This window comes from Pseudotabrizicola sediminis, from assembly GCF_004745575.1.
Classification (GTDB): domain Bacteria; phylum Pseudomonadota; class Alphaproteobacteria; order Rhodobacterales; family Rhodobacteraceae; genus Pseudotabrizicola; species Pseudotabrizicola sediminis.
Window position 1 is genome coordinate 225430 of the sequence record NZ_RPEM01000005.1, and the last position, 56615, is coordinate 282044.

The 56615-nt window shown below is 64.2% G+C and carries 52 protein-coding genes and 2 tRNA genes (2 of these 54 only partly in view); 35 read left to right on the forward strand and 19 right to left on the reverse strand.

The annotated features are described in order from the left end of the window. From EEB11_RS09390 to EEB11_RS09405, 4 genes are all read left to right on the forward strand, one after another. Positions 1-781: the 3' portion of a metal ABC transporter permease gene (locus EEB11_RS09390; RefSeq protein ID WP_135430597.1), read on the forward strand. It extends 89 nt beyond the left edge of the window; 781 of the gene's 870 nt are visible here — the last part of the coding sequence; its start codon lies off the left edge, out of view; the stop codon is at positions 779-781. A gap of 32 nt (positions 782-813) precedes the next feature. Continuing rightward, positions 814-1401, forward strand: coding sequence for an imidazoleglycerol-phosphate dehydratase HisB (hisB, locus tag EEB11_RS09395; protein ID WP_135430600.1), 588 nt, complete (start codon positions 814-816; stop codon positions 1399-1401). 70 nt (positions 1402-1471) lie between these two features. Continuing rightward, positions 1472-2110, forward strand: a complete 639-nt coding sequence (gene hisH, locus EEB11_RS09400) for an imidazole glycerol phosphate synthase subunit HisH (RefSeq protein WP_135430603.1) — start codon at positions 1472-1474, stop codon at positions 2108-2110. After that, positions 2098-3027 carry a glutaminase gene (locus EEB11_RS09405; protein WP_135430606.1) on the forward strand — a complete coding sequence of 310 codons (930 nt, stop codon included), beginning with the start codon at positions 2098-2100 and terminating at the stop codon, positions 3025-3027. Before hisH ends, EEB11_RS09405 begins: the two co-directional genes overlap by 13 nt. Positions 3028-3150: 123 nt before the next feature. On the opposite strand, the gene EEB11_RS09410 is transcribed toward EEB11_RS09405, so the two are convergent. Next, a complete protein-coding gene (locus EEB11_RS09410) occupies positions 3151-3552 on the reverse strand; it encodes a DUF2147 domain-containing protein (RefSeq protein WP_135430608.1) in 402 nt (133 codons plus the stop codon). Positions 3553-3686: 134 nt separating this feature from the next. On the opposite strand from EEB11_RS09410, the gene hisA reads away from it, so the two are divergent. The 3 genes from hisA to EEB11_RS09425 all read left to right on the forward strand — a co-directional run bounded on the left by hisA (position 3687) and on the right by EEB11_RS09425 (position 5557). Beyond that, positions 3687-4406: a 1-(5-phosphoribosyl)-5-[(5-phosphoribosylamino)methylideneamino]imidazole-4-carboxamide isomerase gene (gene hisA, locus EEB11_RS09415; RefSeq protein WP_135430612.1), complete on the forward strand. Its 720-nt coding sequence runs from the start codon at positions 3687-3689 to the stop codon at positions 4404-4406. 75 nt (positions 4407-4481) lie between these two features. Next, entirely contained in the window at positions 4482-5243 is a 762-nt protein-coding gene (hisF, locus tag EEB11_RS09420) for an imidazole glycerol phosphate synthase subunit HisF (RefSeq protein WP_135430615.1), read from the forward strand. Beyond that, positions 5240-5557 (forward strand): phosphoribosyl-ATP diphosphatase, encoded by a 318-nt coding sequence (locus EEB11_RS09425; protein ID WP_135430617.1) that lies wholly within the window; start codon positions 5240-5242, stop codon positions 5555-5557. The genes hisF and EEB11_RS09425 overlap by 4 nt, the downstream gene beginning before the upstream one ends. A gap of 67 nt (positions 5558-5624) precedes the next feature. On the opposite strand, the gene EEB11_RS09430 is transcribed toward EEB11_RS09425, so the two are convergent. Beyond that, a complete protein-coding gene (locus EEB11_RS09430) occupies positions 5625-6050 on the reverse strand; it encodes a CoA-binding protein (protein WP_135430620.1) in 426 nt (141 codons plus the stop codon). 139 nt (positions 6051-6189) lie between these two features. Then, the gene (gene rlmB, locus EEB11_RS09435; protein ID WP_135430802.1) at positions 6190-6999 is read right to left on the reverse strand and encodes a 23S rRNA (guanosine(2251)-2'-O)-methyltransferase RlmB; all 810 of its coding nucleotides are present in this window, start codon (positions 6997-6999) and stop codon (positions 6190-6192) included. 153 nt (positions 7000-7152) lie between these two features. On the opposite strand from rlmB, the gene EEB11_RS19545 reads away from it, so the two are divergent. After that, positions 7153-7236 (forward strand) — tRNA-Tyr (locus EEB11_RS19545). A gap of 184 nt (positions 7237-7420) precedes the next feature. On the opposite strand, the gene EEB11_RS09440 is transcribed toward EEB11_RS19545, so the two are convergent. Then, positions 7421-7495 (reverse strand) — tRNA-Gly (locus tag EEB11_RS09440). Between the two features lie 151 nt (positions 7496-7646). After that, positions 7647-11108 (reverse strand): pyruvate carboxylase, encoded by a 3462-nt coding sequence (locus EEB11_RS09445; protein ID WP_135430623.1) that lies wholly within the window; start codon positions 11106-11108, stop codon positions 7647-7649. A gap of 228 nt (positions 11109-11336) precedes the next feature. On the opposite strand from EEB11_RS09445, the gene EEB11_RS09450 reads away from it, so the two are divergent. Then, positions 11337-13715, forward strand: coding sequence for an ATP-dependent helicase (locus EEB11_RS09450; protein WP_135430625.1), 2379 nt, complete (start codon positions 11337-11339; stop codon positions 13713-13715). 18 nt (positions 13716-13733) lie between these two features. Here the strand turns inward: EEB11_RS09450 and EEB11_RS09455 are convergent, their stop codons facing one another. Both EEB11_RS09455 and EEB11_RS09460 read right to left on the reverse strand, forming a co-directional pair. Next, complete coding sequence (locus tag EEB11_RS09455; protein ID WP_135430628.1) at positions 13734-14879, reverse strand: benzoate/H(+) symporter BenE family transporter; 1146 nt, start codon at positions 14877-14879, stop codon at positions 13734-13736. A 905-nt stretch (positions 14880-15784) separates the two neighbouring features. Beyond that, positions 15785-16000 (reverse strand): DUF1127 domain-containing protein, encoded by a 216-nt coding sequence (locus EEB11_RS09460; protein ID WP_167852709.1) that lies wholly within the window; start codon positions 15998-16000, stop codon positions 15785-15787. Between the two features lie 256 nt (positions 16001-16256). Here EEB11_RS09460 and EEB11_RS09465 point away from each other — a divergent pair, with 256 nt between their 5' ends. From EEB11_RS09465 to EEB11_RS09530, 14 genes are all read left to right on the forward strand, one after another. Beyond that, positions 16257-17372, forward strand: coding sequence for an Mrp/NBP35 family ATP-binding protein (locus EEB11_RS09465; RefSeq protein WP_135430630.1), 1116 nt, complete (start codon positions 16257-16259; stop codon positions 17370-17372). 651 nt (positions 17373-18023) lie between these two features. Beyond that, positions 18024-18536, forward strand: coding sequence for a division/cell wall cluster transcriptional repressor MraZ (locus EEB11_RS09470; RefSeq protein WP_135430633.1), 513 nt, complete (start codon positions 18024-18026; stop codon positions 18534-18536). A gap of 1 nt (position 18537) precedes the next feature. Next, on the forward strand, positions 18538-19542 hold the full coding sequence (gene rsmH, locus EEB11_RS09475; RefSeq protein WP_135430636.1) for a 16S rRNA (cytosine(1402)-N(4))-methyltransferase RsmH: 1005 nt from the start codon (positions 18538-18540) through the stop codon (positions 19540-19542). After that, complete coding sequence (gene ftsL, locus EEB11_RS09480; protein ID WP_135430639.1) at positions 19542-19904, forward strand: cell division protein FtsL; 363 nt, start codon at positions 19542-19544, stop codon at positions 19902-19904. The genes rsmH and ftsL overlap by 1 nt, the downstream gene beginning before the upstream one ends. After that, positions 19901-21694 (forward strand): peptidoglycan D,D-transpeptidase FtsI family protein, encoded by a 1794-nt coding sequence (locus EEB11_RS09485; protein WP_135430642.1) that lies wholly within the window; start codon positions 19901-19903, stop codon positions 21692-21694. The genes ftsL and EEB11_RS09485 overlap by 4 nt, the downstream gene beginning before the upstream one ends. An 11-nt stretch (positions 21695-21705) precedes the next feature. Next, positions 21706-23199 (forward strand): UDP-N-acetylmuramoyl-L-alanyl-D-glutamate--2,6-diaminopimelate ligase, encoded by a 1494-nt coding sequence (locus EEB11_RS09490; RefSeq protein WP_135430646.1) that lies wholly within the window; start codon positions 21706-21708, stop codon positions 23197-23199. Further along, positions 23199-24644 carry a UDP-N-acetylmuramoyl-tripeptide--D-alanyl-D-alanine ligase gene (locus EEB11_RS09495; protein WP_135430650.1) on the forward strand — a complete coding sequence of 482 codons (1446 nt, stop codon included), beginning with the start codon at positions 23199-23201 and terminating at the stop codon, positions 24642-24644. Before EEB11_RS09490 ends, EEB11_RS09495 begins: the two co-directional genes overlap by 1 nt. Next, positions 24645-25727: a phospho-N-acetylmuramoyl-pentapeptide-transferase gene (mraY, locus tag EEB11_RS09500; RefSeq protein WP_135430653.1), complete on the forward strand. Its 1083-nt coding sequence runs from the start codon at positions 24645-24647 to the stop codon at positions 25725-25727. Positions 25728-26013: 286 nt separating this feature from the next. After that, the gene (locus EEB11_RS09505) at positions 26014-26676 is read left to right on the forward strand and encodes a DUF2161 family putative PD-(D/E)XK-type phosphodiesterase (protein WP_245298841.1); all 663 of its coding nucleotides are present in this window, start codon (positions 26014-26016) and stop codon (positions 26674-26676) included. A 24-nt stretch (positions 26677-26700) separates the two neighbouring features. After that, entirely contained in the window at positions 26701-28113 is a 1413-nt protein-coding gene (murD, locus tag EEB11_RS09510) for a UDP-N-acetylmuramoyl-L-alanine--D-glutamate ligase (protein ID WP_135430656.1), read from the forward strand. A gap of 370 nt (positions 28114-28483) precedes the next feature. Next, positions 28484-29647 carry a peptidoglycan glycosyltransferase FtsW gene (locus EEB11_RS09515; protein WP_135430660.1) on the forward strand — a complete coding sequence of 388 codons (1164 nt, stop codon included), beginning with the start codon at positions 28484-28486 and terminating at the stop codon, positions 29645-29647. Continuing rightward, positions 29647-30759 (forward strand): UDP-N-acetylglucosamine--N-acetylmuramyl-(pentapeptide) pyrophosphoryl-undecaprenol N-acetylglucosamine transferase, encoded by a 1113-nt coding sequence (locus EEB11_RS09520; RefSeq protein ID WP_135430663.1) that lies wholly within the window; start codon positions 29647-29649, stop codon positions 30757-30759. Before EEB11_RS09515 ends, EEB11_RS09520 begins: the two co-directional genes overlap by 1 nt. After that, complete coding sequence (gene murC / locus EEB11_RS09525; RefSeq protein WP_135430666.1) at positions 30759-32171, forward strand: UDP-N-acetylmuramate--L-alanine ligase; 1413 nt, start codon at positions 30759-30761, stop codon at positions 32169-32171. Before EEB11_RS09520 ends, murC begins: the two co-directional genes overlap by 1 nt. Then, entirely contained in the window at positions 32168-32425 is a 258-nt protein-coding gene (locus EEB11_RS09530) for a DUF2484 family protein (RefSeq protein WP_135430670.1), read from the forward strand. Before murC ends, EEB11_RS09530 begins: the two co-directional genes overlap by 4 nt. 7 nt (positions 32426-32432) lie before the next feature. Here EEB11_RS09530 and EEB11_RS19775 read toward each other — a convergent pair whose 3' ends face one another. Then, on the reverse strand, positions 32433-32732 hold the full coding sequence (locus EEB11_RS19775; RefSeq protein ID WP_210134401.1) for a hypothetical protein: 300 nt from the start codon (positions 32730-32732) through the stop codon (positions 32433-32435). Positions 32733-32990: 258 nt separating this feature from the next. On the opposite strand from EEB11_RS19775, the gene EEB11_RS09540 reads away from it, so the two are divergent. The 9 genes from EEB11_RS09540 (at position 32991) to recN (ending at position 43269) form a co-directional block, all read left to right on the forward strand. Then, a complete protein-coding gene (locus tag EEB11_RS09540; RefSeq protein WP_135430674.1) occupies positions 32991-33374 on the forward strand; it encodes a PRC-barrel domain-containing protein in 384 nt (127 codons plus the stop codon). A 135-nt stretch (positions 33375-33509) separates the two neighbouring features. Beyond that, positions 33510-34430, forward strand: coding sequence for a UDP-N-acetylmuramate dehydrogenase (gene murB, locus EEB11_RS09545; RefSeq protein ID WP_135430678.1), 921 nt, complete (start codon positions 33510-33512; stop codon positions 34428-34430). 59 nt (positions 34431-34489) lie between these two features. Continuing rightward, positions 34490-35407, forward strand: a complete 918-nt coding sequence (locus EEB11_RS09550; protein WP_167852710.1) for a D-alanine--D-alanine ligase — start codon at positions 34490-34492, stop codon at positions 35405-35407. Then, positions 35395-36303, forward strand: coding sequence for a cell division protein FtsQ/DivIB (locus EEB11_RS09555; RefSeq protein WP_135430682.1), 909 nt, complete (start codon positions 35395-35397; stop codon positions 36301-36303). The genes EEB11_RS09550 and EEB11_RS09555 overlap by 13 nt, the downstream gene beginning before the upstream one ends. Continuing rightward, the gene (gene ftsA, locus EEB11_RS09560) at positions 36300-37631 is read left to right on the forward strand and encodes a cell division protein FtsA (protein ID WP_135430686.1); all 1332 of its coding nucleotides are present in this window, start codon (positions 36300-36302) and stop codon (positions 37629-37631) included. The genes EEB11_RS09555 and ftsA overlap by 4 nt, the downstream gene beginning before the upstream one ends. A 230-nt stretch (positions 37632-37861) precedes the next feature. Beyond that, positions 37862-39490, forward strand: coding sequence for a cell division protein FtsZ (gene ftsZ / locus EEB11_RS09565; RefSeq protein WP_135430689.1), 1629 nt, complete (start codon positions 37862-37864; stop codon positions 39488-39490). Positions 39491-39703: 213 nt separating this feature from the next. Next, positions 39704-40624, forward strand: a complete 921-nt coding sequence (gene lpxC, locus EEB11_RS09570; protein WP_135430694.1) for a UDP-3-O-acyl-N-acetylglucosamine deacetylase — start codon at positions 39704-39706, stop codon at positions 40622-40624. A 128-nt stretch (positions 40625-40752) separates the two neighbouring features. Next, entirely contained in the window at positions 40753-41592 is an 840-nt protein-coding gene (locus EEB11_RS09575; protein ID WP_135430698.1) for an outer membrane protein assembly factor BamD, read from the forward strand. 36 nt (positions 41593-41628) lie between these two features. Further along, entirely contained in the window at positions 41629-43269 is a 1641-nt protein-coding gene (recN, locus tag EEB11_RS09580) for a DNA repair protein RecN (protein WP_135430702.1), read from the forward strand. 97 nt (positions 43270-43366) lie between these two features. On the opposite strand, the gene EEB11_RS09585 is transcribed toward recN, so the two are convergent. The 4 genes from EEB11_RS09585 to EEB11_RS09595 form a co-directional block, all read right to left on the reverse strand. Then, positions 43367-43753 (reverse strand): SgcJ/EcaC family oxidoreductase, encoded by a 387-nt coding sequence (locus EEB11_RS09585; RefSeq protein ID WP_135430706.1) that lies wholly within the window; start codon positions 43751-43753, stop codon positions 43367-43369. Positions 43754-43849: 96 nt separating this feature from the next. Next, the gene (locus tag EEB11_RS09590) at positions 43850-44503 is read right to left on the reverse strand and encodes a DUF1638 domain-containing protein (RefSeq protein ID WP_135430710.1); all 654 of its coding nucleotides are present in this window, start codon (positions 44501-44503) and stop codon (positions 43850-43852) included. Next, positions 44503-44658 carry a hypothetical protein gene (locus tag EEB11_RS19550; protein ID WP_167852711.1) on the reverse strand — a complete coding sequence of 52 codons (156 nt, stop codon included), beginning with the start codon at positions 44656-44658 and terminating at the stop codon, positions 44503-44505. The genes EEB11_RS09590 and EEB11_RS19550 overlap by 1 nt, the downstream gene beginning before the upstream one ends. Positions 44659-44774: 116 nt before the next feature. Next, on the reverse strand, positions 44775-45470 hold the full coding sequence (locus EEB11_RS09595) for a corrinoid protein (protein WP_135430714.1): 696 nt from the start codon (positions 45468-45470) through the stop codon (positions 44775-44777). A 172-nt stretch (positions 45471-45642) separates the two neighbouring features. Between EEB11_RS09595 and EEB11_RS09600 the strand changes: the two genes are divergently transcribed. Continuing rightward, positions 45643-46731, forward strand: a complete 1089-nt coding sequence (locus tag EEB11_RS09600) for a PA0069 family radical SAM protein (protein WP_135430716.1) — start codon at positions 45643-45645, stop codon at positions 46729-46731. Positions 46732-46791: 60 nt separating this feature from the next. On the opposite strand, the gene bmt is transcribed toward EEB11_RS09600, so the two are convergent. Both bmt and EEB11_RS09610 read right to left on the reverse strand, forming a co-directional pair. After that, positions 46792-47808, reverse strand: a complete 1017-nt coding sequence (bmt, locus tag EEB11_RS09605; protein WP_135430718.1) for a betaine--homocysteine S-methyltransferase — start codon at positions 47806-47808, stop codon at positions 46792-46794. A 95-nt stretch (positions 47809-47903) separates the two neighbouring features. Next, positions 47904-48218 carry a DUF1476 domain-containing protein gene (locus EEB11_RS09610; protein WP_135430721.1) on the reverse strand — a complete coding sequence of 105 codons (315 nt, stop codon included), beginning with the start codon at positions 48216-48218 and terminating at the stop codon, positions 47904-47906. 234 nt (positions 48219-48452) lie between these two features. Here EEB11_RS09610 and EEB11_RS09615 point away from each other — a divergent pair, with 234 nt between their 5' ends. Then, positions 48453-49223 (forward strand): phosphoribosylaminoimidazolesuccinocarboxamide synthase, encoded by a 771-nt coding sequence (locus tag EEB11_RS09615; RefSeq protein ID WP_103334627.1) that lies wholly within the window; start codon positions 48453-48455, stop codon positions 49221-49223. Positions 49224-49349: 126 nt separating this feature from the next. After that, positions 49350-49589, forward strand: coding sequence for a phosphoribosylformylglycinamidine synthase subunit PurS (purS, locus tag EEB11_RS09620; RefSeq protein ID WP_135430724.1), 240 nt, complete (start codon positions 49350-49352; stop codon positions 49587-49589). A gap of 81 nt (positions 49590-49670) precedes the next feature. Here the strand turns inward: purS and EEB11_RS09625 are convergent, their stop codons facing one another. The 5 genes from EEB11_RS09625 to ppk2 form a co-directional block, all read right to left on the reverse strand. Continuing rightward, positions 49671-51020, reverse strand: a complete 1350-nt coding sequence (locus EEB11_RS09625; RefSeq protein ID WP_135430726.1) for a cytochrome P450 — start codon at positions 51018-51020, stop codon at positions 49671-49673. Beyond that, positions 51017-52249 (reverse strand): hypothetical protein, encoded by a 1233-nt coding sequence (locus tag EEB11_RS09630; RefSeq protein ID WP_245298842.1) that lies wholly within the window; start codon positions 52247-52249, stop codon positions 51017-51019. Before EEB11_RS09630 ends, EEB11_RS09625 begins: the two co-directional genes overlap by 4 nt. A 59-nt stretch (positions 52250-52308) precedes the next feature. Next, positions 52309-53067 (reverse strand): cytochrome c biogenesis CcdA family protein, encoded by a 759-nt coding sequence (locus tag EEB11_RS09635; RefSeq protein WP_135430728.1) that lies wholly within the window; start codon positions 53065-53067, stop codon positions 52309-52311. Between the two features lie 147 nt (positions 53068-53214). After that, positions 53215-55926, reverse strand: a complete 2712-nt coding sequence (locus EEB11_RS09640; protein WP_135430731.1) for an Rne/Rng family ribonuclease — start codon at positions 55924-55926, stop codon at positions 53215-53217. A 434-nt stretch (positions 55927-56360) separates the two neighbouring features. After that, positions 56361-56615 carry the final stretch of a polyphosphate kinase 2 gene (gene ppk2 / locus EEB11_RS09645; protein ID WP_245298843.1) on the reverse strand. Its footprint extends 675 nt past the window's final position, so 255 of the gene's 930 nt are visible here — the last part of the coding sequence; its start codon lies off the right edge, out of view; it ends in the stop codon at positions 56361-56363.

Here is a 56615-nt window from a genome sequence, read left to right on the forward strand (position 1 = left end):
GCTCTCGCGCCGCGCCATGCTGGGCGATGCCATGAGCCATGTGGTCCTGCCCGGCATCGTCGCCGCTTTCCTGCTGACCGGATCGGGCAGTGGTGTGGTGATGGGGGCAGGGGCGCTGGTTGCCGCGGGATTGTCGGCCCTGCTGATCGAATGGGTAACCCGCCGCGCGCAGCTGGAGCCGGGGGCGGCGATGGCCGTGGTCTTCACCACCATGTTCGCGCTTGGCGTGGTGCTGCTGGAAACCACCGGCACATCCGGAGTGCACCTTGATGTCGAACACGCGCTGTACGGCAATCTGGAAAGCCTGATCTGGCTGGGCGCCCCCCCGCCCGAATTGCTGCGCCTGTCCCTGATCGCGGCGGTCCTTGCCTTCGCGCTGCGGCTGGTCTGGCGCCCGCTTGTGCTCGCCACCTTCGACCCGGTGTTCGCGCAGACGCAAGGCATCCCCGTAGCCTGGCTGCGCGCTGGCCTCACCGCCGCCACCGCCCTTGCCGCCGTGGCCGCATTTCAGGCGGTCGGCTCCATTCTGACCATTGCCATGCTGATCTGCCCCGCCGCCTCGGCCCGGCTGCTGACCCGCACTTTGCCTGCGCAACTCGCGGCCTCGCTCGGCTTCGCCGTCGCCTCGGCGCTTTGCGGTTACATCCTTGCCGGCTATGCTCCCCTGTGGGTGGGGTTGCCCTTCACTCTCTCGGCCTCTGGCATGATCGCCACGGTCTCCGGCCTCATGCTTGCCGGGTCTGCGCTGATCGCTTCCCATCGCGCCCGTGCGGCCCTATAAAGCCGCGATCCCCAAGCCAAAAGGGCACGCCGATGCGCACCGCCGAAATCACCCGCAAAACTGCCGAGACCGAGATTGCGGTCGCGATCAACCTCGACGGCACCGGCCAGTATGACGTGAAAACCGGCGTCGGTTTCTTCGACCACATGCTCGACCAGCTCGCCCGTCATTCCCTGATCGACATCACTCTGCGCGCCAAGGGTGACCTGCATATCGACGACCACCACACGGTTGAAGACTGCGGCATCGCACTGGGTCAGGCCCTGACCAAGGCACTGGGCGACAAGACCGGTATCCGCCGTTACGGCCACTTCGCCCTTGCCATGGACGACACCCAGATCACCTGCGCGCTCGATCTCTGTGCGCGGCCCTTCCTTCTGTGGAACGTCGATTTTCCGACGGCAAAGATCGGAACGTTTGACACCGAACTGGTGCGCGAGTTCTTTCAGGGCTTTGCCACCCACGGCGGCATCACTCTTCACGTCGACCGTGTCCACGGCCTGAACAGCCACCACATCGCCGAGGCCGCGTTCAAAGCGACCGCCCGCGCCCTGCGCATGGCGGTCGAACCCGACTCTCGTATGGCAGGCCAGCTCCCGTCCACCAAAGGCGCGCTCTAAGCCTTTCATCTGTTTCCAAATATCCCCGCCGGAGGCTCCCACACCTCCGCCGGGTGCAAGGGTCAAGACCATGCTCACCGTCCTCGTCGACTATGACAGCGGCAACCTGCACTCTGCCGAAAAGGCGTTCCAGCGCATGGCGGCGGAAACCGGCGGCGGCGATGTCCTTGTGACCAGCCGCCCCGAGGATGTTGCCCGCGCCGACCGCATCGTGCTGCCCGGCGACGGCGCTTTCCCCGCCTGCCGCCGCGCGCTGGGCGATGTGGGCGGCCTGTTCGAGGCGATTGAAGAGGCGGTCACCCACAAGGCCCGGCCCTTCCTTGGCATCTGCGTCGGCATGCAGATGATGGCCAGCTGGGGCCGGGAATACTCTGATACGCGCGGCTTCGATTGGGTGGGCGGTGAGGTTGTGCGTATCACCCCGGCTGACGACGCGTTGAAAGTCCCGCATATGGGCTGGAACGATCTGGTGATCGACCACCCCCATCCGGTGCTGGCGGGGATTGAAACCGGCGATCACGCCTATTTCGTCCACTCCTACCACTTCCGGGTCGCTGACCCGGCCCATCGGCTGGCCCATGTCGATTACGCCGGTGATGTCACAGCCATCATCGGGCGCGGTACCATGGTCGGCACCCAGTTCCACCCGGAAAAATCCCAAAGCGCCGGCCTGCGCCTAATTGCGAATTTCCTGCAATGGAAGCCATAAGCCCAGCGGAGCTTCAGCCGATCCTTGATGATATCGCACATGATATGGCGTCGGCGACCGACCGGGGTGAGCCTGCAATCTATATCCCCGAACTGGGCAGCGTCGATCCCGGCCAGTTCGGCATCGCCCTTTGCCTGCCCGGTGGGGAAACTCTGCAGGCGGGCGATGCGACCACGCCGTTCTCGATCCAGTCGATCTCCAAGGTCTTTACCCTTGCCATCGCACTTGGCCGTCTGGGCGACAGTCTCTGGGCCCGCGTCGGGCGTGAACCTTCGGGGCTGGCCTTCAACTCTATCGTGGCGCTGGAGCACAACAACGGCATTCCACGCAATCCATTTGTCAACCCCGGTGCCATCGCGGTCACCGACGCCATCCTGCACGGGTTGCAACCGCGCGATGTGCTGGCAGAGCTCTTGCAGTTCCTGCGCACGGCGGCCGAGGATGACGACATCCATATCGACAAGGACGTCGCCTTGTCGGAACTCGCCCATGCGCATCGCAACATCGCCATGGCGGAATTCATGGCCTCGCATGGCAATCTGCAAAACCCGACGGCGCTGACCATCGGCACCTATTGCCACCAATGCGCGGTGGACATGACCTGCGTGCAACTGGCCCGCGCCGGGAGGTTTCTGGCGGGTTTTGCCAATGCGCCGCGTCTGGTGTCGCCGTCGCGGGTGCGCCGGATCAATGCGCTGATGCTGACCTGCGGCCATTACGACGCCTCGGGCGATTTTGCCTATCAGGTTGGCCTGCCGGGCAAATCCGGGGTGGGCGGTGGCATCCTCTCTATCGCGCCGACGCGGGCCAGCATTGCAGTCTGGTCCCCGGGCCTGAATGCTCAGGGCAATTCCAAGTTGGGGGCGCTGGCGATGGAGCGCTTGGCCGAAGCCACGGGCTGGTCGGTCTTCGGCTGACCGCCAAAACATTCGCAGGCCCGCAGACCGGCCTCATGTGGCGCCGCAGTTGATTACTGCCAACTCCCCTCAAGCAAAAGGCGCAAGGCAACCTTCGCTGCCCTGCACTGCTTATTCGCCTGTTCAGTTCACCCGGCTCCAGGTGCCGCCATCGCGGCAGATCCCCAGCACGCAGCCCGAAATCGCCAGCCCTTTGCCCTGCAACACCATCTTGCCGTTGTAGGTCTTGTTGCGGTCCGGCGACCAGACCTTGCCATCAGCGTAAGCCCCGCCGCCCTTGGCCTGCATGTCCCAGATGATCCGCTTGCCGACATTGTCAGACCTGATCTCCTTGCCCGAGCCGTCAAAGGCCTTGACCAGCGTGCCGCAGACGGCGGCCCCGCAAGCCGTCACCTGCACATGGCCGAAATTGCCATTGTCATCTGGCTTCGTCTTCCAGACCCCCTCTGCCGGGTCGGCAAAGGCGGCGGATGCGGTGAAAATCACGGCAGCGACCAACGCCAGCCGTTTTGCGAATCTGTTCATGATGGGCTCCTCCCTGAAGCTGTCGCGATCATCTGCAAACCCTCCACCGCCTTGCAAGCATGACGTGGCGTTGTGGCCCTCTTGGCATCGGCGGTCTGCCATGCCAAAGGGGATGGAAATCCAAAAGGTGCGTCATGATCCTCTATCCCGCTATCGACCTGAAAGACGGCCAATGTGTCCGCCTGCTGCGCGGTGAGATGTCTGCCGCCACCGTCTTCGGTGATGACCCCGCCGCGCAGGCTGCCAAGTTCGAGGTCGCGGGCTGCGAGTGGCTGCATCTGGTGGACCTCAACGGTGCCTTCGCCGGTCAGCCGGTCAACGCAGCGGCGGTCGAGGCGATCCTTGCACGCATTACCGTCCCCGCCCAACTTGGCGGCGGCATCCGCGACATGGCCACGATCGAGATGTGGCTGGACAAGGGCCTCGCTCGCGTCATCCTCGGCACAGTTGCGGTGGAAAACCCGGACCTCGTGCGCGAAGCCGCCCGCGCCTTCCCCGGCAAGGTCGCCGTCGGCATTGACGCCCGCAAGGGCTTTGTCGCCACCAAGGGCTGGGCCATCGAAACGCAGGTGCAGGCAACCGACCTCGCCCGCAGCTTTGAAGACGCAGGCGTGGCCGCGATCATCTACACCGACATCGACCGCGACGGTGCGATGCAAGGCCCCAACATTCCTGCCACCGAGGCGCTCGCCCGCGCTGTCTCTATCCCCGTCATCGCGAGCGGTGGCGTGTCCTCCATGGCCGACCTCACCGCGCTGCAAGAAACCGGCGTCATCGCCGGTGCCATCTCTGGCCGCGCGCTGTATGACGGAGCAATCGACCTCAAGGCAGCCTTGGCCGCTCTCAAAGCCTGATCGTTTTCGGTCTGAAAATAACCCGGGGGGCAGCGCCACCTTTCCCCGGCCAACCACACGCGCTAGGGTCCGCATATGCTTAAAACCCGCATCATCCCCTGCCTTGATGTCGCCGATGGCCGCGTGGTCAAGGGCGTGAACTTCGTCAACCTGATCGACGCAGGTGACCCGGTTGAAGCCGCGCGCGCCTATGATGCGGCGGGCGCGGACGAGCTGACGTTTCTCGACATCCATGCCACCCATGAAAACCGGGGCACGATGTTTGATCTGGTGACCCGCACGGCAGAACAATGCTTCATGCCGCTGACCGTGGGCGGCGGGGTGCGTACGCATCATGATGTGAGGGCACTGTTGCTGGCAGGGGCGGACAAGGTCAGCTTCAATTCGGCCGCCGTCGCCAACCCCGATGTGGTGGCCGACGCCGCCGACCGTTTCGGCAGCCAGTGCATCGTCGTCGCCATTGACGCGAAAACTGTGGCCCCCGGCAAATGGGAGATTTTCACCCATGGTGGGCGCAAACCCACCGGTATCGACGCCGTGGACTTTGCCCGCACGGTCGCGGCCAAGGGGGCCGGGGAAATCCTGCTCACAAGCATGGACCGTGACGGCACCAAGGGCGGCTACAACCTGCCCCTGACCCGCGCTATCGCCGATGCGGTGTCCATTCCCGTTGTCGCCTCGGGAGGGGTCGGCACGCTGGACCATCTGGTTGAGGGCGTCACCGAAGGCCATGCCTCAGCCGTCCTGGCAGCAAGCATCTTCCATTTCGGCACCTTCACCATCGGGCAGGCCAAGGCCCACATGGCCGCCGCCGGCATCCCTGTGAGGCTGACATGACCGATACGCTGACCCGCCTCACCGCGACCATCGCCGCGCGGAAGGGCGCAGACCCCGAGTCAAGCTGGACCGCCAAACTGCTTGCCAAAGGTCCGGAAAAATGCGCCGAGAAATTCGGCGAAGAGGCGATAGAGGCGATCATTGAGGCGGTGAAAGGCGACCGCGCCAAGCTGACTTCCGAGGCGGCTGATGTGCTTTACCATCTGCTGGTGATGCTTGCAGCCCGCGATGTGCCGCTGGCGGACGTGCTGGCCGAACTTGACCGGCGCGAAGGGCTGTCCGGACTAGCCGAAAAGGCCACCCGGCAGATCTGACGAGCTTTCTCGCACCCTTCGCGCTGGCCGGTCAGCGCAGAGGGCTGTTACGCCCGATGAACTGCCCTTACCCCAACCCAAGCCGCGGAATTTCGATGGCCGGGCAGCGGTTCATCACCGCCTCCACGCCGCGCGCGCGGGCCCGCGCGGCCGCCGCCTCATCTTCGACGCCCAATTGCATCCACACACAGACCAGTTCGGGAAACCGCGCCAGCGCGTCATCCACCACCGCGCCCGCCGCCTCTGACCGGCGGAAGATGTCCACCATGTCAACATGGCCCTCGATCTCCGACAGGCTGGCGCGCACCGTTTCCCCCAGCGCAATCTGCCCGGCCTGACCGGGGTTGACCGGGATCACCCGGTAGCCTTGCCGCGCCAGAAACACCGCGACCCGGTGGCTCGGGCGGTCCGGGTTGGGCGACCAGCCGACCAGCGCGATCGTGCGGCAGCGGGTCAGGATCCCGGCGATGCGGGCATCTTCGGCATGTATCATCGGATCACCTTAAAAGAAAAAGGCGCCACGGGGGTAAGCCCGGGCGCCAGTCGTGGAACGAGGGACAGTGATTGAGACGCGGGAGTTCCAACCCGCATCCACTCAACATCAAATAGGAAGTTTGGTTCACGCTTAAAGCTCATGTCGCGCTTTTGTGAACCACCCGCTGGCTGGCCGCATAAAGGGATACGGCGGCGGCGTTCGACACGTTCAGGCTGCCAAAGGCACCCGTGTAAGGAATCCGCGCCAGATAATCGCAGGTTTCGCGGGTTTTTTCGCGCAGGCCCGGCCCTTCGGCCCCCATCACCAGTGCAATCGGGCGCTTGTTGGCCAGATCCAGTGCGCCTTCCAGCGTGTGTTCCGCCTCGCCCTCCAGCCCGATTAGGATATAGCCCATGTCGCGCAACTCCTGCATCGCATCAGACAGGTTGCCGACCCGCAGATAGGGCTGGCGCTCCAGCGCGCCGCTGGCGGTTTTGGCCAGCGCCCCGGTTTCCGGTGCCGAATGGTGGCGCGGCGCAATCACAGCCCGCGCACCGAATACCTCGGCCGACCGCAGCACCGCGCCCACGTTGTGGGGGTCGGTCACCCGGTCCAGCAGCACCACCAGCGGCGCGCCTGCGCCCGAAATCGCCACATCGGCCAAAGTGCCCCAGTTCAGCGGGCGCACTTCCATTGCCGCGCCCTGATGCACCGAGCCGTCATCAATCGGCACGTCGAATTTGCGCGGATCGGCGATCTCGGGTTCGATCCCAGACTCAGCCACCGCCTCTTCCAGCTTGTCGAGCGCGTTCTTGGTCAGCACCAGCCGCAGCTTTTCCCGCGCCGGGTTGACCAGCGCATCGCGCACCGCATGCAGGCCGAACAGCCAGACGGTTTCCTTGGCTTCGGCCCGCTTGCCGCGCTCTTTGTCGATCACCCAGGTTGGTTTGGTGGTTCCGCTCTTCATCATTCAGCCTATTGTTCGGGCGATTGTTTCTGGCCATGCAGAATGCGGCGGGGCAGGGGGGATGCGCAAGCCGAAACTCAGGCCCTCGCAATGCAATCTGTTTTGCATTCGGCGCTTGACGCCCCCCGGCCCCTTGGGTATTCCGCCCCCGTCGGGTGACGAGCTGCAAGGTGCGGCAGCGGACTGTAACTCCGCCGGGGAGACCCACGCCTGGTTCGATTCCAGGGTCACCCACCATGTTTCATGGTGGTGTCCGACAGCAAAGAAAGCCGCCTCCGGGCGGCTTTTTTTTGCTTGCATGACAGCACACCCAGATTCAGCCAGCCATCACCGGGCCGCAAAGCCGCGCGGTGGGCCGGGATATGCAACGCAACGGTGAAAATGAAAAAGGGCAGCCTAAGCTGCCCGTTTCAGACCGAAATGGAGCGGGCGAGGCGATTCGAACGCCCGACCCTAACCTTGGCAAGGTTATGCTCTACCCCTGAGCTACGCCCGCACCGTTTCGGTAAGCGGTGATTTAGGGGATGGCGCGGGTGCCTGCAAGGGAAAAATGCACGTCCCGCCGCATTTTTCGCAACGCCTTGTGCGGGTTGGAAAACGAAGGCCCCGTTCTGACGGCAGGGCCTTCAAGCATCTGGAATAGCAGGCTATTCCAGTTCCACCAGCAGGTCCTTGGCGTCGATCTGGCTGCCTGCCTGCACATGCACCGCCTTGATCACTGCCTCACGGTCGGCGTGTAGCCCGGTTTCCATCTTCATCGCCTCGATGGTCAGCAGCAGATCGCCCGCCCGCACCGTCTGTCCCACGCTGACCGCGATGCTGGCCACCGATCCTGGCATCGGCGCGCCGATGTGGGTGGGATTGCCTTCGGCCGCCTTGGGGCGCGCGGCGGTTTTCGCCTTGACCGCGCGGTTTGGCACCCGGATCACCCGGGGCTGGCCGTTCAGTTCGAAGAACACCTTCACATCGCCCTCTTCCGACACATCGCCCACCGCCTGCAGCCGGATTTCCAGCGTTTTGCCGGGGTCAATCTCGGCGGTTATCTCCTCGCCCGAGATCATGCCGTAAAAGAACGTGCGCGTCGGCAAAATCCGCACCGGGCCGTACAGCCGGTGCCGGGCGCGGTAATCCATGAACACGCGTGGATACATCAGGTATCCGTTCAGATCTTCTTCATCCAGCATCTCGCCATCGGCCTCGTCCTGCCCCAGGTGCAGTTCCTGGGCCAGCTTGGCGCGCACTTCGTCCAGATCGACGGGCGGCAGCGTCTTGCCGGGCCGTTCGGTCAGCGGGGTGTCGCCTTTCAGCACCTTTTTCAGGATGCCCTCGGGCCAGCCACCATGCGGCTGCCCCAGATTGCCCTTGAGCATATCGACCACGGAGTCCGGGAAGGCCAACTCCACCGCCGGGTCTTCCACCTGTGCCCGGCTCAACCCCTGCGCCACCATGATCAACGCCATGTCGCCCACCACCTTCGACGATGGCGTGACCTTCACGATATCGCCGAACATCTGGTTGGCATCGGCATAGGCCTGCGCCACCTCGGGCCAGCGTTCTTCCAGCCCCAAGGACCGAGCCTGCGCCTTCAGGTTGGTGAACTGGCCGCCGGGCATCTCGTGCAGGTAAACTTCCGATGCCGGGGCAGGGGTGCCCGATTCGAACGCCGCATATTGCGCCCGCACCTGTTCCCAATAGTTCGAAATCTCGCGGATGGCGGCGATATCAAGACCCGTATCGCGGTCGGTATGCCGCAACGCCTCGACGATAGACCCAAGACAAGGTTGCGAGGTGCCGCCCGAAAACGCATCCATTGCCGCATCCACAGCATCGACCCCGGCGTCACAGGCGGCCAGAATGGTCGCCGCCGCCGCGCCCGAGGTGTCATGCGTGTGGAAGTGCACTGGCAGGCCGACCTCCTGCTTCAGCGCCTTCACCAGCACCCGCGCCGCTGCCGGTTTCAGCAGCCCCGCCATATCCTTCAGGCCAAGGATATGCGCGCCCGCCGCTTTCAGCTCCAGCGCCCGTTCGACATAGTATTTCAGATCATATTTCGCGCGGGCAGGGTCGAGCAGATCGCCCGTGTAACAGATCGTGCCTTCGCACACCTTGTTAGATTCCAGCACCGCATCCATCGCGACGCGCATGTTCTCAACCCAGTTGAGCGAATCGAACACCCGGAACACATCCACTCCGGTCTCTGCCGCCTGCTTGACGAAAGCCTGCACCACGTTGTCGGGGTAGTTGGTATAGCCCACGCCATTGGAGGCGCGCAGCAGCATTTGCGTCATCAGGTTGGGCATCTGCGCGCGCAGATCGCGCAGCCGCTGCCAGGGGCATTCCTGCAAAAAGCGGTAGGCCACGTCAAACGTCGCCCCGCCCCAGCATTCCACGCTGAACAGCTGCGGCAGATGGGCGGCGTAGGCGGGTGCCACCTTGATCATGTCAATAGACCGCATCCGGGTGGCCAAGAGCGATTGGTGCCCGTCGCGCATGGTGGTGTCGGTGATAAGCACTTTGGTCTGCGCGCGCATCCAGTCTGCCACAGCCTGCGGGCCCTTTTGCTCCAGCAGGTTGCGGGTGCCCATTGCGGGTTCGGCCCGCACCTTGGGCGCTTTCGGGGCCTTCGCTTCGGCCGCGGGCTTGGCGCGGCCTGCGGTCTCGGGGTGCCCGTTCACCGTGATATCGGCGATATAGGTCAGGATCTTGGTCGCCCGGTCGCGCCGCTTGCGGAAAGCGAACAGGTCCGGCGTCGTGTCGATGAATTTCGTGGTGTAGCTGTCATCCAGAAAGGTGGGATGCTGCAACAGGTTGATGACAAACTCGATATTCGTGGCCACCCCCCGGATGCGGAACTCGCGCAACGCCCGGTCCATCCGCGCAATCGCCTTTTCCGGCGTCTGCGCATGGGCGGTGACCTTTACCAGCAGCGAGTCATAGTACCGTGTGATCACCCCCCCCGCGTAGGCCGTGCCTCCATCCAGCCGGATGCCGTTGCCGGTGGCCGACCGATAGGCCGTCAACCGCCCGTAATCGGGGATGAAATTGTTCAGCGGGTCTTCGGTGGTGACCCGGCATTGCAGCGCATGGCCGTTCAGCTTGACGCCGGCCTGATCGGCGACGCCGGTCGCCTGCGCAAGTGTTTTGCCCTCGGCGATCAGGATCTGCGCCTGCACGATGTCAATGCCCGTCACCTCTTCGGTGACGGTATGCTCGACCTGCACACGCGGGTTCACCTCGATAAAGTAGAATTTCTCATCATCCATATCCATCAGGAACTCGACCGTTCCCGCGCATTCGTAATTCACATGGGCACAGATCTTGCGGCCCATCTCGCAAACCTCGGCCCGCTGCGCCTCGGTCAGATACGGGGCAGGGGCCCGTTCCACCACCTTCTGGTTGCGGCGCTGCACGGTGCAGTCGCGCTCCCACAGGTGATAGATCTGGCCATGTTTGTCGCCAAGGATCTGCACCTCGACATGGCGCGCACGCTGGATCATCTTTTCCAGATAACCCTCGCCATTGCCAAAGGCGGCTTCCGCCTCGCGCCGCCCTTCGCGCACCTTGGCCTCCAGCTCATCCTCGGCCAGGATTGGGCGCATACCGCGCCCGCCACCGCCCCAACTGGCCTTGAGCATCAAGGGATAGCCCACCGCCCCGGCCTCGGCCTTGATCGCCGCCATATCCTCGCCCAGCACTTCGGTCGCGGGGATAACCGGCACCCCGGCCTCGATCGCCACCCGCCGCGCGCTCGCCTTGTCGCCAAGTGCGCGCATCGTTTCCGCCCGTGGCCCAATGAACGTGATTCCGGCCTGATCGCAGGCTTCGACGAAATCGGGGTTCTCCGACAGCAGCCCATAGCCGGGGTGAATCGCATCGGCACCGCACATCCGGGCCACGCGGATGATTTCGGGAATCGACAGGTAAGCCCCCACCGGCGACAGCCCCTCGCCGATCCGGTAGGCCTCATCTGCCTTGAACCGGTGCAGCGACAGCTTGTCCTCTTCGGCGAAGACCGCCACCGTTTTCTTGCCCATCTCATTGGCGGCCCGCATCACGCGGATGGCAATTTCGCCCCGGTTGGCGACAAGAATTTTGCTGAACTCGGGCATCGTTCACTCCATCAAAGAGGTGGCGGCGGCGCGGCAGGGGCGCGGCATTCCGCTTCACTCTATTGGCGCTGCACTGCAGCGCAAGGGTGCTGTGTTATCAAACCGCAAAGTTTGCGAAATATGGAGGCCGATGTTTGCACCCGCGAATTCCCGCCTTTTCGCGGCGAAAATGTGAACAAGTCACGAACAGACGCTTTTCATCCCGCCAATCCGGCGTATAAATGGGGGATGACCGATTGGGATGAAAACGACGCCTTCGAGGCCGCCGCCGCACCGCAGCCAGTGCCGCTATCGCAACGTGCCATGGCCGCACGGCCCGCGCCCTATCTCGATGACCTGAACCCTGCCCAACGCGCCGCGGTTGAGGCGCTGGATGGCCCGGTCCTTATGCTGGCCGGGGCCGGCACCGGCAAGACCAAGGCGCTGACCAGCCGCATCGTGCATCTGCTTAACACCAACCGCGCCCGCCCGAATGAAATCCTGTCGGTTACATTCACCAACAAGGCCGCGCGCGAGATGAAAGAGCGCGTCGGTCGCCTGCTGGGTCAGGTGGCCGAAGGCATGCCGTGGATGGGCACTTTCCACTCGCTGTCGGTGAAAATCCTGCGCCGCCATGCCGAACTGGCGGGGCTGAAGCCGAATTTCACCATTCTGGACACCGACGATCAGATCCGCCTGCTCAAACAACTGATCGCCGCCGCCGATATCGACGAAAAACGCTGGCCCGCCCGCATGCTCGCCGGGATGATCGACGGCTGGAAAAACCGCGCGCTGACGCCCGCGAACGTGCCGTCAAACGAGGCGTCGGGCTTCAACAACATGGGGACCGAGCTTTACGCTGCCTATCAGGACCGCCTGCGCACGCTCAACGCCACCGATTTCGGTGACCTGCTGCTGCATTGCGTCACCATCTTTCAGGCCCATCCTGATGTGCTGGGCCAATATCAGCGCTGGTTTCGCTACATTCTGGTGGATGAATACCAAGATACCAACGTCTGCCAATACCTCTGGCTGCGCCTGCTGGCGCAATCGCATAAGAACATCTGCTGCGTAGGCGATGACGACCAGTCGATCTATGGCTGGCGCGGGGCCGAGGTGGGCAATATCCTGCGGTTCGAAAAGGATTTTCCCGGCGCGACCGTGATCAAGCTGGAACAGAACTACCGTTCCACCGCCCATATCCTTGCCGCCGCTTCGGGTGTGATCGCCGCCAACAAGGGCCGCCTTGGCAAAACCCTGTGGACAGCAGGCGAGCCGGGCGAAAAGGTCCGCCTGATCGGCCATTGGGACGGCGAGGAAGAGGCGCGGTGGATCGGTGAAGAGGCCGAGGCCTTGCAGCGCGGCACCCGCGGCCTTGCCCCGGTCAGCCTTGACCATCAGGCTATCCTCGTGCGCGCCAGCCACCAGATGCGCGCGTTTGAGGATCGCTTCCTGACCATCGGTCTGCCATACCGCGTCATCGGTGGCCCGCGGTTTTATGAACGGCTCGAAATCCGGGATGCCATGGCCTACTTCCGCCTTGCGGTATCACCCGAGGATGATCTGGCGTTCGAGCGCATCATCAACACCCCCAAGCGCGGCCTGGGCGACAAGGCGCAGGGCGAGATCCAGCGCATGGCCCGCGGCGTTGGTGTGCCACTGCTGGATGGCGCACGCGAAGCGGTGGCCAAGGGTATCATTGGCGGCAAAGGCGGCGGCCAGCTGCGCCAGTTTGTCGAAGCCGTCGACCGCTGGCATCAGGCCACGCTTGCGCCCGACTACAACCACATCGCCTTGGCCGAACAGATTCTCGACGAGTCCGGCTACACCACGATGTGGCAAACTGACAAAACGCCCGAAGGCCCGGGTCGCCTTGAAAACCTCAAGGAACTGGTCAAGGCGTTGGAGCAATTCGACAATCTGCAAGGTTTCCTCGAACATGTCAGCCTGATCATGGACAATGAAACCGAAGAAGCGTCCGAGAAAATCTCGATCATGACCCTGCACGCTGCCAAGGGCCTGGAATTCCCCGTGGTGTTCCTGCCCGGGTGGGAAGACGGGCTGTTCCCCAGCCAGCGCAGCATGGACGAATCAGGGCTGAAAGGCGTGGAGGAAGAACGCCGTCTGGCCTACGTCGGGATCACCCGCGCTGAAAAGCTATGCACCATATCCTTCGCCTCCAACCGCCGGGTCTATGGCCAGTGGCAAAGCCAACTGCCCTCGCGCTTCATCGACGAACTCCCCGCTGATCATGTGGAGGTGCTCACCCCCCCTGGCCTTTACGGCGGCGGTTTCGGGGCTGCCGCCCCGGTGGGCTTTGGCTCCGGGCTGGAAGAGCGGGTGTCAAAGGCCGATGTCTACAACTCCCCGGGCTGGCGCCGGTTGCAGGCGGGTCAATCGACCCGGCCGGTGCAGCAGCCCAAGGAGCAGCGGCACGTCACCATCGACGCCGAAGCGATTTCCGCCTTCACCATCGGCGACCGTGTGTTTCACCAGAAATTCGGCTACGGCCATGTGACTGATATCGAAGGCGACAAGCTAGACGTCGATTTTGAACATTCCGGCCCCAAAAAGCTGGTCGCCCGTTTCGTCATTCCCGCTGCAGAAGTGGATGATGTGCCGTTCTGATGTCGCGTCTGCAACCCATCAAACGCGTCTGGTCCGCTCCAGCCCGTAGATCAACAACCCCGCGATCAGCCCCCAGAACGCGGCCCCCACGCCAAACACCACAACCCCAGATCCACCGACCGCCAGCGTGATCGTCGCGGCAAACCGCGTTTCCACCACGGCATATGCTCCGGCCAACGCCCCCATCAGCGGCCCCAGCAGCGCCAGCGCCACCAGCGCCACCATCACCTGTGGCGGCAAAGCCCCCAGCAGCAACAGAATCAGGGGTGAGCAAAGCCCCAGCAACACCCATGCGAAGGCATAGACCAGCCCCACCTTCCACCGCTGGTCGCGGTCCGGATGTACATCATCGCCCATGCAGATCGCCGCCGTAATCGCCGCCATGCTGATCGAATGCGCACCAAACAGCGCCGACACCGCCGACAGCCCGCCCGTCACCGCCAACCCTTGGGTCACCGGTGGCGGATAGCCCGCCGCGCGCATCACCGCAAATCCCGGCAGGTTCTGGCTCGCCATCGTCACCAGATACAGCGGCAGGCCCAGCCCGATCATCACCCCGATGTTCCATTCAGGCGGGATGAACACCACCGCCGGGGCCGGAAACGCCAAGGCAGGCAAGACTGCCGCCCCGGTGCCAAAGGCCGTAGCGACCCCGGCCGCCAGCGCAGCCAGCACCGCCAGCGCCGGGTTCCACAACCGCACCAGTGCAAACACCGCCACCATCGGCAGCACCAGCGCCGGTGCTTCCTGTGCCGCCGCAGCCCCTTGCAAGCAAAACGGCAGCAGCACCCCTGCCAGCATCGCCGCCGCAATGCCATCGGGGATAGCCGCCACCAGCCGCCCCAAAGGCCGCACTGCCGCCGTCAGCGCCACCAGTCCGCCCGCCAGCACAAAGGCCCCCACCGCCTGTGGCATGGTGATTCCGCTGGTTGCCGCAATCAGCGCCGCGCCCGTCGTCGACCACGCCAGCACCACCGGCACCCGGTTCCACGCCGACAGCCCCGCCGAACCGACCGCCTTGGCCAGCGCAATCGCCAGCACCCAGCTGGCGGTCTGCGCGGGCGTGGCCCCCACCGCCAAAGCGGCGGCCAGCACCAGCGCGATGGTCGACCCATAGCCGACCAGTGCCGCGACAGCCGCCGCCGATATCAAGGAAATCCGCATAAAGCCCCCGTTTGGCGCGACTATTCCGGTCTGCCCCGGCAATCGCAACCCCAGAAACTGAAAACGGCGACGCCCAGGGAGGAGGAGGGGCGCCGCCGCATCATTCACGACCAACCCCAGGGAGGAGGAGGGGCGCCGCCGCATCATTCACGACCAACCCCAGGGAGGAGGAGGGGGCCGGCGTATCAGGGAACCCGAACCCCAGGGAGGAGGAGGGGGCGCAAGTTCCGCTTTTCATTCCGGCCCCAGGGAGGAGGAGGGGGCAAGACCGAACCATCGTGAGGGCCAGAACCCTCGAATTTCGGTGGCGGCGACCCCAGGGAGGAGGAGGGGGCCGGCGTATCAGGGAACCCGAACCCCAGGGAGGAGGAGGGGGCCGGCGTATCAGGGAACCCGAACCCCAGGGAGGAGGAGGGGGCCGGCGTATCAGGGAACCCGAACCCCAGGGAGGAGGAAGGGGCCGCCGCTGATCCGACCGGCTCAGGGAGGAGGAGGAGCCGTTCGAACTGTGGTGGGGGCGGGTCCAACCGGACGAAGCCCCCGAATTTCGGGCGCGGCGACCCCAGGGAGGAGGAGGGGGCCGCCGCTGATCCGACCGGCCCAGGGAGGAGGAGGGGCCGTTCGAACTGTGGTGAGGGAAAATCCCTCGAATGATCCGCGGCACCCTCCGGGAGGAGGTTAGAGGGTGCCGCTGTTCCGNAATCCCTCGAATGATCCGCGGCACCCTCCGGGAGGAGGTTAGAGGGTGCCGCTGTTCCGACCGGTCTCTGGGAGGAGGACGAGACCGCCCGTATCAGATAAGAGCGCAAGCTCTGGTTTAAAGGGCGTCGGCATCAGCGAGGAGGTTGATGCCGACGCTTTTGCTACGGACCCCTGGGAGGAGGAGCGGGGTCCCGCAAAGGAATTCACTTGCCGTAGGCTGCCTCGTTTGCAACGCGGGTGATCATGCTGCGGTGAATACCCAGATCGGCCAGTTCGCGGTTCGACAGCGCCTGCAGTTCCCGCACAGTCAGTTTGAACACCCGGCGACGTTCCAGACCAACGCGGATAGATTTCACGATGGCCGCAGCCCGGTCAGCAATGCCGTAGGACGCGGCACGCGATGAGTTTACATATGCCATAGCTCTTTAGCCTCTCGATTTCGATTCGGTTGCAGCGTTCTGCTGCTTTGTTAGGGGTAACATGGGGCAAATGCTGCATCTGCACAATAGGCCTGATGCGCAATGCTGCCATGCAGAACCCGCATGGCTGAACGTCACAGAAACGTCATTATTTACAGCATCTTCGTGCAAATTTTGAGCGTTTGGTCAAGCAAACCTTGAGCTTTCGTGCAAAGATCGCAACTGTGCTGCAAGGACAGGCAAAAGGAAAACAATCATGGGTGTCTCGCGCGAAACGGTGATGGCGGCTCTGGCCGGAATCAATCTGCCCGGCGACGGGAACCTTGTGTCGCAAGACATGATCCGTGCGTTGACCATCGATGATGCCGACGACGGAGCGACCGTGCGATTCGTTATCGAGGCTCCCAGCCCCGACGCCGCACGCCAGATCGCCCCCTTGCAGTCCCTGGCAGAAGCCGCCGTGCGCGCTCTGCCCGGGGTAGCTGCCGTACAGGCGGTCACCACCGCCCACGGGCCCGCCGCCAAACCTGCGGCCACCAGCCAGAATACCCCTAGCCTCAACGCCCCCAGCCTCAAGATCGGCCAGCACCCCACGCCGCAACAGGGTGGCCCGCAGAAACTGACCGGGATCGACCGGATCATCGCCATTGGGTCTGGCAAGGGTGGGGTGGGCAAGTCCACCGTCTCCTCCAACCTTGCCGTCGCCCTTGCCCGGCAGGGCCGCCGCGTCGGTCTGCTGGACGCCGATATATACGGTCCCAGCCAGCCCCGGATGATGGGCGTCAGCCGCCGCCCTGCCAGCCCCGATGGCAAGATCATCGAACCCATCGTGGCACACGGCGTCACTATGATGTCGCTCGGCCTGATGCTGAAAGAGGACGAGGCCGTGATCTGGCGCGGCCCGATGATCATGGGCGCGCTGCAACAGTTGCTGACGCAAGTGGCCTGGGGAGAGCTGGACATCCTGCTCATCGACCTGCCCCCCGGCACCGGCGATATTCAGCTGACGCTGTGCCAGCGTACCCAACTGACGGGGGCCATCGTTGTCTCGACCCCACAGGACGTGGCGCTTCTGGATGCGCGCAAGGCACTTGATATGTTCCTCAAGCTGAAAACCCCGGTGCTGGGCCTTATCGAGAATATGTCGACCTTCTGTTGTCCCAACTGCGGGCATGAGACGCAGATCTTTGGCCATGGCGGAGTCAAGGCCGATGCCGCCCGGCTTGATCTGCCCTTTCTGGGAGAACTGCCCCTGACCCTCGCAGTGCGAGAGGCGGGCGATTCCGGCACGCCCATTGCCGCCACCGACGCGCCAGAGGCCGAAGCCTACGCCCGGATTGCCCACCGACTGATTGCGGGCGGCATGGCCTGACTGGCGCGCAGGCCTGAAACGGCCGCAGTGGGACGGGGCGGGATCATCCGGAACAGCCCGATCACGCCGAATCACAGAACTGGGATTTTCTGGGAAACCGGGGTGAAAACCTCGGTTTTCTGCGTTTCACGGTGATCTTCCTGTCACAAAAGGCCATTTTTGAACCCGCACTGCAAATTAGTTAACGGGTGTCCGGGAGGCATCGGGAAAATCTGTCCTTACTATATATAGCGTTCACGCGGACGTGACCGGCTATAGTTTGCTGAAATATTAAAGTTTGTGCCGCTAGATGCTGTTCCAAATAAGCGGCGCGACCCCGATCGTCCCGCTTCCGCCCAAAAATTCCCGTTGCTTCCCAGACCATCCCGTGGCATCCCTTGGTCATCGAAACGGGCAGTACGAACAGCAGCGGCAGCTTCAAGACCGCAAACAGGCGAAACAGTCAGGCTTCATACAGGCAACCCGTTTAGACAAACAGATCCGGCGCGCGAGCGAGCAGACATCTCCCCCAGGTGGCGCGCGTAGCTGGACGCCCAGCGATGGGACAGGCGGCGGATCGAGCAGTGGCAGCAGCTCGGTCCGCCGCATTCATTTCTGGCCCCCGTCCGGGGGTCACCTCGACGGAAAGGGACGGGCGAAAGCTCAGGCAATATGTCGGACATGTTTCGCGGTGAATACTACCAGAAGGTAGATTCCAAGGCCCGGGTCTTGATCCCGGCACCGTTCCGACGTGTCCTTGACGCTGGCGATCCCCGCAGTGCCGACACCCCGCGCACCCGTATGATCATCGTCTACGGCGGCAAGAACCGCCAGTTCTGCGACTGCTATTCCATGGCAGGTGCCGATGCGCTGGCCCGCTGGGTCGAGACGATTCCCTTGGGAAGCAAGGACCGGATCAAGGCTGAACGAGATCTGATCACCCGCTCTGCCACTGTGGAAATCGACGACGATGGCCGCATCGTGCTGCCCGGCCCGGTGCGCGAAAAGCTGGCCATCACCTCCGAAATGATAAAGGAGGGCGTCGAGTCGGCCCTCGCTGGTTCCACCGACCGCTTCTCGTTGTGGCGCGCAGACGCCTACCGCGACGTGTTCGGCGATGATGACGATGATGATGACGGCGAAGATGCCCTTGCGGTGGTTGGCCGTTACCCAAAGGCAGGGTGAGATGGCAGTGACAGGCGATCAGGAACAGGGTCGCGCCCCCCATATCCCGGTGCTTCTGCGCCCCATTCTGGACCTCTGCGCGCCAATAGGCGGGCTGTGGCTCGACGGAACCTTCGGGGCAGGGGGCTATGCCCGCGCCCTGCTGGAGGCCGGGGCCGACGTGATCGGCGTCGACCGCGACCCGATGGCGCTGGACATGGCGCAAAGCTGGCGCGGGGCGTACGGCAATCGGCTAACGCTGGTGGCTGGCACCTTCTCCAACCTCGACCAATACGCGCCCCAGCCGCTGGATGGCGTGGTGTTGGACCTTGGTGTCAGCTCGATGCAGCTGGATCTGGCCGAGCGTGGGTTTTCGTTCATGCGGGATGGCCCGCTTGACATGCGCATGTCGCAGGATGGCCCTTCGGCCGCCGATCTGGTCAACACCGCGGATGAAACCCGCATTGCCGATATCCTTTATCATTACGGCGAAGAACGCGCCTCGCGCCGCATCGCCAAATCCATTGTAGACCATCGCACCCGTGCACCGATTCAGACCACGCTGCAACTGGCCGAAATCGTCGCCCGCTGCCTGCCGCGCCCCAAACCCGGCCAAAGCCACCCGGCCACCCGTAGTTTTCAGGCCATCCGCATCGCGGTGAACACCGAATTCACCGAGCTGGCCGAAGGGCTGATGGCCGCCGAACGCGCGCTCAAACCCGGTGGCCTGCTGGCCGTGGTCAGCTTTCACAGCCTGGAAGACCGTATCGTCAAACGCTTCTTCCAGCTTGCCTCCGGCACAGAGGCGAATGCCAACCGCTACGCGCCGCAAACCGCGCTGAACACCGCGCGGTTCGACATCGTGACCAAACGCGCCGTCGGCCCCGATGAGGCCGAGCTTGCCGAAAACCCGCGCGCGCGGTCGGCCAAGCTGCGCATCGGCCGCCGCACCACGGCCCCCGCCATCGGCCTTGATCCGTCAGACCTCGGCCTGCCCGAACCGCCCCAGAAGAAAGGACGCCGCTGATGCGCCCCGTCATCTATGTGCTGACCTTCCTTGCCGTGCTTGGCCTTGGGTTCTGGGCCTACCGCGAACACTATGAAACCCGTCAGGCGATTCGCGAAGTCTCGACCCTGAACGCCGAAATCGCCAGCCTGCGTGAGGCGCTTGCCCTGCAACGCGCCGAATGGGCCTACCTCAACCGACCCGACAGGTTGCGCGAATTGGCCTCGCTCAATTTCGAACGTCTGGGCCTGATGCCGCTGGAGCCGACACAATTCGGCGATGCAGCCAACCTGTCCTATCCGGCGGTCGAGGAGTTTTTCGGTGGTATCAACAATTCTGTCATGGTCACTGGCCAGCTGAACCCCGAGGAGGAACCGCTTTGACCCGCACCCCCCTCCGCCCGCTTGCGCGCATTCTGAAGGCCCGCGCCCAAGGCGAAAACCCCGATGTGATCGAGCGCGAAAACCTGCGCCTGCGCCATGAACAAGGCCGCGATGCCTCGCGCAACCGCGCAGAAGTGCGGCTGCTGATCCTTGGCTTTGCCTTCTTTGTTGCGTTTTCCGCCATTGGGGCCCGCATGGGCATCGTCGCCACCACCGAGGCCGCCGAGCCCCGCTCTTTCGCGTCCGGCGCAGAAATCCTCGCCCAACGCGCCGACATCACTGACCGCAATGGCCGTGTGCTGGCCACCAACATGCTGACCCACGCGCTTTATGCGCACCCCAAGGATATGGTCGATCCGGCTCGCGTTGCGGGCGAGCTTGCCGCGATCTTCCCCGAACTGAAGGCCGATGATCTGACCCGCCGCTTCACCGATGGCCGCAGCTTCATCTGGCTGCGCAAGGTGCTTTCCCCCGAACAGATGCAGGCCGTGCATGATATCGGCGACCCGGGGCTGCTGTTCGGCCCGCGTGAGATGCGCCTTTACCCCAACGGCACGCTTGCCGCGCATGTGCTGGGCGGCACCTCTTTCGGAGCCGAGGGTGTACATTCCGCCGAAGTCATCGGCACCGCTGGGGTCGAACGCGCGATGGACGCCCGCCTGCGCGACCCGGCCCTGTCGGCCACGCCGCTGGAACTGTCCATCGACCTGACGGTGCAGGCGGCGGTTGAAGAGATTCTCGATGCCGGTATCACCATGATGAACGCCAAGGGTGGTGCGGCCATCATCATGGATGTGCGGACTGGTGAGCTTTTGTCGCTGGCCAGTCTTCCGGCTTTTGATCCCAACAACCGCCCCAACCCGGTGCTGCCCAAGGATGCCGAACCCGGCGACAGCCCGCTGTTCAACCGCGCGGTGCAGGGTGTGTATGAACTGGGATCAACCTTCAAGATCTTTGCCACGGCGCAGGCGATGGAACTTGGCCTTGTCGGCCCCGATACAATGGTCGATGCCGATGCGCCGATGCAATGGGGCAGGCACCGCATCCGCGAATTCCAGAACAAGAACTATGGCCCTCTGCTGTCGGTCACCGATGTCATCGTCGAATCCTCCAACGTCGGCACGGCCAGACTGGCGTTGCAGATCGGGGGGCTGCGGCAGCAGGCTTTCCTGAAGTCGCTGGGGTTTTTCGAGGCGACCCAGATCGAGCTGACCGAAGCGCCGGGCGCAAAGCCGCTGCTGCCTGCCCGTTGGCCCGATATCGTGACCATCACCACCTCTTACGGCCATGGCATGTCGGCCAGCCCGCTGCACCTCGCCGCTGCCTATGCGGCGATTGCAAATGGGGGAATCACCGTCAAGCCCACCCTGATCAAACAAACCGGCCCGCGCCCCGGCACCCGGGTCATGCGCGAAGAGGTTGCCGATGCCTCGGTGTCGATGCTGCGGCAGGTGGTGACACGTGGCACCGCCAGTATGGCCGAAGTGCCGGGCTATGAGGTGGCAGGCAAGACCGGCACCGCCGACAAGCCCAAACGGACGGGGGGGTATTACAACGACAAGGTGATCAACACCTTCGCCTCGGTCTTTCCAGCATCCGATCCGCGCTATGTGGTTCTCGTCACGCTGGATGAACCGGTGGAAACCTCCGGCACCGAGCCGCGTCGTACTGCCGGTTGGACTGCCGTTCCCGTCGCGGCCGAGATCACAAGACGCATTGCCCCCCTGCTTGATATTCGGCCAGTGGTTGAAGCGCCCCCCCTTGATGGGCTAACAGCCGTCCGGAACTGAGGGGACATGACATGGCACCGCACCGGGAAAATCCTCGCGCAACCCGCCGCGCGACACTGGCAGATCTGGGGTTGACGCCCCGGGCCGGGGCAAACCCGGCCATCGTGGGCCTCACGGTCGACAGCCGGGCGGTGCAGCCCGGCTTTCTCTTTGCAGCCCTTCCGGGCAGCCGGGTCCACGGCGCAAGTTTTGCTGCCACCGCGATTGAGCAGGGCGCCGCGGCCATCCTGACCGACACAGCTGGCGCGCGCCTGCTGCCCGCGGGGCCAACCCCGGTGGTGGTGGTCGAAGACGCGCGCGAAGCACTGGCCCGCGCCGCCAGCCTGTGGTTCGGGGCCCAGCCCGCCCGCATGGTTGCCGTCACCGGCACCAATGGCAAAACCTCTGTCGCCACGTTCACCCGGCAGATCTGGGAAGCGCTGGACCACCCCGCCATCAACATCGGTACCACCGGGGTAGAGGGCGCATGGACCGCCGCCTCCGCCCACACCACGCCCGACGCGATCACCCTGCACGCCATGCTGGAACAGGCGGCACGGGCCGGCGTGACCCATGGCGCGATGGAGGCCTCCAGCCACGGCCTTGACCAGCGCCGGATGGACGGCGTGCGCCTCTGCGCCGCCGGGTTCACCAACCTGACGCAGGATCATCTGGACTACCACGGCACGATGGAGGCGTATCTGCAGGCCAAGGCCGCGCTGTTCACCCGCCTGTTGCCCGATGACGCGGTGGCCGTGGTCAACCTGAACGGCGCGCATGGCTCGGATATCGTGGAACTGTGTCTCGACCGTGGCCTGCCCACCATGACCATCGGCCACGGCAAGGGCGCCGACCTGCGGCTGCTGTCGCAGCGCTATGACGCTACCGGGCAGGATCTGCGATTCTCGTGGCAGGGCCAGCCGCACATGACCCGCCTGAACCTTATTGGCGGCTTTCAGGCCGAGAATGTCGCTTTGGCGGCAGGCCTCGCCATCGCCTCGGGCGATGATCCGCAGGCGGTGTTCGCCACCCTGCCGAAGCTGACCGGGGTGCGCGGCCGTATGCAGCTTGCCGCCACCCGCAGCAATGGCGCGGCGGTCTATGTTGATTACGCCCATACCCCCGATGCCATTGAAACCGCGCTGCGCGCCCTGCGCCCACATGTCATGGGCCGCATCGTCATCGTGTTCGGCGCAGGTGGCGACCGCGACACCACCAAACGCCCGCTGATGGGCGCCGCCGCCGCCGCCCATGCCGACGTGCTCTACGTCACCGACGACAACCCGCGCTCCGAAGACCCGGCGAGCATCCGCGCAGCCATCATGGCCGCCTGTCCCGAGGCGACCGAGGTGGGCGACCGCGCCGAGGCCATCCTGCGCGGTGTCGATGCGCTGCAACCCGGCGATGCCCTGCTGATCGCGGGCAAGGGGCACGAAACCGGCCAGACCATCGCTGGACAGGTCTATCCCTTCGACGATGTGGAACAGGCCAGCGTCGCCGTCGCCGCCCTTGACGGGGTGATCTGATGACCGTGGCCCTCTGGACCTCTGCCGATGCCGTCAAAGCCACTGGCGGCACGACAACAGCGCCGTGGCAGGCCAGCGGCGTGTCCATCGACACCCGCAGCCTGCAACCGGGCGACCTGTTCGTGGCGCTGAAAGACGCGCGCGACGGCCATGACTTTGTGGCGCAGGCCCTTGCCAAAGGTGCCGCCGCCGCCCTTGTCACGCACCGCCCCGACGGCGTGGCCGCCGATGCCCCCCTTCTGATCGTGCCAGATGTGCTCGAAGCGCTGGAACATATGGGCACCTTTGCCCGTGCCCGGACGCGCGCCAAAGTCGTCGGCGTCACCGGATCGGTCGGCAAGACCTCCACCAAGGAGATGTTGCGCGCTATCCTTGCAGGCCAAGGCCGCGTCCATGCCGCCGAGGCCAGCTACAACAACCACTGGGGCGTGCCCCTGACCCTTGCCCGCATGCCCGTCGATGCCGACTTCGCGGTGATCGAGATCGGCATGAACCACCCCGGCGAAATTGCCCCCCTTGCGCGCATGGCGCAGCCCCATGTGATCCTGATCACGATCGTCGCCCCCGCCCATCTGGAAGCCTTCCCGGATGTTGAGGCCATTGCCCATGAAAAGGCCGCCATCATGGATGGCCTCATGCCAGACGGCATTGCCATCCTGAACGCCGACCTGCCCACCACGCCGATCCTGCTGGCCAAAGCCGCCGCCGCCGGGGCAAGCGCTGTGCTCTTCGGCACCAGCCCCGTCGCACACTACCACATGGACCACGCGCAGATCACCGATGACGCCACCGTGGTCCGCGCCACCCGCAATGGTGCCCCCCTGCTGTTCAAGGTCCGCACCCCGGGCAAACACTTCGCTCTCAACGCGCTTGCCGCCCTCGCCGTGGCCGACGCGCTTGGCTGTGACGCCACCATCGCCGCCTGTGACATCGGCAACTGGCAGCCCCCCGTCGGGCGCGGCACCCGCGAAACCATCCTGCTCGACCGCATTGACGAGACCAGCTTTCAACTGATCGACGACGCCTTCAACGCCAACCCGGCCTCGATGGCCGCCAGTCTCGATGTCCTTATCGCTGCCCGGCCCGAAAACGGTGTGGGCCGCGTGGGGCAGGGTCGCCGCATTGCGATTCTGGGCGACATGCTGGAACTCGGCCCCACAGAAACCGCGCTCCACGTCGCCATCGCCCGCCATCCGGGCCTGACCGCCATCAATACCATCCATTGCGTCGGCCCGCGCATGCGCGCCCTGCACGCCGCCCTGCCGCGCCCCCAGCGCGGCGAATGGGTCGACACCGCCGCCGACCTTGCCGCCCACGCCCGCCAGCTGGTGGATGCAGGCGACATCATTCTCGTCAAAGGCTCCAAGGGATCAAAGGTCAGCCTCGTCGTTGACGCCCTGCGCAAAATGGGCCAAGGCAACGCCCCAACAGAAGGGACCGCCTGAATGCTGTATCTGCTGACCGAGTTTTCCGGCGGAGGGGATTTTTTCAACCTCTTCCGCTACATCACTTTCCGCGCCGGTGGTGCCTTTCTGACCGCGCTGATCTTCGGGTTCATGTTCGGCCAGCCCCTGATCAACATCCTGCGCCGCAAGCAGGGCAAGGGTCAGCCGATCCGCGATGATGGCCCGGCCTCGCATTTCGCCAAGGCAGGCACGCCCACTATGGGGGGGCTGCTGATCCTGTCGGCCCTGCTGTTCTCCACCCTGCTCTGGGCGCGGCTCGACAACCCTTATGTCTGGATCGTGCTGCTGGTCACCCTTGCCTTCGGCCTGATCGGTTTTGCCGATGACTATGCCAAGGTCACCAAACAAACCACCAAGGGTGTCTCGGGCAAGGTCCGGTTCACCGCTGGTCTGGTGATCGCCGCCCTCGCCACCTTTGCGGCCGCCAGCTTCCACCCGCCGGAACTGACCAGCCAGCTGGCGTTTCCGTTCCTGAAAGACCTGCTGCTGAACATGTCTTTCTTCTTCATTCCCTTCGGGATGATCGTCATCGTGGGCTCTGCCAATGCGGTAAACCTGACTGACGGGCTTGATGGCCTTGCCATCATGCCGGTGATGATCGCCGCCGGCACCTTCGGGGTGATCGCCTATGTCGTTGGCAACTTCAATTACACCACCTATCTGGGCGTCCACTTCGTGCCCGGCACCGGGGAACTCCTGATCTTCTGTGCCGCCCTGTTCGGCGGCGGCATGGGCTTTTTGTGGTACAACGCTCCGCCTGCGGCGGTGTTCATGGGCGACACCGGCAGCCTCGCCCTCGGCGGCGCGCTGGGTGCTATTGCGGTCTGCACCAAGCACGAAATCGTCCTCGCCATCGTCGGCGGCCTGTTCGTGGTCGAGGCACTTTCGGTCATCATTCAGGTGCTCTACTTCAAAAGCACCGGCAAACGGGTGTTCCTGATGGCCCCGATCCACCACCATTTCGAGAAAAAAGGCTGGGCCGAACCCCAGATCGTGATCCGCTTCTGGATCATCAGCCTGATCCTCGCCCTGATCGGTCTGGCGACGCTCAAGGTGCGGTGACGGCATATGGGCCGCACCAAACCACCGTCGCTTGGTGGGTGCCCCCGGGGCTTTGCACCGGTGCCACCCACCGGGCCCGCGCAACGCCACACCAAAAGGTAGGGCGGGGTTCACCCCGCCACCCTTGTCGCCGCCCGCCAAAAGCGCAATCCTGCCACCATATCCCAACCGGATCACCCTCCCGCCCCAATCCTTTCGATCGTCAAAACGTTAAAGTTCTTTAACCTCAAAGACCCAAGCTATTGATATAACTCACCCCACCTCTCTGCAGCACAGTGGGCATCCCTTGAAAGAATCCGACCTATACCACCCCGTCAAAGCCTTCCTCGAAGCCCAGGGCTATACCGTCAAGGCCGAGGTGGGGGCGGCGGATGTCATGGCCTGCCGCGACCCCGACCCGCCGGTGATCGTGGAACTGAAGACCGCTCTCAACCTGCCCCTGATCCTGCAGGGCGTGGCGCGGCAGGGGCTGTTTGACCACGTCTACCTCGCCGTCCCCCAGCCCATAAAATGGACCCACCGCTACCGCGACCTGACGGCCCTCCTGCGCCGCCTCGGCCTCGGACTGCTGACGGTCCGCGAGGGCAGGGTGGAGCCGCACCTCGACCCCGCGCCCTATCAACCCCGCAAGAACATCACCAAAGCCGCCCGCATGCTGCGCGAGTTTCAGAAGCGCGACGGCGACCCCAACACCGGCGGTACCACCGGCATCAAACGGATGACCGCCTACCGCCAGGACGCCCTGCGCCTTGCCGCCGCGTTGGCACCGTTGGCCGAAGGCACCAGCCCGGCAGTGCTCGCCCGGGCCACCGGGGTCACCCGGGCGGGCGCGTTCCTGCGGGACAATCACTACGGCTGGTTCGATCATCCCGCCAAGGGCCGCTACACGCTGTCCCCCGCTGGCCATGGCGCCCTCTTCCAACATGCGCCGCCATCCCCTATCCCGTGAGGGATCAATAAAAAGGGGCGGCAGATGATTCCAGTCAAGGGCTATGCAGGCGCAAAGGTTGCCGTTCTGGGCCTCGGTCGCTCTGGCCTCGCCACAGCCGGCGCGTTGATCGCGGGCGGGGCAGAGCCGCTGCTGTGGGACGACAGCCCCGAGGCGCGCGCAAAGGCCGAAGCCGAAGGCTTCACCCTCACCGATCTGACCCGGGCGAACGCCTTTGACGGTGTGGCCTGCCTGATCACCAGCCCTGGCATCCCGCACCTGTATCCGACCCCCAACAAGATCCTGGCGCGCGCGCTGGCCGAAGGGGTGCCGCTGGACAATGACATCGGCCTGTTTTTCCGCAGCTTCGCCGCATCGGACTGGGAAGATTTCGAGGTGATGCCACGCGTGGTCTGCGTGACCGGGTCGAACGGCAAGTCGACCACTACGGCGCTGATCCACCATATTCTGGAGGTCGCGGGCAGGCCCGTGCAGATGGCGGGGAACATCGGCAAGGGGGTGCTGTCAATCGACCCCGCGCAGGACGGCGAGGTGGTGGTGCTGGAACTGTCCAGTTATCAGACCGATCTGGCCCGGGCGCTGACGCCGGATGTGGCGGTCTTCACCAACCTGTCGCCCGACCATCTGGACCGGCACAATGGCATGGGCGGTTATTTTGCGGCCAAGCGGCGGCTGTTTGCCGAAGGCGGGCCGGACCGGGCGGTGATCGGGGTGGATGAGGTGGAGGGGCAGTTTCTGGCCAACCAGTTGGGTATGGGCCCGCAGGATGACCGGGTGATCCGGATCTCGTCGGGACAAAAGCTGGACCAGTTCGGCTGGGCCGTCTTTGCCCGCAAGGGCTTTTTGTCGGAATGGCGCAAGGGGCGGCAGGTGGCGAACATCGACCTGCGCGAGGTTTCGGGTCTTCCGGGGGCGCATAATCACCAGAACGCCTGCGCGGCCTATGCGGCATGCCGGGCGCTGGGAATTGCGCCGAAGCTGATCGAGGGGGCGTTCGGGACGTTCGCCGGCCTGCCGCATCGTAGCCAGCTGGTGGGCGAGCGTGGCGGGGTGCGCTTCATCAACGACTCGAAGGCCACCAATGTCGACAGCGCGGCCAAGGCGCTGCAGGCCTTTCCGGCCATTCGCTGGATTGCGGGCGGGATGGGCAAGGACGGTGGGATTGCGGGTTTGCGGCCCTTCCTCGGGTCGGTGGTGAAGGCCTATCTGATCGGCCATTCCGCGCGCGATTTTGCCTTGCAGCTGGGCGATACCCCGCATGAGATCTGCGGGACCATGGCGCAGGCCGTGGCCCGCGCCGCGGCCGAGGCGGAAGCGGGCGAGGTGGTGCTTCTGGCCCCGGCGGCGGCCAGTTTTGACCAATATCCCAACTTTGAAAAACGGGGCGATGATTTTGTGGCGCAGGTGCAGGTGGTGACGGAGACGGGCGGCGACTAGGAGCAGCCCAGCCATTTTTCTGGGATAAGGGCAGGGTGCAACACAGCAGGCCGTTTTTATATTATTTTAAAACAATGGCTTGGCCCTATGTTGGGCCTGGCAATTTTACCGAATTGCCCGCAGGTCACATGGCGGCCCCCTCGGCTGGGTGCGGATGCCTCCGGCGGGAATATTTGGCAAAGCAGCAGATCCTTTGACGCAGAGTGCCTTGACAGCGCGCGAGAAGGGGGACCTTGGCCCTGAAACGGGCGTGGCAGTGGCCCGTGGCGGCGCTGCTTTCTGCTGGCTTTACGACGTCGTATTGAGTAGAGTTTTAGACAGACCCGGCAAACGGGCAATCGGCAGTGCAGGCATTACAGGCGGTTTTCCCATGACTGAAATGGTCTATGGCTCCAGTCCCGTTCGGGTGACAGAGCCGGTGCTTCCCCGTTGGTGGCGCACCATCGACAAATGGTCCCTGACCGCTGTGATGGTTCTGTTCGGCATTGGCCTGCTGTTGGGGCTTGCGGCATCGGTGCCGCTTGCAAGCCGCAACGGGCTGGATGATTTCTATTATGTGCAGCGGCAAGCGGTGTTTGGCGTGATCGCACTGTTCACTATGGCCGGGGTTTCGATGATGCCGCCGGTGATGATCCGGCGCTTGGGGGTCATCGGCTTTGCCGGGGCCTTTGTCGCGCTGATGCTGCTGCCGATGTTCGGCACCGATTTCGGCAAGGGGGCGGTGCGCTGGTTTTCCTTTGGCTTTGCGTCGGTGCAGCCGTCAGAGTTTCTGAAGCCCGGGTTCATGGTGATCGTGGCCTGGCTGATGGCGGCGGGGCAGGATCTGAACGGTCCGCCCGGCAAATCGGTCTCGTTCGGGCTGACCTTTGTGGTGGTGATGCTGCTGGCGATCCAGCCTGATTTCGGGCAGGCGGCGCTGATCCTGTTCGGCTGGGGCGTGATCTATTTCGTGGCCGGGGCACCGATGACGCTGATCGCGGTTATTCTGGGGATTGTCAGCTTTGGCGGGACGGTCGCCTATGAAAGCTCGGAGCACTTTGCCCGGCGGATCGACGGGTTTCTGAACCCCGAGATCGACCCGCGCAGCCAGATTGGCTATGCCACCAATGCGATTCAGGAAGGCGGCTTTTTCGGCGTCGGCGTCGGTGAGGGGCAGGTGAAATGGACGCTTCCGGACGCGCATACCGATTTCATTATCGCGGTCGCGGCAGAAGAATACGGGCTTATTCTGGTGCTGATCATTCTGGCGCTGTACGGCACCATCGTGGTGCGCAGCCTGTTCCGGCTGATGCGGGAGCGTGACCCGTTCATCCGGCTGGCAGGCACCGGGCTTGCCTGCATCTTTGGCGTGCAGGCGATGATCAACATGGGCGTGGCGGTGCGGTTGCTGCCCGCCAAGGGGATGACGCTGCCCTTTGTCAGCTATGGCGGGTCGTCGGTCATTGCGGCAGGCATCACGGTGGGGATGCTGCTGGCCCTGACCCGCACGCGCCCGCAGGGCGAGATTGGCGACATTCTGCGCAGGGGGCGGTGATGGCGCGCGGACCTTTGCTTCTGATCGCGGCGGGCGGCACCGGGGGGCATATGTTCCCCGCACAAGCCCTGGCCGAGGCGATGGTGCGCAAGGGCTGGCGGGTGAAACTGTCGACCGATGCACGCGGCGCGCGTTATGCGGGCGGCTTTCCGCATGTGGTGGCGGTGGAGCAGGTGGCCTCGGCCACCTTTGCGCGTGGCGGGATGCTGACACGGGCTTTGGTGCCGTTCCGCATTGCGGGCGGCGTGCTGGGCGCGGTGGTGGCACAGTTGCGCGACCGGCCTGCGGTGGTGGTGGGATTTGGTGGCTATCCAACAATTCCGGCGCTGGCGGCGGCATGGGTGCTGCGTAGGCCAAGGATGATCCATGAACAGAACGGCGTGCTGGGGCGGGTGAACACGCTGTTTGCCCCGCGCGTGGACCGGGTGGCCTGTGGCACTTGGCCGACCGATCTGCCCGAAGGCGTGGCGGGGGTGCATACCGGCAACCCGGTGCGGCTGGCGGTGCTGGACCGGGCGGGGGCGGGCTATATCGCGCCCGGTGATTACCCGATGTCTTTGGTGGTGATCGGCGGAAGCCAAGGTGCGCGCATCCTGTCGGATGTGGTGCCGGAGGCGGTGGCGCTGCTGCCCGATGCGATCCGCCGCAATCTGCGGGTGGCGCATCAGGCGCGGGCCGAGGATATCGACCGGGTGGTCGCGGTTTACGCCGAGGCGGGCATCAGGGCGGAGGTGCAGCCGTTCTTTACCGACATCCCGGCGCGGTTGAGCGAGGCGCAGCTGGTGGTTTCACGTTCCGGCGCATCGTCGATTGCAGATATTTCGGTGATCGGGCGGCCTGCGATCCTGATTCCCTATGCTGCGGCGACCGGGGATCACCAAAGCGCCAATGCGCGGGGGCTGTCCGGGGCCGGGGCGGCCATCGTGATTCCGGAAAAGCTGCTTGACGCGACTGGCCTCAGCGGCCACATGGCGGCGGTGTTGTCGCAGCCCGACGCCGCTACCCTGATGGCCGCCAATGCTTTGGGCCAAGGCCGTCCAGATGCCACCGACCGGTTGGTGGCGCTTGTCGAAGCGCTTGTCGCCGAAGTCCCGCCAGAAGGAACCCCGTAATGAATGCCGCCACCAAACTGCCACTGGAGCTGGGGCCGATCCATTTTGTGGGTATCGGCGGGATTGGCATGTCGGGCATCGCCGAGGTGCTGATGACGCTGGGCTATACCGTTCAGGGGTCGGATTCCAAGGCCAGCAAGATCACTGACCGGCTGGTCAGCCTGGGGGCCACCGTGTTCGAGGGGCAGGCGACGGAGAACATCGGCGCGGCGGCGGTGATCGTGGTGTCGTCAGCCATCAAGAAGGGCAACCCCGAGCTTGAAGAGGCGCGGCGGCGCAAGCTGCCCGTGGTGCGCCGGGCCGAGATGCTGGCGGAACTGATGCGGTTGCGGTCCAATATCGCGGTGGCGGGCACCCACGGCAAGACCACGACGACCACAATGGTGGCGACGCTGCTGGACAAGGGCGGGTTTGACCCCACGGTGATCAACGGCGGGGTTATCCATTCCTATGGCTCCAACGCGCGTGCGGGGGCGGGCGAGTGGATGGTGGTGGAGGCAGACGAGTCGGACGGGTCCTTCAACCGTCTGCCCGCGACCATTGCTATCGTCACCAACATCGACCCCGAGCATATGGAACATTGGGGCAGCTTTGATGCCCTGCGCAAAGGGTTCCTCGATTTCGTGTCGAACATCCCGTTCTACGGGCTGGCGGTGTGCTGCACCGACCATGCCGAGGTGCAGGCGCTGGTGGGTCGGGTCGCCGACCGGCGGATCGTGACCTTTGGCTTCAACGCGCAGGCCGATGTGCGGGCGGTAAATCTGCGGTTCGAAAACGGCAGTGCTTATTTTGATGTGCTGTTGAATAACGAAGACGATGGGTCGAAAATCGAAGGCTGTGTGCTGCCGATGCCGGGCGATCACAACGTGTCAAACGCGCTGTCGGCGATTGCGGTGGCGCGGCATCTGGGTATGAAGAAAGAAGAGATCCGCGAGGCGCTTGCCAGCTTTGCCGGGGTGAACCGCCGGTTTACACGCGTGGCCGAGGTGAACGGCGTGACCATCATCGACGACTATGGCCACCACCCGGTGGAGATTGCCGCCGTGCTGCGCGCGGCGCGGCAATCGACCAAGGGCCGGGTGATCGCGGTACATCAGCCGCACCGCTACAGCCGGTTGTCGAGCCTTTTCGAGGATTTTTGCACCTGTTTCAACGAAGCGGATGTGGTGGCGATTTCCGAGGTGTATTCGGCAGGGGAAGACCCCATTCCCGGAGCAAGTCGCGATGATCTGGTGGCCGGGCTGATCGCCCATGGCCACCGCCATGCACGCGCGGTGATTGATGAGGCCGATCTGGCCCGCCTGTTCCGCGAACAGGCGCGGCCCGGAGACATGTTTGTCTGCCTTGGCGCGGGGACGATCAGCACCTGGGCAAACAATCTGGCCGCCAAACTGGTGGAGAAAGCCGCATGATCAGCGCGCTTGGTGCCGCATTGCTTTGGTTGGTTGCCGCGAATGTCGTGGCGATGCTGCCCAGCCGTGACCACCACTGGCGCGCGGCCTACGTCTTGATTGCCATCGGAATCCCGTTGGTGGGTTGGGTCACCGCGCAAAACGGCCCGGTCTGGGGGATGCTGATCCTTGCAGCAGGGGCCAGTGTCCTGCGCTGGCCGCTGATCCATTTCTGGCGCTGGTTGCGCAGCAAGAACGGCGCCCCGGCAGAATGAACCGCGCTTACGAGCGGCCCTGATCGGGGGCGGGCGGATAGGGTTCGGCGCGGCCTGGGTCCATCTCGCGCGCCGCTGCGCTGGGGTCCATCGTGGGGCTTGCTGGCCGGGTCAGCGGAGGTGTGGCGCGCATGCGGCGGACGTTCCACAGGCCGAACGGTACGCCGACGATAACACCTGTGATAACGGCGACGGCAAAAAGCTGCCAACCATAGTAGCCTGCCGTCAGGCCCGCAATGACGACGATCCCGGCAACGCAGCCGATGACCAGCGGCAGGATGGTGGATCGCAGATATGGGAAAGCCATGGCTGTCCTCCTTGATTGAATTTGGTCCTTGATTGAATTCAACGCGGTGCTGGGGGGTGGCGTTCCGTCTTCATGCGATGGTTTCAGCGTTTTGCCGTATTTTGCACATGTTCCTTTGACCAGGCATGTCTGGAGCACCCTTGCCCGGCCCGCTTCCTCAGTTTTGCCGGAACCACGGTGGCTTTGGACCGTTGTTCTTGTGTACGGCAGACGGAAAGGTCACTCATGACCGGGTCTGCCTTAAAAGGAGGACTTGCTATGCAAACCCAATCTTTTGCGGATACCGCATCGACCAATCCGACAGGCAACAGCCTGATTTCGGGCAAGGCCATCCAGGGCACCCGGGTGTACAGCCCGACGGGCGACGAGCTGGGGCATATTGATGATGTGATGATCGATACGTCTTCGGGCAAAACCGTTTATGGCGTGCTGCAATTCGGCGGCTTTCTGGGGATGGGCAGTGACCACCATGCCATTCCGTTCGGGAAGCTGAAGTATGACACTTCCCGCGAGGGATATGTTACCGACCTGACGAGGGAGCAGCTTGAGAATGCGCCCCAGCAGGACGACAGCTGGCGCGAGGACCGCGACTGGCAGCAGCGCAGCCATGAATATTACGGTGTGGCCCCTTACTGGCTCTGAGGATGAGGGTCGCCGCGCTGACCGAGTATAGGTGAGCCGAGATCCAGTAACCTGGGGGCGGGTGCAGCACTGCTGCACCCGCTTTCGTTTGTGCCGGGCCTTGTGTTTGGGCGGCCCGCACGGATACCAAGGGGGATGACCCAGACCCTTCCCACCCCGCGCGGCACTCTGACACCGAACCGGTCTTTGGCCGATCTGACCTGGCTGCGGGTGGGCGGACCGGCGGACTGGCTGTTTCAGCCAGCGGATGAGGATGATCTGGCGGCGTTTCTGGCGGCGCTGCCCTCTGACGTGGCTGTGTTCCCGATGGGGGTCGGGTCGAACCTGATCGTGCGGGACGGTGGGTTGCGGGGCGTGGTGATCCGGTTGGGGCGCGGGTTCAACGGGATTGAGATTGACCAAAGCCGCGTGACCGCCGGTGCGGCGGCGCTTGATGCGCATGTGGCGCGCCGCGCGGCCGAGGCGGGGCTGGACCTGACATTCCTGCGCACGATTCCGGGCAGCATCGGCGGCGCTGTGCGGATGAATGCCGGGTGCTACGGGTCTTATGTCGCGGATGTCCTGGAGGAGGTCCGCGTTGTGCTGCGTGACGGTCAGGTCGTTGATCTGCCAGCCTCAGCGCTAGGCCTGCGCTATCGCAAGTCGGACCTGCCTGAAAGTGCGGTGGTGGTGCGTGCCACGTTCCGGGCAGGGCGCGGAGACCCGGCCGCTTTGCAGCAGCGGATGGAAGAACAGATCGCCAAGCGCGATGCCAGCCAGCCGGTGAAAGACCGCAGTGCAGGATCAACTTTTCGTAATCCGGTCGGGCACTCGTCAACCGGTCGGGCCGATGACAGCCATGCGCTGAAGGCCTGGAAAGTCATTGACGACGCCGGAATGCGGGGGGCCACCCTTGGTGGCGCGCAGATGAGCCCGATGCATTCGAATTTCCTGATCAATGCCGGGGGGGCTACTGCCGCCGATCTGGAAAATCTGGGCGAGGCGGTGCGAAAAAAGGTTTTCCAAACCAGCGGGATCACGTTAGAGTGGGAAATCATGCGGATCGGTGAGCCGTAACAGTCAACGGTCCGCAAAATAACAAGAATAAGGGTCCAAAGCGACCCGAGAGGCAGTAAATGGCGGGAACACTTGGCAAGGTGTCCCGCGTGGCGGTTATCATGGGTGGGCCATCCGCAGAGCGGGAGGTTTCCTTGTCCACAGGCAATGCCTGTGGAAATGCGCTGCGCGAGGCGGGATTTGACGTGGTCGAGGTTGATGCCGGCCCGGACCTGCCCGCACGGCTGAAAGACATATCCCCCGATGTGGTTTTCAACGCCCTGCATGGCCGCTGGGGCGAAGACGGTTGTGTACAGGGTATGCTGGAATGGTTGCGGATTCCTTACACGCATTCCGGGGTGCTGGCGTCTTCACTGGCGATGGACAAACAGCGCACCAAGGACGTCTACCGCGCTGCCAACCTGCCGGTGGCGGAGTCGGTGATCGTGCCGCGTGCAGCGGTCGAGGAGGGCCACGTGCTGCCGCCGCCCTATGTGGTCAAGCCCAACAACGAAGGCTCATCCGTCGGGGTGTATATCGTGCATCCGGGCAGCAATGCGCCGCGTCTGGCCGCCGCGATGCCCGCGACGGTGATGGTCGAAGCCTATGCGCCGGGACGGGAGCTGTCGATTTCGGTGATGGGCGACCGGGCGCTGTGCGTGACCGATATCATCACCGATGGCTGGTATGACTATGACGCCAAGTACAAACCCGGTGGCAGCCGCCATGAGGTGCCCGCCCAGATCCCGGCTGAGGTCGAGGCCGCCTGTCTGGACTATGCCCTGCGCGCGCACCGGGCATTGGGCTGCCGTGGCCTGAGCCGCACCGATATCCGCTGGGATGAGGCCAAGGGGCTGGACGGCTTGATCCTGCTGGAAACCAACACCCAGCCGGGAATGACGCCGACATCGCTGTCGCCTGAACAGGCGGCGCATATGGGCATCCCGTTTCCCGAGCTTTGCCGCTGGATCGTGGAGGATGCGTCATGCAACCGCTGAACGCGCCACGCCGTGCCACATTGGCGGCCATTCCACTGCGCCGTGACCCGGCCCCGACCAAGTGGGCCTACCGGATGCAGCGGCTGTGGCTGACGCCGCTGTTCAGGGTCATGTTCCGCGTGGGCTTGCCGACATTTGTGCTGGTGTCCACCGTGGGGATCTTTTTGGCCGATCAGAACCGGCGCGACATGATTTCTGGCGGGATCACTGAAATCCGGACGCAATTTCAGAACCGACCGGAATTCATGGTAGACTTGGTGTCGGTGGTCGGTGCCTCGCCCGAGTTGGCAGATGCGGTGCGGGCGCGGCTGGACTTGAAGCTGCCGCAATCGTCGTTCGATATCGACCTTGGCGCGGCGCGGGCACGCATTCAGGAACTGGACGCGATTGCGCGGGCCGATCTGATCGTGCGGTCGGGCGGCGTGCTGGAGGTGGCGATCACCGAACGCGTGCCGGCGCTGTTGTGGCGCACCGACGACGGGATCGAGATGCTGGATGCCACCGGTCACCGGGTGGCCAGCCTTGGCGCGCGCAGTGACCGGCCCGATTTGCCGATCATCGCCGGGGATGCCGCCGACAGTGCCACCCCCGAAGCATTGGCGCTGCTACAGGCCGCCGCGCCGATCTTGCCACGGGTGCGCGGGCTGGTCCGGGTGGGGGAACGGCGTTGGGATGTGGTTCTGGACCGCAACCAGCGCATCCTGCTGCCGCAGGATCAGCCGATTGCCGCCATCGAGCGGCTGATCGCCCTGCATCAGGCCGGCGACCTGCTGGGGCGGGATATTCTTGCCGTGGACCTACGAACAGAACACCGCCCCGTGCTGCGGCTTGCGCCTTATGCGCTGACTCAGTTGCGGCAATCACAGGGCATCGACACCAGCGGGAGCGAGCTATGACCGACCTTTATCAGGCGCAACGCGCCATGCGGAACATGCGCCGCGCCGCCATGCAGCGCGGTGTCATTGCCATTCTGGACATCGGCACCTCGAAAATCGCCTGTCTGATCCTGCGCTTTGACGGGATCGGCAGCCTTGGCGATGACACGGTGGGCCCGATGGCGGGGCAATCGTCGTTCCGGGTGATTGGCGCAGCCACCACGCGGTCGCGCGGGGTGCGCTTTGGCGAGATCACCGTGATGGCGGAAACCGAACGCGCGGTGCGCACCGCCGTGCAGGCTGCGCAGAAGATGGCCAATGTGCGGGTCGATCATGTGATCGCCTGTTTTTCGGGGGCGGAACCGCGCAGCTATGGGCTGGCGGGCGAGATTGATCTGGAAGATTCAGTCGTGACCGAACAGGATGTGGCCCGGGTGCTTGCCGCCTGCGACGTGCCTGACATCGGGCCGGACCGCGAGGTGCTGCACGCGCAACCGGTGAACTTTGCGCTGGATCACCGGTCCGGCCTTGGCGATCCGCGCGGGCAGATTGGCAACCGGCTGGCGACCGACATGCACCTTTTGTCGATTGACGGAAACGTGGTGCAGAACATCCTGCACTGCATCCAGCGCTGCGATCTGGAACTGGCGGGGATGGCGTCGTCTGCCTATGTCTCGGGTATCTCGGCCCTTGTCGAGGACGAGCAGGAACTGGGGGCGGCCTGCATCGACATGGGCGGCGGGTCGACCGGGCTTTCGGTGTTCATCAAGAAGCACATGATCTTTGCCGATGCGGTGCGGATGGGCGGCGATCATGTCACCTCCGACATCTCCAAGGGGTTGATGGTGCCGATGGCGGTGGCCGAGCGGATCAAGACCAAGCATGGCGGTGTGCAGGCAACCGGCATGGACGACCGCGAGATGATCGAGGTCGGCGGTGACTCTGGCGATTGGGAAAAGGACCGCCGTCAGGTGAGCCGGACCGAACTGATCGGGATCATGCGGCCAAGGGTCGAGGAAATTCTGGAAGAGGTGCGGGCGCGCTTGGATGCCGCTGGCTTTGACAGCCTGCCCAGCCAGCAGATCGTGCTGACCGGGGGCGCAAGTCAGATTCCGGGGCTGGACGGTCTGGCCAGCCGGATTTTGGGCCAGCGGGTACGTCTGGGCCGCCCGCTGCGGGTGCAGGGGCTGCCACAGGCGGCGACGGGGGCGGCGTTTTCGTCGACTGTCGGCTTGTGTCTGTTCGCGGCGCATCCGCAGGATGAATGGTGGGACTTTGAAATTCCGACCGAGCGTTACCCTGCCCGGTCGCTGAAGCGGGTCGTAAAATGGTTCAAAGACAACTGGTAACCCCTATATTCTGTGTAGACGGCGAAATCCCGCTGAAAAAACCCCTGTCATACCCCATATTTTGTGGGGTATTGACGCTTTTTTAAGTGACGACTGACGGGCTTGCGGATATTCTAAGTGTTAATTCGGGGAAAGATGCGTCCGGGACAGACGCCTGAAGCCCGATCAGGAAATCAGACGCGGTGGCACGACGACCTCTGGCGGCACAACAAAAGACAGGCGGATAGGCAATGGCACTCAACTTCATCGTGAACGCGCAGCGCGAAGAGCTGAAGCCCCGGATCACCGTGTTTGGTGTCGGTGGGGCAGGGGGCAACGCGGTCAACAACATGATCGAGCAGAACCTTGAAGGGGTGGAGTTCGTTGTGGCGAACACCGACGCGCAGGCGCTGCAGCAGTCAAAGGCCACGTCGAAGATCCAGATGGGGATCAAGGCGACCGAAGGTCTGGGGGCAGGCGCGCGCCCGACCGTGGGGGCAGCCGCAGCCGAGGAGACCATCGAGGAAATCGTCGACCATCTGGCTGGCGCGCACATGTGCTTTATCACCGCCGGCATGGGCGGCGGCACCGGCACCGGGGCCGCGCCGATCATTGCGCAGGCCGCGCGCGAATTGGGTGTGCTGACCGTTGGCGTGGTGACAAAACCCTTCCAGTTCGAGGGTGCCAAGCGGATGAAGCAGGCCGAAGACGGGATCGAGGCGCTGCAGAAGGTGGTCGATACGCTGATCATCATTCCGAACCAGAACCTGTTCCGGCTGGCCAATGAGCGCACGACCTTTACCGAAGCCTTCGCGATGGCCGATGACGTGCTTTACCAAGGCGTCAAGGGCGTGACCGACCTGATGGTGCGGCCCGGCCTGATCAACCTCGACTTCGCCGACGTGCGTGCGGTGATGGACGAAATGGGCAAGGCGATGATGGGCACCGGCGAGGCCAGTGGGGAGGATCGCGCGGTTCAGGCGGCGGAAAAGGCGATTGCCAACCCGCTGCTGGACGAGATCAGCCTGAATGGCGCCAAGGGTGTGCTGATCAACATCACTGGTGGCTACGATCTGACCCTGTTCGAGCTGGACGAGGCTGCAAACATCATCCGCGAGAAGGTCGATCCGGACGCGAACATCATCGTCGGCTCGACGCTGGATGTGAACATGGAAGGCATGCTGCGCGTGTCGGTCGTGGCAACCGGCATCGACGTCGCGGTGGCCAAGGCGGAAACGCCGGTCGCGCGCCGGTCGATGGCGGCCCCGCTGCCATCGCATCTGACCGCCCCGAACGAGGCTCCCGCCCTGCAACCCGCAGCCTATGCGCCTGCGCCACAGCCGACTGCAATGGCCCCCGCGCCGCAGCCGGTTCAGCCCGCAGCACCGCAGCCGCAACTGTTTGATGCCGTAGCGGCCCGCGCACCCTATGCGCCGCAGGTCGATGACCACATTGACGAGCTGCCCGAACCGGCCTACCGCCCGCAGCCCGCTGCCCCCTCGCGCGGCGTGCCGATGCATGACGATGCGGCAGCCTTTGTCGCACCCCGCCCGCGAGCCGCAGGCACACCTTCGCCCGAAGCGCTGGCCCGGTTGCAGGCCGCCGTGTCGCGCGGACCGGCCTCTGCCGCCCGCCCTGCGGCGGCGGCTGCCCCGCAACCATCGGTCGCCCAAAAGGCTGCCGAGCAGGCCCGTCCACGCTTTGGCATTGGGTCGCTGATCAACCGCATGGCCGGTGGCGGCCATGAGCAGCAGGCGGCCGAGCGTCCGGCTCCCGCCCGCCAGCAACCGCCGGTGACATCTTACGACGAAGAGCCGGAACTCAACGCTGATCAGGAACGGATTGAGATTCCAGCCTTTCTTCGCCGGCAGGCGAACTGACACACGGCTGTAACAATTGCAGGAAAGCCCGCCGGTTGTGCGGGCTTTTTTGTTTTTTATCAGATGGTTGCGGACCTTTGTGACTGTAGCTTTGCGACACAAAGCGTGAGTTGGCTTTCGCGCCCTGACTGCTTAATTCATTATCAATAAATGCGGCGTCCTGCGACAAGTTGCCGGGCGATTCCCAAGAAACCGAAGACCAGAGGTCTGACTGTGCAGAATACGCTGAAATCCGCTGTGGTGTTTGAAGGTCGGGGTTTGCACTCTGGCGCGCCCGTGCGCATGGTGGTGCGGCCTGCTTCGGCAGATTACGGAATCTGGTTCAAGCGCATCGATATCCTGTCTGGCGATCCGATGATTGCCGCGCGCTGGGATCAGGTGGTGCCGTCGCGCCTGTGCACCCTTATCCGCAACGATTCTGGTACCGAAGTTTCCACCATCGAGCATGTGATGGCCGCCCTTGCGGGGTGTGCGATCCACAATGCGGTGATCGAGATTGATGGCCCGGAGGTTCCGATCCTTGACGGCTCGGCGCTGGCCTTTGTGGATGGCTTTCTGGCCAAGGGGTTGATCGAGCAATCCGCACCGGTGCGGGCGATCCGGGTCGTGAAGCCGGTCGAAGTGACCGAGGGTGAGGCCTTGGCCCGTCTGGACCCGGCGGATATGCTGGAGATCGATTTTTCCATCCAGTTCGAAGAGGCTGCCATCGGGTTTCAGGCCAAGCACCTGAATCTTGCAAACGGCACCTTCGTGCGCGAACTGGCCGACAGCCGTACTTTTTGTCGTCAGTCCGATGTCGATGCGATGCGCGCGCGGGGCCTTGCCCTGGGCGGCACGCTGGACAATGCGGTGGTGTTCGAAGGCGACCGGGTTCTGTCACCCGGCGGGCTGCGCCACGAGGATGAACCCGTGCGCCACAAGATGCTGGATGCGATGGGCGATCTCTATCTGGCGGGTGGGCCGGTTCTGGGCCGCTACACCGGCATTCGCGCCGGGCATGCGATGACCAACCGTTTGCTGGTGGCTTTGTTCGCCGATCCGACCGCCTGGCGCATGGTAGAATGCAGCGCGCTGACCGTTGGAAAGCTGCCTGGCGTGGGCGTGCATCGCAGCGATCTTCGCGCAACGGCCTGACAGGGTTGTGACCGGCGGCACAAAGGCGTTTTGCGCCCCGGATTTTTCTGTGCTAGGACGTCTGCAACAAGGCGGAAACCACGCGACATATTGCGCAGGTTTCGGGTGGATTGATGGATAGGCAGACGATGGCAGTCGGAAAATCGGGCGCGAAATGGCTGGGCATCGCGCTCGTTCTGTCGATTCTCTCAGCCTGTGGCGCGCGCACGCAAGAGCGGTCGCTGGACAGCTACACGGCAGAAGAGATTTACAAGCAGGGCGAGCTGGAGCTTGAAACCGGGAGAAAACCCGAGGACGCCATCCGTTACTTCCAGGAGGTCGAGCGGCTTTATCCCTATTCTGAATGGGCCAAGCGATCGCTGATCATGCAGGCATTCAGCCAGCACAAGGCCAAGGAATACGAGGAGGCGCGGTCCACCGCGCAGCGGTTCCTGGACACCTATCCCGGCGATGATGATGCACCCTATGCGTCTTATCTGATGGCGCTGTCCTATTACGACCAGATCGACGAAGTCGGCCGCGATCAGGGCCTGACATTTCAGGCCTTGCAAGCAATGCGTGGCGTGATCGAACAATATCCGGACAGCGATTATGCGCGGTCGGCGATGCTGAAGTTCGAGTTGGCGTTCGACCATCTGGCCGGTAAGGAAATGGAAATCGGCCGCTATTACCTGAAGCGGCGCAACTATGCGGCGGCGATCAACCGGTTCCGCACCGTTGTGCAGGATTTCCAGACCACCACCCACACCGCAGAGGCGTTGCACCGGCTGGTCGAGGCGTATCTGGGTCTTGGCCTGAACGCCGAAGCGCAGACGGCTGCGGCGATTCTGGGCTACAACTACCAGTCCTCACCGTTCTACGACGACAGTTTCCGTCTGCTGAAAGGCCGCGGGCTTGCCCCCGAGGCGCAGGGCGACAGCTGGCTAAGCCAGGTGTATCGCCAGATGATCCGGGGCGAGTGGCTGTGATCACGGCGGGGTAAACCCCGCCCTACGGGAAAATCTATGCTCCGCTCGCTCGACATCCGCGATGTGCTGATCATCGACCGGTTGACCCTTGAACTGGGTCCCGGTTTGAACGTGTTGACGGGTGAAACCGGCGCGGGAAAATCGATCCTGCTGGATGCGCTTGGGTTTGTGCTGGGCTGGCGCGGCCGGGCGGAACTGGTGCGCGCAGGTGCTGCGCAAGGCGAGGTGACGGCGGTGTTCGACCTGCCGCCGGGCCATGCGGCACGCGCCGTGCTGGAAGAGGCGGGGATCGAGGCCGAAGATGACCTGTTCCTCCGCCGCGTGAATACCGCCGATGGCCGCAAGACCGCTTTTGTGAATGACCGCCGTGTGTCGGGCGAGGTGCTTCGGGCGCTGTCCGAGGTGCTGGTCGAACTGCATGGCCAGCACGATGACCGGGGGCTGTTGAACCCGCGCGGCCACCGGGCGCTGCTGGATACCTTTGCCGGGATCGATCTGACCGCCTCGCGCGCGGGCTGGGCCGCGGCGCGGGTGGCGCGGGGTGCCTTGGCGCAGGCCGAGGCGGCGCTGGCGGCAGCGCGGGCGGAAGAAGATTTCCTGCGCCATGCGGTGGCGGAACTGGACAAGCTGGTCCCCGAGCTGGGCGAAGAGGCGGTGCTGGACGCGCGCCGCCGCACGATGCAGGGTGCCGAGCGCATCCGCGCCGATGTGGCGCGGGCCTTGCAGATGTTGTCCGAGGATGGGGCCGAGGCCGCCTTGCGTGACGCGACCCGCTGGCTTGAAGGCGCATCGGACAAGGCCGAGGGCGCGTTGGAGGCGCCGCTGGCCGCTATTGCGCGGGCGCTGATCGAGTTGTCGGACGCGCAGGCAGGGGTCGAGGCGTGCCTTGCGGGGCTGGATGTGAACCCCGGCGATCTGGAGGCGGTGGAGGAGCGGTTGTTCGCGATCCGCGCTTTGGCCCGCAAGCATGGCGTGCTGCCCGATGATCTGGGCAATTTTGCGGGGGATCTGCGGGCCCGCCTGTCGGCACTGGACAATGGCGCGGCCGGGATCGGGGCCTTGCAAAAGGCGTTGGCCGAGGCCGATGCCGCATGGCAGGCCGAGGCCGCGCGGCTGACGGCCGCGCGGATCGAGGCGGCGGCGCGGTTGGACCGGGCGATGGTGGCGGAACTGGCACCCCTGAAGATGGAGCGCGCGGTGTTTGCCACCGAAGTGACGCGCAGTGACGGTGGTCCGGAAGGGGCGGACGACGTGACCTTTACAGTCGCAACCAACCCCGGCGCGCCGTCGGGGGCGCTGAACAAGATCGCGTCGGGCGGGGAGCTCAGCCGGTTCCTGCTGGCGCTGAAGGTGTGCCTGACCGCGCAGGCCGAAGGTCTGACGATGATCTTTGACGAGATTGACCGTGGCGTGGGTGGGGCCACTGCCGATGCGGTGGGGCGGCGCTTGAAGCTGCTGTCAGACACCGCGCAGGTGCTGGTGGTGACCCACAGCCCGCAGGTGGCGGCCCTTGGTGCGCATCACTGGCGGGTGGAAAAGCGGGTAGAGGCCGGGCAGACCCTGTCCACCGTGCTGCCCCTGTCGGCGGCAGAGCGGGTGGAAGAGATCGCGCGCATGCTGTCGGGTGACACCGTGAGCGACGCTGCGCGCGAGGCCGCGCGGGCGCTGTTGGGCTGACCGACTGGCAGTTGTTCGGGCCGCGTGTGCGGGGCCGCCCGGGAAAAGGGCGCTCCGCGTGGGAGTGTTTGGCATGCAGCAAGCCAGAGCGTTGGAATCAGCTTTCGACCATCGCAAAGGTGGCGGTCAGCGCCACCCAGCCATCGCCCTTGGCCGCCAGCACGGCGGTGAGCAGCGCGGCGATGCGGGGCAGTTCGGCCCCTGTCGCGTCGCGCAAGCCGGTGACGACATAGCGCTGGTGCAGGATGGCCGCCCCGGGGCCAATCGGGCGCAAGGTGGTCTTGCCGCTGACCAGACGGGCCATGCGCGACAGGCCGCTGAATTCCCGACGGATGCCTTCGGCAATCTCTTTGCGGCCCTCGGCCCAATGGCCGGTCAGCGCGTGGAAGCTGCCATCCTCGGAAAACAGGGCGGCGATGCCTTCGGCATTCTGGCTGCCAAACGCGTGCGCGAAGGCGCGGGGGAAATCGGACGGGTCGCTCATTGCTGCAAGGCCAAAGCGGTGCAGCGATGGCCCTTCAGGGCGGGGTAGGGATGTGCGGTCTCAGGGCTCACGTGCGTCCTCCGTCTGGGGCGCAGATTAGGGCGCGGCGGGGGCGGCTGCAACCTGTGTCAGGGCGGTGGCCAGATCGCCATAGCCGGTAAAGCGCCGCTGATAGGCAAGGTTCAGCCGGTGGGCGCAATCCATCGCCTTGGCGTCGAGGGCCGGATCATCGGTCTGGGCCTGATAGATCAGCTTGGTGTAGTTGCCGAAATACATCTCCCGCAGTTCCGGGTGCCGGTCGAGGCCCATGGGCCGCCAGACGAAGGCGTCGAACTGGCGCACCAGAAAATCGGTCAGGTAAAAGGCGGTGAATTCGTCGTCAGCCTTCGCGGCAAAGGCCGCGTTGCCCTCAAAGAAGCTGTAGCAATGCGGGCCTTCGATCATCTGCACGCCCAGTTCGGCGCATTTGGCCTGCAACAACCCGCCGGTGCCGCAATCGGCGTAGACGATGAAAATGTCGTCGTAACCGGCGCGGTGGCTGGCTACTGCCTGTTCCACCGCAGCCGGAATCCGGTCGGGCCAGAGGTGCAGGTTTGCGGGCAGGCATTGCAGATCCAGATGCGTCCAGTCATTGAGCCGCTTGAGTGCCAGGATTTCATGGGCAAGCGCGCCGCAGGCGATCAGGAGGATGCGGCCAGAGCCTATGGCTGGCAGTCCGGCATCTGATAAGGTGGCATCATCGGGTGGCATCAGCGCCACTGGCGCAGGCCCAGCATCAGGCTGCCCGCAAGGGCGGCAAGGGCGACGGCCATAAGCGGCAGCTGCACCCAGAACGCCAGGGCCAGCGTGGCGCCGGCCGCAGCAATCACGAACACAAGCATCGTCAGAAACAAGGGAAGGGGCATCAGACTCTCCTTTACCTTTTTTGAATGTGGCGCTTGGTTCTGGAAATGCCAAGCCCCAAGTCAAGAAAAAGCCCCGGACGTCAGGGACGCCGGGGCTATTGCGATCGGGCAGGCGATCAGGCGCTGAGCTGGTTGTGTTTGCGCGCGACCCAAGCCTTGGCGGTTTCGACCGCGACGGCTGCGTCGCGGCAATAGGCATCTGCCCCGATGGCACGACCGAACTCCTCGTTCAACGGCGCGCCGCCGACCAGCACGATATAGTCGTCGCGCAGGCCCTTTTCCTTCATCGTGTCGATCACGACCTTCATATAGGGCATGGTGGTGGTCAGCAGCGCCGACATGCCAAGGATATCGGGCTTTTCCGCTTCCAGCGCATCCAAGTATTTCTCGACCGAGTTGTTGATGCCCAGATCCAGCACCTCGAACCCGGCACCTTCCATCATCATGGCGACAAGGTTCTTGCCGATGTCGTGGATGTCGCCCTTGACCGTGCCGATCACCATTTTGCCCATGCGCGGCGCTCCGGTTTCCACCAGCAGCGGCTTGAGGATGAACATCCCCGATTTCATGGCGTTGGCCGACAAAAGCACTTCGGGCACGAACAGGATGCCGTCGCGGAAGTCGTTGCCGACGATGGTCATGCCCGCAACCAGCGCGCGTGTCAGCACGTCATAGGGCGTCCAGCCGCGTTTGATCAGGATGTTGACGCCATCCTCGATCTCTTCCTTCAGGCCGTCATACAGGTCATCGTGCATTTGCAGCACAAGTTCGTCATCCGAAAGATCAGCGAGGATGATTTCGTCGTCGGCCATTGGGGTGCGCTCCTGCGGCGGGATGTCTTGCAGCCTGCATGGGGCCAAATGCCACGTGCCACTTTCCGGTTTACGACATGCCCCGACTGAAAGCCGACAGCAAGGGGCAGCGGGGGCTTTGGCCTTGCAGTTTGTTCATGTTGTGTTCATGTTGGGCCCATGTGTGGTGCCCATGTCCGATCCTGATGCGACCCTGCCCCCCGGCCAGCGCTTGCGCGCGCGCGGGGCGGCGTCGAATGCAGTTGGCCGGTTCGAGCCGCAGGCCCGGGTCCGGGTGGATGACGGCTGGGATATCCCGGAAGACGACCGGCTTTTGCGCACCGAAATCAGGGCAGAGCGGCCCCGGTCGGCGCTGACTTACAACCGATCGCCCGATCTGCCGTTTGACCGGTCGGTGAACCCGTACCGGGGCTGCGAACATGGTTGCATCTATTGTTTTGCCCGGCCCAGCCATGCGTTCCTGAACCTGTCGCCGGGGCTGGATTTCGAAACCAAGCTGATCGCGCGCCCCGGCATTGCCGATGTGCTGGCGGCAGAGTTGCGGGCGAAGTCCTACCGCGTTGCCACCGTGGCCCTGGGCACCAACACCGACCCCTATCAGCCGTCGGAGGTGGAGCATCTGCTGATGCGGCAGGTGTTGCAGGTGCTGTCCGACTTCAACCACCCAACCGCGATCACCACCAAGGGCACGCTGATTGAACGCGACCTCGACATTCTGGCCCCGATGGCGGCCAGGGGGCTGTTGCGGGTGGGCATTTCGGTCACCACGCTGGATGCAAATCTGTCGCGGCGGCTGGAGCCGCGCGCACCGGCCCCGGCCCGGCGGCTGGCGGTGATCCGGCGGTTGGCTGATGCGGGCGTTCCGGTGCGGGCCATGCTGGCCCCGGTCATTCCCGGCCTGACCGACCATGAACTGGAACCGCTGCTGACCGCCTGCCGCGACGCAGGGGCGCAAGGCGCAAGCTGGATCGCGCTGCGCCTGCCGCGCGAGGTGTCGCCGCTGTTTCAGGACTGGCTGGCGCAGCATGTGCCCGACCGGGCGGCCAAGGTGATGGCGCGGGTCCGCGAGATGCATGGTGGGCAGGATTATGACGCGGCGTGGGGGCGGCGGATGCGGGGCGAGGGGATCTGGGCCGATCTTATCGCGCAGCGCTTTGACAAGGCGGTGGCGCGGTTGGGGTTGGTGAAGGCAATGCCGCCCTTGCGCTGTGACCTGTTCGCGCCCCCGCCCCGTGCGGGGGATCAGCTGGCGCTGTTCTGACCCGCCCGGATTTACCGTGAAACCCTTGAGCGGGCGTGACCTTTTGCCGAACGGGCGGTCTTAGCCCCGTCGGTTGCGGCGTTCCCGCTTTGGGTCGTTCGAGGTGTCGCCCGTGCCGTCCGAGGCCGAAGAAAAGCCCCCGAGCTTGGCCGAGATCTCCTCCAGAGTCGGGCGCGGGCCCTTGGGGGTGCTTTCCAGTGCAGCGCGCATCGCCTTCAGATGTTCAGGCATCGTGCCGCAGCAGCCGCCGATGATGCGCGCGCCGGCGTCGCGCGCCAGCACGGCATATTCGCCCATCAGCTCTGGCGTGCCATCGTAATGGATGTGCCCATCGTGATACTTGGGTATTCCGGCATTGCCCTTGGCAATGATCGGGCGCGGGCTGCCGGTGGACACGAAGCCCAGCACGGTGCGCATCAGGTCGGACGCGCCGACCCCACAGTTGGCCCCGAAGGCCAGCGGCGGGTTGGCCAGTTTTTCGACCATCTCGGCCATGGCAGCCGATGTGGTGCCCATCATGGTGCGGCCTGCGGTGTCAAAGCTCATGGTGCCGCACCAAGGCATTCCGGCCAGTGCGGCAGCCTCGGCGGCGGCCTTGTATTCTTCGGGCGCGGAGATGGTTTCGACCCAGAGCACATCGGCCCCGCCCGCCTTGAGCCCTTCGGCCTGCTCGTGGAACATCTCGACCGCAAGCGCATGGGTCAGCGTGCCCATCGGCTCGAAAATCTCACCCGTGGGGCCGACCGATCCGGCCACCACCACCGTGCGCCCCGAGGCATCGGCAATTTCGCGCGCCAGTGCCGCGCCCACGCGGTTCAGTTCATGCACGCGGTCCTGCGCCTGATGCAGCTTTAACCGGCTGGCGTTGCCGCCGAAGGTGTTGGTCAAAAAGATATCGGACCCCGACTCGACCGCACCGCGATAAAGTTGCCGGATGTTGTCGGGCTGGTCGATGTTCCAGAACTCCGGCGGCTCTCCCGAGGACAGCCCCATGTTGAACAGGTTGGTCCCCGTCGCGCCATCGGCCATCAACCAGTCACGGGTGGAGAGCAGTTTTGAAAGGGCGTCCTGGGACATGGTGACCTCGGTTTTGAGAGCGGATTCGCGGATGCGTAGATCGGTGCGGCCAGCGGGGCCGGGAGGGTGTAATGTCGCGCGCTGGCCGCAGTGGGTCAGATTTCGGTCATCAACTGCGCTTTGGCGATCGGCAGAAGCTCCGCCATTTTCAGGCGGATGTCGTCGGCACTTGCCTTGCCGCCCAGATCGGCCGCGACCTTGCGCACCACGTCTTCAATCCCGGCCTCTTCGAAATCGGCCTCGACCACGGTGATCGCATAGGCCGCCGCTTCGTCACCGGTGATGCCCATCAGGTCTGCTGCCCACAGGCCCACAAGTTTGTTGCGCCGCGCTTCGGCGCGGAACTGCATTTCTGCGTCATGGGCAAACTTGTTTTCAAACGCATTTTCGCGGTCATCGAAGCTGGTCATGGGCGGCCCTTTGATTGAAGATTTGCTGTACCTGATATGCCCGTCCCGCCGAGTCGCCGCAAGGGGGCGGATGGACGCGCCGGCCGTGCCGCCAGACGGACCGTGGTGCGGGCAAAGGCGTTGCCCCCGTTGCGGCCACCGGCTTGCAGCGGGGGCCAGCATCACGTATAGGCCTGACAAAGTCAGTTGGGGCGGTGCTTCACCGCCCCTTCCTGCATTTCTCGCGGAGAGTTCATGGCACGGCGCAAGAAGGTCTATGAGGGCAAGACGAAGATCCTCTATGACGGTCCGGAACCCGGCACATTGATCCAGTATTTCAAGGATGAAGGCATTTCGTCCGAGGCCCCTGTGACCAGCGAAGCCAAAGGCACCGAAGGCAAGGGCGTGCTGAACAACCGGTTGTCCGAGTTTTTCATGACCGGCCTGAACAGCATTGGCGTGCCAACTCATTTCATCAAGCGCCTGAACATGCGCGAGCAGCTGGTGCGGATGGCCGAGATCCTGCCGCTGGAAGTGGTGGTGCGCAACTTCGCCGCCGGAGAGCTGTCGTCCAAGCTGGGTATCCCCGAGGGCACGGCCCTGCCGCGTCCAATTGTAGAATATTACTACAAGGATGACCGGCTGTCCTCACCCATGGTGGCCGAAGAGCATATCGTGGCCTTTGGCTGGGCCAGCCAGCAGGATCTGGATGATGTGGTGGCGCTGGCGCTGCGGGTGAATGATTTCCTGTCCGGGGTGATGATGGGCGTGGGCGTGCGTCTGGCCGATTTCCGCATCGAGGTGGGCCGGGTCTGGGAGGGCGATTTCATGCGCCTGATCATCGCCGACGAGATCAGCCCCGACAATTGCCGGCTGTGGGACATGCGCCCGGTGATTGACCGCGGCGACGGGCAACCGGTGGCCGAGCCAGGGCCGATGGCGGATGTCTATACCGAACTTGCACGGCGCCTTGGGGTGTTGCCCACCAATGTGACCCATACGCCGAAGCCGACACTGATAAATTAGCTGCGCTCAGGCCCGGGCCTGCATCTGGTGATCCCTGCACGCCCCCTTGCTCCGAAGGGGAGGGGGCGGTAAGGGAAAGGCGGAATCCGGTTAGCCCCAATTTCGGTCAATCAACGAGGAATTGCCATGAAAGCCCGCGTCACCGTCATGCTGAAGAACGGCGTTCTGGATGTGCAGGGCGAAGCCGTGCGCCACGCGCTTGGCACTCTTGGCTTTGCCGGGGTCAACGGTGTGCGTCAGGGCAAGGTGATCGAGCTTGACCTGGCCGAGACCGATGCCGCCCGCGCCGAGGCCGAGGTGAAGGCGATGTGCGACAAGTTGCTGGCCAATACGGTGATCGAATCCTACCGCGTCGAGATTCTTTAAGCCACGCATGGATTGAGGGGCCGCCGGGGGGCTGACTGCCCCCCGAACGCCACCATGATAATTTCAAACAGAGCGTGAGTGTCAGGCTGCGCGCTTTGCAAGGCGCAGGCGGATGCCGTTCGCGGCGCGGACCGTAAGGTGGGCGACGGGCATCGGCACGTCGCCCGCGATGGGGTCAAACCGCCATGCGCGGACCAGATGGGCAAGCAGCAGCGGGCCTTCAACCATGGCAAAGCCGGCACCCGGGCAGACGCGGGGACCGGCAGAGAACGGCAGATACGCGTCGCGCGCGCAGGCCTTTGTCTCTTGGCGCGACCAGCGGTCGGGGTCAAAGCCATCGGGGTCGGGCCAGAGCCTTTCGTGCCGGTGCAGGTGCCAGGGCGACAGCACGATCTGCGCGCCGGGCGCGATACGGCGGTCACGGAAGGTTTCCGGGCAGGAATTTTCACGCACCATCATCGGCACTGGTGGATACAGCCGCAGGGTTTCGCGGAACACGTCGCGGGTGAATTTCAGGCGGGACATCGCGCCGAAATCGGGGGTGTCCGGCAGGCTGGCGGCCTCGGCCGCGACCCGTGCCTGTGCGTCGGGATGGGTGGCCAGCAGGTACAACGCCCAGGCGAGGGCAGAGGCGCTGGTTTCGTGGCCCGCAAGGAAGAAGATCGCGACCTGATCGACCATGTCCCCAGTGCTGAAGCACTGTCCGGTTTGCGGGTCGGGGGTTTGCATGATTTTGCTGGCCAGATCGTCGGGGGCGGTGCCTGCGGCGATCTGTGCTGCGCGGGCGGTGGCCAGGGTGGTGATCAGGGCGCGGATTTTCTGCGCAGAGTCTAGCGTGGCACGCCGGTGCAGCCGGGGAAACCAGCGCGGCAGCGGTAGAAAGGCGGCAAGGTTCAGGATCGGCTGGCTGCGTTGATAAGCGCGGAATTCGTGGAACACGGCTTGGGCTGTCTGGTGTTCGATGGGGATGGAAAACAGCGTGCGGAAGATCACATCGGCAGCGGCGTGGCTGGTTGCCTCTTCGATTTCGACGATCCCGCTTTGCAGGCGGGCGGTGGCAGCCTCGGCCGCCTGCCACATGGCCGGAAAGGTATCGCGCAACCGGCCGCCTTCGAACGCTGGGTCGATGATGCGGCGCTGGTGCTTCCAGACCTCGCCATTCGTCACAAAGACCGAATTGCCCAGCAGCGGGTTCAGCCCTTCGCGGATGCGGTTGGATTTGGGAAAATCATCGGAGCGGGATTTCAGCACCAGATCAATCAGCTGCGGGTCGTTGCACAGATAGCTTCTGAAGAACGGCGTGCGGAATTCGGCCATCCATGCCCGGTAGAGGCGCGCCGGTTGCGCCGACAGGATGTCGCGCCGGAACAACCGCAGATGGCGCCAGAGCGAGACGCGGTCGGGGCGCGGGATGGGTTTGGGTGGGGTCATGCCGTATCGGTATAGCGATTGACGGGGGTGAGGATACGGCTTTTTGACGGGGCGCGGTTGGCGTAGCGTTGGGCAAGCGTCAGCGGCCCGGCGGTGATCTTGAAATAGTCGTAGTCCCCGGGCCGGTCAAAGGCGCACAGATACTGGAAATGCAGGCGGAAAAAGCGCCAGCGCAGCTGCTTCCAGCGTTCGGTCGACAGGGTTTGGGTAAAGGCCGCTGACAGCACCAGTGGCCAGCGTTGGCCGGGCGGTGCCACACCGGAAACGGCGACCGGATCACACAGCGCAAAGGCGCAGCCGTCGCCGGGGGCGGAGACATCGACCCATGTGATCTCGTCGCGGGTGCACAGATACACCAGATCGCCGCGCAGGCGCTGCGCGCCGGGCAGAAAGCTGACCATGGGCACGACCTGCCCCAGCGACAGGAAGGCCAGCGGCGGGTGACCTGCGGGCAGCCCCGTGCGGATCAGATCCGCCAGAATGGACACGCCCAGATGCGCGCCTGAGGAATGGCCGACCACCAGCACCTCGTCGCAGTCACCCTCCAGCGCCGCCCGGATGATGGCGGCAAACTCCGCCATCCGCGCCTCCAGCGCCGGGGGGTTGGCCCCGTTCCAGCGGGCGGAGAAGGCGTAGTCATGCATCAGATAATAGGCGAAGACCTTGTTATCATGGGCCTTGAACCAGCGCAGGATGAAGGGGATGGGGATCAGCCCGGAGACGATCAATACCGGGTGGGTAAAGGCGGCGACCAACTGGCCAACCCCCCAGCCGATGGCACCGGCCAGTGCCAGCTGACCCAGCAGAAACACAATCGGATACAGCGCCGCGATCACCGGCCCTTTGCGCAGCTGCATCAGCCGGAACAGTGCGCCCGATGCGATATAGGCCCATGCGGTGCGCACAAGCTGGGCATAGGTGGCGGGGATCGAGTTTGACATGCTGCCGCGCACGATATCGGACCAGACCAGCACCTCGACCTCGGCCTGCGCCTGCTGACCGTGGATTGAGCCATGGACCCGCCAGCCATAGGGGCCCTTGGTTGTCTTTGGCTGCAGGGTGATCGCATAGCCGGAGATCGCGGCCTGCTCTGTGGCTTCGCGGCGGTAGAGCTCGCGGTAGCGGCGCGGGTGGATCGGGTCATAGCCGGGGATGTAGAAGACGCGGCGGCGGAAGGGCTTTTTGCCCTGCGCCGTGATTTCGGTCTTCATCGTCTCGATCCTGGCCATCCGCCGCTCCTGCCTGCGCAGTCTAGGCGGTATTCCGGGCGGAAATAAGGGAAAAGCGGTCAGCCCAGCAGGGGGATGCCAAAGCGGTCAAAGGTTTCCAGCAACCACCAGCTGAAATCGGTGAAAGCCCCGGTCACCAGTGCCAGCCCGACAACCAGCAAAAGCACGCCCATCACCCGCTCGATCATCTTCATATGCGGCTTCAACCGCTGCATAAGGCCAAGCGAGCGTTCGACAAACAACGCGGCCAGCAGGAACGGCAGGCCAAGGCCAAGCGCGTAAACACCAAGCAGGAGAGTACCGCGCTGGATTGAGCCTTCCTGTGCGGCCAAAGACAGGATCGCGCCCAGTTGCGGGCCGATGCAGGGGGTCCAGCCAAAGGCGAAGGCAAGGCCCAGAACATAGGCCCCGAAGGCCGTGCCGCCCCGGTCGCCCGCATCGAGCCGGGCCTCGCGGTCCAAAAGCGGAATGCGGAACACGCCAAGGAAGTGCAGGCCGAAGATGATGACCACAACGCCCGATATCCGCGAGAACAGCACTTGATTTTGCAGGAAGAACGCACCGAACACCGAAGCCGTGAAGCCCAAGAGCAGAAACACCGTCGACAGGCCCATGACAAAGAACAGCGCAGGCAGGATCACGCGGCGTCGCGCGGTTGCATTGTCGCGCATGTCGCCCATCGAGATGCCGCCCATATAGGCTAGGTAGGGCGGCACGATGGGCAGCACACATGGCGACAGGAACGACAGCACACCCGCCATCAGCGCGATCAGCATGGCGGGCAGCAAGGCTGCGTCGATCAGGTCGATTCCGAACATGGGGGTCCCCTTTGGCCAAAGTGATAGCTTGGACGGCGGCGCGCGTCACGGGGGCGGGGTGTCACATCGGCGTGGCCCGGTGAAACATCCGTGATAGCACAAGGGCGGCAGGAGATCCTGCCGCCCTTATACGTGTCGGGGTGTGGGTCAGCGGCCGAGGGACCACCAGCCTTTGCGCTTTGGCTTGGCGGCGGCGTCTTCCTCAGCCTCCGGCTCGGCTGCATCGGCCAGTCCGGGGTCGACCAGTGGCGCGCCCTGCGGGGCGGCCGGTTCGTCTGACGGCGCGGGCTGGAGCACCGGCGCGGGCTTTGCGGCCGCTTCGGGTTGCGGCGCAGGTGGGGCCGATACGACGAGCTCTGCGACAGGCTCTGCAACTGGCGCGGATTGAACCGGTTCTGCCACTGCTGCAGGGGTCGGCTCTGCCGCTGCGGTCTCTTGCACAGCCTCTGTCACTGCGGCTTCCGCTGCCTTTGGTTTGCGGGTGCGGCTGCGCTTTTTCGGCGCTTCGGCCTCTGGCTCAACAGATGCTTCCGCTGCGACAGGGTCTGATACCGCGGCTACGGCTGCTTCTGCCGGGGCAGGTGGGGCCTTTGGCTTGCGGGTGCGGGTGCGTTTTTTCGGAGCCTCGGCCTCTGGTGCCGTGCCTTCATCGGCGGGTGCCGCGACGGGTTGGACGCTGGCATCGGCCGGGGCCTCTGCTGCATCAGCTTCATCCCCCTCGTCGCTGTCACCGTCATCGGATGCGCCGTTGCCATCCGCATCGGTTCCGTTCGGGCCAGCACCCTTGCGACGACGCCGACGGCGGCGTTTCTTCTTGGTGCCGTTGCCGTCCCCGTCGCGGGCTTCGGGTTTGGTCGCCACCTTCTCGTCTATCTCGACCTCGTCTTCGGCCTCATCCTCCATCGGCAGATCGTCATCTTCGTCTTCGGCGACCGGCGCGCCCATCAGGCTAGAGTTGCCCGAAATCACCGCACCCGGTTCTGGAACCACGCGCAGCGCGGTCTTGAACTTTTCGATGGTGTAATCGGGGCTGATCATCGACGGATCCGCCTCCATCCGCACGGCCATGCCATAGCGGGCCTCGATCAGCGCGATATGTTCGCGCTTCTGGTTGATCAGGTAGTTGATGATCCCGACCGGCGCGCGCAGCAGCACTTCCTTGGACCGCTTGCGCGTGCCTTCCTCTTCCAGCGCGCGCAACACCTGCAACGCCATGGAATCGTCCGAGCGGATCAGCCCGGTGCCGTGGCAGTGCGGGCAGGGCTGGGTGGTGGATTCGAGCATGCCCGGACGCAGGCGCTGGCGGCTCATCTCCATCAGGCCAAAGCCGGAAATGCGGCCCACCTGAATGCGGGCGCGGTCGGTTTTCAGCTTGTCTTTCAGCTTCTTCTCGACGGCGGCGTTGTTGCGACGCTCTTCCATGTCGATGAAGTCGATGACGATCAGACCGGCAAGGTCGCGCAGACGCAGCTGGCGGGCCACCTCTTCGGCGGCCTCCAGGTTGGTTTTCAGCGCGGTGTCCTCGATGGACCCTTCTTTGGTCGCGCGGCCGGAGTTCACGTCGATGGCGACCAGCGCCTCGGTGATGCCGATGACGATGTAGCCACCGGATTTCAGCTGCACGGTCGGGTTGAACATGCCGCCAAGGTAGCCTTCGACCTGATGGCGGGCGAACAGCGGGGTCGGGTCCTGATACAACTGCACCGCGCGGGCATGGCTGGGCATGATCATGCGCATGAAGTCTTTGGCGACGCGGAAGCCTTCGGCCCCTTCAACCAGAACTTCGTCAATCTCGCGGTTATACAGATCGCGGATCGAGCGTTTGATCAGGTTGCCCTCTTCATAGATCGGGGCCGGGGCGATGGATTTCAGCGTCAGCTCGCGGATCTGTTCCCACAGGCGCATCAGGTATTCGTAATCGCGCTTGATCTCTGCCTTGGTGCGCTTGGCGCCTGCGGTGCGAATGATCAGGCCGGCACCTTCCGGCACCTCGATTTCACCGGCGATTTCCTTGAGCTTCTTGCGGTCGGGGGCATTGGTGATCTTGCGGCTGATGCCGCCGCCGCGCGCTGTGTTGGGCATCAACACGCAGTAGCGGCCTGCGAGTGACAGATAGGTCGTCAGCGCGGCACCCTTGTTGCCACGTTCTTCCTTGACCACCTGCACCAGCATGATCTGGCGGACCTTGATCACTTCCTGGATTTTATAGCGCCGGGCGCGGGGTTTGCGCGAAGCGCTGATTTCTTCCGACACATCCTCTTCGGCGATGGATTCAATCTCATCGTCGGTGTCCGAGGCGTGGTCCATGGCGCGGTATGGCGTTTCGCCGTTGCCGTTGCTGTCCCCGTTGTCCGATCCGTGGTCATGGCCATGCGCATCATGGTCGTGCCCGTCGGACCCGTTGGCCGGTGCGGCGGCATCGCCATCCTGATCATCATCCAGATCGACCACATCCATCCCGGCCGGGCCGGAGGTTGTGGCATCCTGTGCCTTTGCCTCTTCGGCGGCGGGCTTGGGACGGGGGGACCGGCGGCGCGAGCGGCGGTTTTCTTCCTCTTCCTCGGCGCGGGCATAGGCGCGTTCTTCTTCGATCAGCGCTTTGCGGTCGGCGACCGGGATCTGGTAATAATCGGGATGAATTTCGGCGAATGCCAGAAATCCATGCCGGTTGCCGCCGTAATCGACGAAAGCCGCCTGAAGCGAGGGTTCGACCCGCGTTATCTTGGCAAGGTAGATGTTCCCTGCAAGCTGGCGTTTGTTGACGGTTTCAAAATCGAATTCCTCGACCTTGTTTCCGTCGACCACGACCACCCGAGTTTCCTCGGGGTGGGTGGCATCAATAAGCATCTTCTTGGCCATAACATTCCATTGCGCCTGCGACGCAGCAAGCCCTCTGGCGGACCAGAGGGGCATTGATACGGGGGAAGGCGTCTTGTTCGGGCGGGCGTTCGCGTCAGGCGTGACGGCAGGATGCCCATTGGGCACCCCACGCCGTCTATCGTCTTTGTCGCGCGCGTCATCGCGGTTCAACTCTGAGGGGCGACACGCCCCCCACCTTTAAAAGGCCCGTGCATCCAAAGACTTGCGGGCAATGACAACAGCCTTGCGGCCGATCCGGCTGCTTGCCTTTGCGTCGCGTTTCATCGCGTCGGCCATGGCAGGCAGAGAATTCTGTGCATGGATTGCCCCATGCACGCCAACCCTAGCGGGAAAGCGCGCGCAAGGGCAATGGGCAATTTCGCGGCACGTGCCGCCTTTGCAACCCAAACGGGCGGGCTTTGCGCGACATTTGGTCAGTATTTTGCGGGCACATACAGTTCTGGCGGCAGGACGGCGCGTTCGTAATCGGGGTTGAACACGCGTTCTGGCAAATGAACGTCTTCGTGCGGGACCGGCTCATACGGGATCAGTCCCAGCAAATGGTCGATGCAGTTCAGCCGCGCGCGTTTCTTGTCGTTGCCCTCAACGATATACCACGGCGCTTCGGGAATGTTGGTGCGCGCCATCATTTCCTCTTTCGCCTTCGTGTATTGTTCCCACCGCACGCG

Excerpts from the sequence above, each read along its gene's own strand:
- EEB11_RS09640 (WP_135430731.1), bottom strand. The coding sequence starts at position 55,926 with ATGGCCAAGAAGATGCTTATTGATGCCACCCACCCCGAGGAAACTCGG.
- hisA (WP_135430612.1), top strand. The coding sequence starts at position 3,687 with ATGATCCTCTATCCCGCTATCGACCTGAAAGACGGCCAATGTGTCCGC.
- EEB11_RS09575 (WP_135430698.1), top strand. The coding sequence starts at position 40,753 with ATGGCAGTCGGAAAATCGGGCGCGAAATGGCTGGGCATCGCGCTCGTT.
- EEB11_RS09495 (WP_135430650.1), top strand. The coding sequence starts at position 23,199 with ATGACCGTGGCCCTCTGGACCTCTGCCGATGCCGTCAAAGCCACTGGC.
- recN (WP_135430702.1), top strand. The coding sequence starts at position 41,629 with ATGCTCCGCTCGCTCGACATCCGCGATGTGCTGATCATCGACCGGTTG.
- EEB11_RS09610 (WP_135430721.1), bottom strand. The coding sequence starts at position 48,218 with ATGACCAGCTTCGATGACCGCGAAAATGCGTTTGAAAACAAGTTTGCC.
- EEB11_RS09410 (WP_135430608.1), bottom strand. The coding sequence starts at position 3,552 with ATGAACAGATTCGCAAAACGGCTGGCGTTGGTCGCTGCCGTGATTTTC.
- hisF (WP_135430615.1), top strand. The coding sequence starts at position 4,482 with ATGCTTAAAACCCGCATCATCCCCTGCCTTGATGTCGCCGATGGCCGC.
- EEB11_RS09450 (WP_135430625.1), top strand. The coding sequence starts at position 11,337 with ATGACCGATTGGGATGAAAACGACGCCTTCGAGGCCGCCGCCGCACCG.
- EEB11_RS09590 (WP_135430710.1), bottom strand. The coding sequence starts at position 44,503 with ATGCCACCCGATGATGCCACCTTATCAGATGCCGGACTGCCAGCCATA.
- EEB11_RS09555 (WP_135430682.1), top strand. The coding sequence starts at position 35,395 with ATGCAACCGCTGAACGCGCCACGCCGTGCCACATTGGCGGCCATTCCA.
- EEB11_RS09470 (WP_135430633.1), top strand. The coding sequence starts at position 18,024 with ATGTCGGACATGTTTCGCGGTGAATACTACCAGAAGGTAGATTCCAAG.
- EEB11_RS09550 (WP_167852710.1), top strand. The coding sequence starts at position 34,490 with ATGGCGGGAACACTTGGCAAGGTGTCCCGCGTGGCGGTTATCATGGGT.
- EEB11_RS09430 (WP_135430620.1), bottom strand. The coding sequence starts at position 6,050 with ATGATACATGCCGAAGATGCCCGCATCGCCGGGATCCTGACCCGCTGC.
- EEB11_RS09540 (WP_135430674.1), top strand. The coding sequence starts at position 32,991 with ATGCAAACCCAATCTTTTGCGGATACCGCATCGACCAATCCGACAGGC.
- EEB11_RS19775 (WP_210134401.1), bottom strand. The coding sequence starts at position 32,732 with ATGGCTTTCCCATATCTGCGATCCACCATCCTGCCGCTGGTCATCGGC.
- hisB (WP_135430600.1), top strand. The coding sequence starts at position 814 with ATGCGCACCGCCGAAATCACCCGCAAAACTGCCGAGACCGAGATTGCG.
- EEB11_RS09465 (WP_135430630.1), top strand. The coding sequence starts at position 16,257 with ATGGGTGTCTCGCGCGAAACGGTGATGGCGGCTCTGGCCGGAATCAAT.
- EEB11_RS09405 (WP_135430606.1), top strand. The coding sequence starts at position 2,098 with ATGGAAGCCATAAGCCCAGCGGAGCTTCAGCCGATCCTTGATGATATC.
- EEB11_RS09585 (WP_135430706.1), bottom strand. The coding sequence starts at position 43,753 with ATGAGCGACCCGTCCGATTTCCCCCGCGCCTTCGCGCACGCGTTTGGC.
- murC (WP_135430666.1), top strand. The coding sequence starts at position 30,759 with ATGAATGCCGCCACCAAACTGCCACTGGAGCTGGGGCCGATCCATTTT.
- EEB11_RS09520 (WP_135430663.1), top strand. The coding sequence starts at position 29,647 with ATGGCGCGCGGACCTTTGCTTCTGATCGCGGCGGGCGGCACCGGGGGG.
- murD (WP_135430656.1), top strand. The coding sequence starts at position 26,701 with ATGATTCCAGTCAAGGGCTATGCAGGCGCAAAGGTTGCCGTTCTGGGC.
- EEB11_RS09530 (WP_135430670.1), top strand. The coding sequence starts at position 32,168 with ATGATCAGCGCGCTTGGTGCCGCATTGCTTTGGTTGGTTGCCGCGAAT.
- rlmB (WP_135430802.1), bottom strand. The coding sequence starts at position 6,999 with ATGAAGAGCGGAACCACCAAACCAACCTGGGTGATCGACAAAGAGCGC.
- EEB11_RS09490 (WP_135430646.1), top strand. The coding sequence starts at position 21,706 with ATGGCACCGCACCGGGAAAATCCTCGCGCAACCCGCCGCGCGACACTG.
- EEB11_RS09425 (WP_135430617.1), top strand. The coding sequence starts at position 5,240 with ATGACCGATACGCTGACCCGCCTCACCGCGACCATCGCCGCGCGGAAG.
- EEB11_RS09455 (WP_135430628.1), bottom strand. The coding sequence starts at position 14,879 with ATGCGGATTTCCTTGATATCGGCGGCGGCTGTCGCGGCACTGGTCGGC.
- EEB11_RS09615 (WP_103334627.1), top strand. The coding sequence starts at position 48,453 with ATGGCACGGCGCAAGAAGGTCTATGAGGGCAAGACGAAGATCCTCTAT.
- EEB11_RS09595 (WP_135430714.1), bottom strand. The coding sequence starts at position 45,470 with ATGGCCGACGACGAAATCATCCTCGCTGATCTTTCGGATGACGAACTT.
- ftsA (WP_135430686.1), top strand. The coding sequence starts at position 36,300 with ATGACCGACCTTTATCAGGCGCAACGCGCCATGCGGAACATGCGCCGC.
- EEB11_RS09625 (WP_135430726.1), bottom strand. The coding sequence starts at position 51,020 with ATGACCCCACCCAAACCCATCCCGCGCCCCGACCGCGTCTCGCTCTGG.
- EEB11_RS09460 (WP_167852709.1), bottom strand. The coding sequence starts at position 16,000 with ATGGCATATGTAAACTCATCGCGTGCCGCGTCCTACGGCATTGCTGAC.
- bmt (WP_135430718.1), bottom strand. The coding sequence starts at position 47,808 with ATGTCCCAGGACGCCCTTTCAAAACTGCTCTCCACCCGTGACTGGTTG.
- mraY (WP_135430653.1), top strand. The coding sequence starts at position 24,645 with ATGCTGTATCTGCTGACCGAGTTTTCCGGCGGAGGGGATTTTTTCAAC.
- EEB11_RS09600 (WP_135430716.1), top strand. The coding sequence starts at position 45,643 with ATGTCCGATCCTGATGCGACCCTGCCCCCCGGCCAGCGCTTGCGCGCG.
- ftsZ (WP_135430689.1), top strand. The coding sequence starts at position 37,862 with ATGGCACTCAACTTCATCGTGAACGCGCAGCGCGAAGAGCTGAAGCCC.
- rsmH (WP_135430636.1), top strand. The coding sequence starts at position 18,538 with ATGGCAGTGACAGGCGATCAGGAACAGGGTCGCGCCCCCCATATCCCG.
- EEB11_RS19550 (WP_167852711.1), bottom strand. The coding sequence starts at position 44,658 with ATGCCCCTTCCCTTGTTTCTGACGATGCTTGTGTTCGTGATTGCTGCG.
- ftsL (WP_135430639.1), top strand. The coding sequence starts at position 19,542 with ATGCGCCCCGTCATCTATGTGCTGACCTTCCTTGCCGTGCTTGGCCTT.
- EEB11_RS09515 (WP_135430660.1), top strand. The coding sequence starts at position 28,484 with ATGACTGAAATGGTCTATGGCTCCAGTCCCGTTCGGGTGACAGAGCCG.
- hisH (WP_135430603.1), top strand. The coding sequence starts at position 1,472 with ATGCTCACCGTCCTCGTCGACTATGACAGCGGCAACCTGCACTCTGCC.
- murB (WP_135430678.1), top strand. The coding sequence starts at position 33,510 with ATGACCCAGACCCTTCCCACCCCGCGCGGCACTCTGACACCGAACCGG.
- purS (WP_135430724.1), top strand. The coding sequence starts at position 49,350 with ATGAAAGCCCGCGTCACCGTCATGCTGAAGAACGGCGTTCTGGATGTG.
- EEB11_RS09635 (WP_135430728.1), bottom strand. The coding sequence starts at position 53,067 with ATGTTCGGAATCGACCTGATCGACGCAGCCTTGCTGCCCGCCATGCTG.
- EEB11_RS09445 (WP_135430623.1), bottom strand. The coding sequence starts at position 11,108 with ATGCCCGAGTTCAGCAAAATTCTTGTCGCCAACCGGGGCGAAATTGCC.
- EEB11_RS09630 (WP_245298842.1), bottom strand. The coding sequence starts at position 52,249 with ATGGCCAGGATCGAGACGATGAAGACCGAAATCACGGCGCAGGGCAAA.